We start from the raw sequence: 56,330 nt of genomic DNA, 5'->3' as shown, positions 1-56,330 counted from the left end.
GTCGGGGATCTGGGACGTGACGGCCTGCGTCTTGGAGATCTTCTTGGACTCCAGGCGCTCGCGCTCGAGCATGTTCTTGAAGTCCATGTTGCCGCCGACGTTCAGCTGCATCGTGCGGTCCAGGACGACGCCCCGGTCCTCGAACAGCTTCGCCATGACGCGGTGCGTGATGGTGGCGCCGACCTGCGACTTGATGTCGTCGCCGACGATCGGGACGCCTGCCTCGGTGAACTTGTCCGCCCACTCCTTGGTGCCGGCGATGAAGACCGGGAGGGCGTTGACGAAAGCGACCTTGGCGTCGATGGCGCACTGGGCGTAGTACTTCGCCGCGTCCTCGGAACCGACGGGCAGGTAGCAGACGAGGACGTCGACCTGCTTGTCCTTGAGGATCTGGACGACGTCGACCGGGGCCTCGGCGGACTCCTCGATGGTCTGGCGGTAGTACTTGCCGAGACCGTCGTGCGTGTGGCCGCGCTGGACCTGGACGCCGCTGTTCGGCACGTCGCAGATCTTGATGGTGTTGTTCTCGGAGGCGCCGATGGCGTCCGCGAGGTCCAGGCCGACCTTCTTGGCGTCCACGTCGAAGGCGGCGACGAACTCGATGTCACTGACGTGGTAGTCGCCGAACTGGACGTGCATCAGGCCGGGGACCTTGGCCGCCGGGTCGGCGTCCTTGTAGTACTCGACGCCCTGCACCAGCGATGCGGCGCAGTTGCCCACACCGACGATGGCTACGCGAACCGAACCCATTCCGGTTGCTCCCTGTGTGTACGAGTGAGGCCCTGACTGGGCGCTCACGTGGCGGTGTCGCCGGGCGTATCCGGCCGGGGTTCGTCCCCCGGCCGGGGCAGGCCGCCCGTCGCTCCAGATGTCGTGTCCTGTTGAGCGGTCCCCTCGGCGGCGGAACCCCTGAGGTCCCGCCCCGCCCGCTCGCTCTCGATGAGCTCGTTCAGCCAGCGCACTTCGCGCTCCACGGACTCCATTCCGTGGCGCTGCAGCTCAAGCGTGTAGTCGTCGAGTCGCTCCCGGGTGCGGGCCAGGGAGGCCCGCATCTTCTCCAGGCGCTCCTCCAGCCGGCTGCGCCGTCCCTCGAGCACGCGCATGCGTACGTCTCGCGACGTCTGCCCGAAGAACGCGAAGCGAGCGGCGAAGGTCTCGTCCTCGTACGCGTCCGGGCCCGTCTGGGAGAGGAGCTGCTCGAAATGCTCCTTACCGTCGGCCGTCAACCGGTAGACGATCTTGGCGCGGCGTCCCGTGAGGGAAGCGGCGGCCTCGCCGACGTTCCCCGGTTCCTCGATCAACCAGCCGTTGGTGACCAGCGTCTTGAGGCAGGGGTAGAGCGTCCCGTAGCTGAACGCCCGGAACACACCCAGTGACGTGTTGAGCCGTTTGCGCAGCTCATAGCCGTGCATCGGGGACTCGCGGAGCAGGCCGAGTACGGCGAACTCGAGGATGCCGGATCTCCGGCTCATCGTCGCCTCCTCTCGCCCTTATGCCGCGCTGATGTATCGACTCGATACATCAGCACGATAGAACGAGCTTCCGCGTGCGACAAGGGGAGAACTGGTGAACGGGATCACATCAGGGTTTCATCGCGAGCAAGTTGCCTGATTTGAGGTGAACTTCGGGCCCCGGGGGTTTTGACGGTGCGTAGTGTGTGCGCCATGCGAACCACCGGGAACCGAGTGACGTCTGGGGGCGTCCCTGTCCCCGGTGCAGTACGGGTGAATGCGGAGGGGGCCGCATCCGTACTTCGGGGGGACCGGAAACCAGCCGCCTTTACCAGGCGCGCAAAGGTGCGCCTGCCCGAGGAGTAGTCGTTCGATGAGCGAGCACCGTCGCAAACCGCCGCAGCCGCAGGGAGGCGGACGTGCCGCGGCCCGACGCGGCCAGTCCGGCTCGTCCTCCGGCCGCCGCGCGGCACCGCGAGGCGCCACAGGGTCTCCGTCCGGCTCGTACGATCCGGAGAACGAGGAGCGGGCGTACGGGAGTCGCGCCGAAGCCCGGCGCGCGGCACAGCGGAACGGGGGTGGCCGTCGCAGAGCGGCCGAGCCGGGCCGCGGCAGCCGGCGAGGGGCGCCCGGCGGCTCGGCCGGGTCCGGGCGCGGACGTGCCGCGGCGCCCGGCAAGAAGCGGATGATCGACTATCCGCGCCACAACAGGGACGGGTGGCAGCGCTGGGTGCCTTCCTGGAGGCTCGTCTCCGGGCTGTGCATCGCGTTCTTCGGCTGCCTGGTCGGCGCCGCGGGCCTGGCGTACGCCATGGTGAGCATCCCCATCGTCGACGATTCCGCCACGGCGCAGAACAACGTCTACTACTGGGCCGACAACACCCAGATGGTGGCCACGGGCGGTGACCGCAACCGTCAGAGCGTCAATCTCTCGCAGATCCCCAAGGAGATGCGCAATGCCGTCATCTCCCAGGAGAACAAGACGTTCTACTCCGACAGCGGCATCGACCCCAAGGGCATCGCCCGCGCCGTGTTCAACATGGCCAAGGGCGGTGAGACGCAGGGTGGTTCCACCATCACCCAGCAGTACGTGAAGAACGCGATGCTGAACGACCAGTCGCAGACGATCTCCCGCAAGGTCAAGGAAATCTTCGTCTCGATCAAGGTCGGTACGGACGTCTCGAAGGACGACATCCTCGAGGGCTACCTGAACTCCGCCTACTACGGCCGCGGCGCCTACGGCATCCAGGCGGCCGCACGGGCGTACTTCAATGTCGACGCCGTCGACCTCAACCCGGGACAGTGCGCCTTCCTGTCGGCGATGCTCAAGGGCGCCACCTACTACGACCCGGCGGGCTCCGTGTCGGTCGACCCGGTGGGAGCCACGCCGGCGGCCAACAAGAAGCGGGCCCACTCCCAGATGCAGGACACCCTCGACAAGATGGTGGAGTACGGGCATCTGAGCCAGACGGAACGGGCCAAGTATACCGACCTCCCCACCACGCAGAACCCGCAGTCGAACGCGAAGCTCGGCGGCCAGATCGGCTACCTCGTCAGGCTTGCCCAGGCCTCCGTGCTCAAGAGCGGCGCGGTGACGGAGCAGCAGTTGGAGAAGGGCGGCTACTCGATCTACACGACCTTCGACAAGAAGAAGGTCAACGAGCTCGAGAAGGCGGTCAAGAAGGTCTACAAGGAGAAGATCGACCCCAAGAAGCGGCCCGAGACGGACACCCACGTCCAGTTCGGAGGGGCGTCCGTCGACACCCAGACCGGGGCCATCAAGGCCATCTACGGGGGCGAGGACGCCACCAAGCACTTCACCAACAACGCCGACGTGACCGGCGCCCAGGTCGGTTCGACGTTCAAGCCGTTCGTGCTCGCGGCGGCGATGAAGTGGGGTGTGCGCGACCCGGACCTCGGTGAAGTACAGGCCCAGGACGAGCGCACCGTCGTCTCTCCGAAAAGTCTCTACAGCGGCAAGAACAACCTCAAGATCAATAATTACGACGGGTCGATCTGGGAGAACGAGGAGGGCAAGCAGTGGCGTCAGGAGAATGACGGTCAGGACGACGTCGGTGACCCGCCGGACTACAAGATCGATCTCCGTGAGGCGATGCGTGAGTCGGTGAACTCCGCCTTCGTGCAGCTCGGCATGGACGTCGGCCTGGACAAGGTGAAGGAGGCCGCCGTCGACGCGGGGCTCCTGGAGGACAGCCTGGCGGGCTCCGGTTATCCGTCCTTCTCCATCGGTGTCTCGGACCCGAGCGCCATCCGCATGGCGGGCGCGTACGCCACCTTCGCGGACAGCGGAAAGCAGCGCGAGCCGTACTCCGTCACGAAGGTGACGAACAAGGACGGCCCGATCTACACGCACAAGGTCGAGGAGAAGCAGGCCTTCACCGCGAAGGTCGCGGACAACGTCACGGACGTTCTGAAGACCGTCGTCGAGAAGGGAACGGGCACCAACGCCCAACTGCCCGGCCGCGAGGTGGCCGGCAAGACCGGTACGACGGACGGCAACAAGTCCGCTTGGTTCGTGGGCTACACCCCGCAGATGTCGACCGCGATCAGCATGTACCGCTACCCGGACGACGAGACCATCAAGAACCGCACGTTCCTGGAGATGTACGGGACGGGTGGCGAGAAGAAGATCCACGGTGCCTCCTTCCCGTCCACGATCTGGCAGGACTACATGTCGGACGCGATGAAGGGCATGGAGGTGGAGAAGTTCCCGAAGCCGGAGCCCATCGGCGAGGTCATCAACGACACCCCGTCGCCGACCCCGACGCCCTCCCCGTCTCCCTCCGCGTCCGAGACCGAGGAGGCCAGCCCGTCGCCGACTCCGTCGCCCAGTAACACGCAGACCAGCCCCTCACCTCCCGCGCCGACCAATACGTGCGGTGTGTTCGAGTTGGACTGCGACGACGGAGGCAACGCCGGCAACGGCAACGGGGGCAACGGCCCCGGCGGCTCGGAGGGCAGCGAATCGCCTTCTCCAACGTCCAGTGAGACGGGCGAAGAAGGCGACGACAGCGGAAACAGTCGCGGAAACACCATCTGGGGCGCGAACGGTTAGCCGCAGAGCCGCAAGCATGGGTGTTTCACGTGAAACACCCACAAGTTTCACGTGAAACAGGGGCCGTCGCATCCACGAGGGTGCGGCGGCCCCGACGTGTTCCCGGGTGCGTACGGCAGGATGTGCCCCATGCCCAGTGCAGAATCGACGCGAGCCAGCGTGCACGAACCGGACCCGGTGCGGCCGACCAGGGAGGACACGGTCGCCGCGGCCGGTAGCGAGCTGATCGGCGGCCCGATGGGCCGACGTGCCCTGCTCGGCACGTCCTGGTGGACCCCTGTGCGGGTGATCGCGCTCGTGGCGATCGGTATGTTCGCCCTCGGACTGGTCCAGAAAGCCCCCTGCTACAACGGTGCCTGGTTCTTCGGAGCCAGCTCCCAGTACACCCACGCGTGCTACTCGGACATCCCGCACCTCTACCAGGGGCGTGGGTTCGTCGACGGGCTCGTGCCCTACTTCGACAAGCTCCCCGGCGACATGGAGTACCTGGAGTACCCCGTGCTCACCGGTCTGTTCATGGAGGCCGCGTCCTGGCTCACGCCGGGCAGCGGCACCATCCAGGACCAGGAGCAGTGGTACTGGGTGGTCAACGCCGGGATGCTCATGGTCTGTGCGGCCGTCATCGCCGTCTGCGTGACCCGCACCCATACCCGGCGCCCCTGGGACGGCCTGCTGGTTGCCCTGGCCCCCGCCTTCGCGCTGACCGCCACCGTCAACTGGGACCTGCTGGCGGTCGCCCTGACCGCCGCCGCCCTCTTCATGTGGTCCCGGGAGCGTCCGCTGGCCTTCGGCGTTCTGCTGGGCCTGGCCACGGCCGCCAAGCTCTATCCCTTCCTGATTCTCGGCCCACTCCTTGTCCTGTGCTGGCGTGCGGGCAAATGGCGTGCGTTCGGAACAGCACTGGGAGGCGCGGTCGTCGCCTGGCTCGTGGTGAACCTGCCGGTGATGCTCTACGCCTTCGACGGCTGGTCGAAGTTCTACACGTTCAGCCAGGAACGGGGAGTGGACTTCGGGTCCTTCTGGCTGATCCTGGCCCAGAACTCCGACGACCCGCTCAGCACCGAGACCGTCAACACCCTCGCCACGCTCCTGATGCTGCTGTGCTGCGGCGCCGTCGCGGCGCTCACGCTGACCAGCCCCCGGCGTCCGCGGTTCGCCCAGCTCGCTTTCTTGATCGTCGCGGCGTTCATTCTCACCAACAAGGTCTACTCACCGCAGTACGTGCTCTGGCTGGTGCCGCTGGCCGTACTGGCGCGGCCGAAATGGCGGGACTTCCTGATCTGGCAGGCGTGCGAGGTGGCGTATTTCCTCGGCATCTGGATGTACCTCGCGTACACGACCAGCGGTGACTCGCACAAGGGCCTGCCGACGGACGGCTACCACTGGGCCATCGGCCTGCACCTGCTGGGAACGCTGTTCTTCTGCGCCATGGTCGTGCGCGACATCCTGATGCCGGACCGGGACCCGGTCCGGCGGACGGGCGACGACGACCCGTCGGGCGGTGTGCTGGACGGCGCGGAGGACGTCTTCGTTCTGGGCCCCGCGGCTCGTACCGAGCAGCCCGCGGCCCACTTCGAGGGGCCACACGTGCACTGGGGCAAGAGCGGACAGCCGGATCGTTCGCTCTGAGCGAACACACAAAAGGCCGTACACGACGATCACGGGGGGCCACCAAGACGTCGTGTACGGCCTGCGCGCCGGTACGGCCCGCTCGTGTTAGCGATCGAGGATGCGGTCGAACTGCGTGGTGGTGTGCCGCAGATGGGCGACCAGCTCGTCACCCACCTTGGGCTCCGCCGCCTCCGAGGGAACGAACAGGATCGACACCTGCATGTGCGGCGGCTCCGCGAACCAGCGCTGCTTGCCGCTCCAGACGAACGGTGAGAGGTTCCGGTTGACTGTGGCGAGGCCGGCCCGGGCGACACCCTTGGCGCGCGGCATGACGCCGTGCAGCGCCTTCGGCGCCTCCAGACCCACTCCGTGCGACGTACCGCCCGCCACGACCACCAGGAAGCCGTCGGAGGCGGCCTTCTGCTGCCGGTAGCCGAAACGCTCGCCCTTGGCGACGCGTGTGACGTCCAGAACCGCGCCGCGGTACTCGGTGGCCTCGTGGTCCCCCAGCCACAGCCGGGTGCCGATCCGGGCGCGGAAGCGGGTCTGAGGGAACTGCTGCTGGAGCCGGGCCAGCTCGTCGGCCTTGAGGTGACTGACGAACATGGTGTGCAGCGGCAGCCGGGCCGCGCGCAGCCGGTCCATCCAGCCGATGACCTCCTCGACGGCGTCCGAGCCGTCGGTACGGTCCAGCGGCAGATGGATGGCGAAGCCCTCCAGCCGGACGTTCTCTATGGCGGCGTGCAGCTGCGGCAGGTCCTGCTCGCTGATGCCGTGCCGCTTCATCGAGGACATCACCTCGATGACCACCCGCGCGCCCACCAGGCCGTACACGCCGTCGATGGACGACACCGAACGCACGACCCGGTCGGGCAGTGGCACGGGCTCCTCACCGCGCCGGTACGGCGTCAGGACCAGCAGGTCACCGCCGAAGAAGTCCTTGATCCGGGCGGCCTCGTAGGTGGTGCCGACGGCCAGCACGTCCGAGCCCAGCCGCGTGGCCTCCTCCGCCAGCCGCTCGTGACCGAATCCGTAGCCGTTGCCCTTGCAGACCGGGACCAGCCCGGGGAACTGCTCCTGCACGTGCTTGTGGTGCGCCCGCCAGCGCGCGGTGTCGACGTAGAGCGTGAGCGCCATGGCCGGACCTGGAACCTTTCTCGTGGTTGTCAGAGGTGCGGATCGGGGGTGGTCTGTGCGGTCAGCGGCGCGACATGTAGATGTCGAGCGCCTTGTGGAGCAGCTTGTTCAGCGGGAAGTCCCACTCGCCGAGGTACTCGGCCGCCTGACCGCCCGTACCCACCTTGAACTGGATCAGGCCGAAGAGGTGGTCGCTCTCGTCCAGGGAGTCGGAGATGCCGCGCAGGTCGTAGACGGTGGCGCCCAGCGCGTAGGAGTCGCGGAGCATGGCCCACTGCATGGCGTTCGACGGCCGGACCTCGCGGCCGATGTTGTCGGAGGCGCCGTAGGAGTACCAGACGTGCCCGCCGACGACCAGCATGGTCGCCGCCGACAGGTTCACCCCGTTGTGCCGGGCGAAGTACAGCCGCATGCGATTGGGGTCCTCGTTGTTGAGGGCCGCCCACATGCGCTGGAAGTACGACAGCGGGCGCGGCCGGAAGTGGTCGCGCACGGCCGTGATCTCGTACAGACGCTGCCACTCCTCGAGGTCGTGGTAGCCGCCCTGGACGACCTCGACACCGGCTTTCTCGGCCTTCTTGATGTTGCGGCGCCACAGCTGGTTGAAGTTCTTGTGGACCTCTTCCAGGGAGCGGTTGGCCAGCGGCACCTGGAAGATGTAGCGCGGCTGTACGTCGCCGAAGCCGGCGCCGCCGTCCTCGCCCTGCTGCCAGCCCATGCGACGCAGCTTGTCGGCCACCTCGAAGGCGCGCGGCTCGATATGGTCTGCCTCTATGTCCCGCAGGCGCTTGACGTCGGGGTCCTGGATGCCCTTCTTGATGGACGTCGCGTCCCAGCGCCGGATGATCACCGGCGGGCCCATCTTCACGGAGAAGGCGCCCTGCTGCTTGAGGTGCGCCAGCATCGGCTCCATCCACTCCTGGAGGTTCGGCGCGTACCAGTTGATGACCGGGCCCTCGGGGAGGTAGGCGAGGTAACGCTTGATCTTGGGCAGCTGCCGGTAGAGGACGAGACCCACACCGACCAGTTCACCGGTCCGGTCGTCGAACCAGCCGAGGTTCTCCGAGCGCCATTCCGCCTTGACGTCCGCCCATGCCGGGACCTGCATGTGACTCGCCGCCGGCAGGCTCTGGATGTAGGCCAGATGCTGCTCGCGACTGATGGTCCTCAGGGTCAGGCTCATTCGGGGCGCTCCTCGGGCTGGTGTGTCCCCATGGGTACAGGGGCTCCGGCTCTCGCGCGAAGCCTACTGCGCCCTGTGAGCGCCCCGTTCGGCGTACGGCTGGAAGGGGTGGTCCGGCGGTGGCGGCCGACGGCCCGGGCTCAGCCGAAGAGCCCGCCGTGGTAGATGCCGAAGAACAGACCGAGTGCGGAGGCGCCGAGCCCCAGCACCAGGCCGAAGCGCTCCCGTGTCGTCTCGGAGACGTACTGGCCGTAGCCGCCGGTCAGGACACCGAGCAGCCCCGCCCAGGAGGTCAGGACGTGCAGCCCTCGGAAGCTCGCGGTGGCGAGGGCGAGGACGCCGAGAACCAAGGTCACCGCCAGCAGCGCGTCCTGGAGGGGGTGCGGTTTGCCGTCGGTGGCCAGCAAGCCGGTCCGTGGCTTGGCGGGTCGCATGATCTGTGCCATGGAGAACCTCCTGCCGAAGGCAGTGTGTTTTCGCCCTCACATCCCTGACTACCGATTGTGTCCCCTCGGAGCCTGATTTCAACCGCAAGGCGACAGCCGGGTACGCTGTACCTTCCGCACCGGTGTCTGTTGCCGGCCACGACCGGGCCACCTCCTCGGAGGAGGCCCGATTGTCAGTGGGTCCTGGTTTACTCGTTGATGCCGGTGCGAACGCATCGCAACCCTCCTGCCACGGAACGACCGTGGCCGCTGAGTCCAAAGGAGGTGGGTTCCACATGCGTCACTACGAGGTGATGGTCATCCTCGACCCCGATCTCGAGGAGCGCTCTGTCTCCCCGCTGATCGAGAACTTCCTCTCTGTCGTCCGTGACGGCGGCGGAAAGGTCGAGAAGGTCGACACCTGGGGCCGTCGTCGTCTCTCGTACGAGATCAAGAAGAAGCCCGAGGGCATCTACTCGGTCATCGACCTGCAGGCCGAGCCTGCGGTCGTCAAGGAGCTCGACCGCCAGATGAACCTGAACGAGTCGGTCCTCCGGACCAAGGTCCTCCGTCCCGAGATGCACTGAGCCCTCCCGCTCAGCTGATCCCGGGATTCGAGTAGCAGCAACCAAGCAGCCAGAGCAGCAAACCCGCCGAGAGGTTCCCCATGGCAGGCGAGACCGTCATCACGGTCGTCGGCAATCTTGTCGACGACCCCGAGCTGCGCTTCACCCCGTCCGGTGCGGCCGTCGCGAAGTTCCGCGTCGCGTCGACTCCCCGCACCTTCGACCGCCAGACGAACGAGTGGAAGGACGGCGAGAGCCTCTTCCTCACCTGCTCGGTCTGGCGCCAGGCGGCGGAGAACGTCGCCGAGTCGCTCCAGCGAGGCATGCGCGTCATCGTGCAGGGCCGGCTGAAGCAGCGGTCCTACGAGGACCGTGAGGGCGTCAAGCGCACGGTCTACGAGCTGGACGTCGACGAGGTCGGCGCCAGCCTCCGCAATGCCACGGCCAAGGTCACCAAGACCTCGGGCCGCGGTGGCCAGGGTGGCTACGGCGGTGGTGGTGGCGGTGGCCAGGGTGGCGGCGGCTGGGGCGGCGGCCCCGGTGGCGGCCAGCAGGGCGGCGGCGCTCCCGCCGACGACCCCTGGGCGACCGGCGCTCCCGCCGGTGGCCAGCAGGGCGGTGGCGGCCAGGGCGGCGGCTGGGGCGGTGGCTCCGGCGGCGGTGGCGGCTACTCGGACGAGCCCCCCTTCTAGGCGGGCGGGCTCTACCCACACTTCTTGATCACACAGGAGAAACATCATGGCTAAGCCGCCTGTGCGCAAGCCGAAGAAGAAGGTCTGCGCATTCTGCAAGGACAAGGTCACGTACGTGGACTACAAGGACACGAACATGCTGCGGAAGTTCATTTCCGACCGCGGCAAGATCCGTGCCCGCCGAGTGACCGGCAACTGCACCCAGCACCAGCGTGACGTCGCCACGGCCGTGAAGAACAGCCGTGAGATGGCGCTGCTGCCCTACACCTCCACCGCGCGATAAGGGAAGGGTGACCGAATCATGAAGATCATCCTCACCCACGAGGTCACCGGCCTCGGTGCCGCGGGCGACGTCGTCGACGTCAAGGACGGTTACGCTCGCAACTACCTGATCCCGCGGAAGTTCGCGATCCGCTGGACCAAGGGTGGCGAGAAGGACGTCGAGCAGATCCGTCGTGCTCGCAAGATCCACGAGATCCAGACCATCGAGCAGGCCAACCAGGTGAAGGCCCAGCTCGAGGGCGTGAAGGTCCGTCTGGCCGTCCGCTCCGGCGACGCCGGTCGTCTCTTCGGCTCTGTCACCCCGGCCGACGTCGCTTCGGCGATCAAGGCTGCCGGTGGCCCCGAGGTCGACAAGCGCCGCATCGAGCTGGGCTCTCCCATCAAGACCCTGGGCGCCCACGAGACGTCCGTGCGTCTGCACCCCGAGGTTGACGCCAAGGTCAGCATCGAGGTCGTCGCTGCCTGAGCATTGCTCTCGCTGAAGCGATGAGAGGGGCCGCATCTCCCGTCAGGGGATGCGGCCCCTCTTCGTGACGGCGGTGTCAGCCCTGCTTCACGTGGAACGCCGTGTTTCACGTGAAACGGTCAGCGCTTGGCGCCCGTGACGATCCAGCGCCCCGATCGTGTACGCAGCCACAGCGTCACCAGACGCATCGCCATCATCAGCGTCATGGCCGCCCACAGGGCGGTGAGCCCACCGCCGAGCGTGGGGACGAGCAGCGCCGCTGGAGTGAAGACTGCCAGGGTCAGCAACATGGCCCAGGCAAGGTAGGGACCGTCGCCCGCACCCATGAGGACACCGTCCAGGACGTAGACCACTCCGCAGACCGGCTGCGCGACGGCCACGATCACCAGTGCGGGCAGCGCGGCGTCCTTGACCATGGAGTCGCCGGTGAACAGCGGCAGGAACGCTGGGCGCGACAGCACCACGAGCAGGCCCAGCACGACCCCGACCGTGACGCCCCACTCGACCATCCTGCGGCAGGCTTCGCGTGCGCCCTGGGCGTCCCCCGCTCCCAGGTACCGTCCAATGATGGCCTGCCCTGCGATGGCGATGGCGTCGAGGGCGAAGGCGAGCAGGCTCCACAGAGACAGGATGATCTGATGCGCGGCAATGTCGGCGTCGCCGAGACGGGCCGCCACGGCCGTCGCGATCATGAGAATCGCCCGCAGGGAGAGCGTGCGCACGAGCAGTGGCATCCCGGCCTGGGCGGAGGCCCTGATGCCGGCCAGGTCGGGTCGCAGGGAGGCACCATGTCGTCGGGCCCCGCGAACGACCACCCACAGATAGACCGCGGCCATGCTGAACTGGGCGATGACGGTGCCCCAGGCGGAGCCCGCGATGCCGAGTCCGGCGCCGTAGACGAGCACGACGTTGAGAACGGCGTTGGCGATGAAGCCGGCCACGGCCACGTAGAGCGGGGTCCGGGTGTTCTGCAGTCCCCTGAGAACACCGGTCGAGGCCAGCACGACGAGCATGGCGGGGATGCCGAGCGAGGAGATCCGCAGATAGGTGGTGGCATAGGGGGCTGCGGTCTCGGATGCGCCGAAGAGTTCCACGAGGGAGGGGGCCGTGGGCAGAACGACCGCTATGACGGCGGCGCCGAGCAGCAGTGCCAGCCAGATGCCGTCCATGCCCTGGCGGATCGCCGCTTGCAGGTCGCCCGCGCCGACACGACGGGAAACGGCCGCCGTGGTGGCGTAAGCGAGGAAGACGAAGACGCTGACGGCCGTGGTGAGCAGGGCCGAGGCGATGCCGAGTCCGGCGAGCTGAGCGGTTCCCAGATGGCCGACGATGGCACTGTCGGCCATGACGAAAAGGGGCTCGGCGACGAGCGCGCCGAAGGCCGGTACGGCCAGCGCGACGATCTCTCGGTCGTGCCGGCGCCGGGCGGTCCGGGTGCGCGCGGGGGCCTGTGTCATGAGCACTAATCTAATCGTCCACAGGTAAGAGATGCAAAGCTTTCGCGCCCCTTACGGTCGGTCTCGCCCCGTGTGCTTCTGGGTACGGGTTGAAGTGATCTTGGTCCGACCGGGCAAGTTTTTCTTCTGCACAGGCAGTGGACGGTAATTGTGCAGCTCAGGGCGGTTCCTTGGGTTGGGGTGCGGGCTTGTTCACAGGGCTGTCCACCGGGTCGTGCACAGGTTTGGCGGAGTTCTCCACAGCATCTGGCCAGTCGTCCACATGCCCTGTGGATAACCAGATTGGCTGACGGTGCCCGCGGGCCTACGGTTATCCGGCGCCCGCTCCGTCCGTCGGCTGTGAACCGTCATAAAACCGACGCGCCAGAACCGGAGTTGGGCGTCTTATTTGTCAGTGCCGTGCCGTAGAAATGAGAGGCACGGCGAGGTCCGCTCGGCGGACGGGAGGAGGTGGCTCGGTGAGCATTTCCGAGCCCTTGGACGACCCGTGGGCCGACAGCGGCCCCAGTGATCGTCTGCCTGCTTCCCGCCGCCGCGGTGAGGGGGGCCGCAGCCGCGACGAGCAGCACGAGCGCGGCTCGGACAACGGCGCCTGGGACGGGGGCGGCCCGTCGTTCGAGCGGGTGCCGCCGCAGGACCTGGATGCCGAGCAGTCCGTTCTAGGCGGGATGCTCCTGTCCAAGGACGCCATCGCCGACGTCGTCGAGATCCTCAAGGGTCACGACTTCTACAAGCCGGCCCACGAGACGGTCTACCAGGCCATCCTCGACGTCTACGCCAAGGGCGAGCCGGCCGACCCGATCACGATCGCCGCCGAACTCACCAAGCGCGGTGAGATCAACAAGGTCGGCGGCGCCTCGTATCTGCACACCCTCGTCCAGACCGTGCCGACGGCCGCGAACGCCGCGTACTACGCGGAGATCGTGCACGAGCGGGCAGTCCTGCGCCGCCTGGTGGAGGCCGGCACCCGGATCACACAGATGGGATACGCGGCCGACGACGACGTCGACGAGATCGTCAACCGCGCCCAGGCCGAGATTTACGCCGTCACCGAGCAGCGCACCAGCGAGGACTACCTGCCGCTCGGCGACATCATGGAAGGCGCGCTCGACGAGATCGAGGCGATCGGGTCGCGCAGCGGCGAGATGACCGGTGTGCCGACAGGTTTCACGGACTTCGACTCGCTGACCAATGGCCTGCACCCCGGTCAGATGATCGTCATCGCCGCACGTCCCGCGATGGGCAAGTCGACCCTCGCGCTGGACTTCGCGCGGGCCGCCTCGATCAAGAACAACCTGCCGAGCGTCATCTTCTCGCTCGAAATGGGGCGCAACGAGATCGCGATGCGTCTGCTGTCCGCCGAGGCCCGTGTCGCGCTGCACCACATGCGGTCGGGCACGATGACGGACGACGACTGGACCCGGCTGGCGCGCCGGATGCCCGACGTGTCGGCCGCCCCGCTCTACATCGACGACTCCCCGAACCTGTCGATGATGGAGATCCGCGCCAAGTGCCGTCGTCTCAAACAGCGCAACGACCTCAAGCTGGTCGTCATCGACTACCTCCAGCTGATGCAGTCCGGTGGCTCCAAGCGCGCCGAGAGCCGGCAGCAGGAGGTCTCCGACATGTCTCGTAACCTCAAGCTCCTGGCGAAGGAGCTGGAGATTCCGGTCATCGCGCTCTCCCAGTTGAACCGTGGTCCCGAGCAGCGCACCGACAAGAAGCCCATGGTCTCCGACCTGCGTGAGTCTGGTTCGATCGAGCAGGACGCCGACATGGTCATCCTGCTGCACCGCGAGGACGCCTACGAGAAGGAGTCGCCGCGCGCGGGCGAGGCGGACCTGATCGTGGCCAAGCACCGTAACGGCCCGACGGCAACGATCACGGTTGCCTTCCAGGGCCACTATTCGCGCTTCGTGGACATGGCACAGACCTGAGAGCCGACCAGGTGGGTCCTCTCCCTCCGAACCGGGGACGGTGCCGCGGGGAAATCGGCTCGACGTGAGGTGGCCTGGCCGGTGGACTGGGTGCATGACGACACCTCAGGAAGAGCTGCTCCCCACCACCTGCCGGGCGCTGACGCACCGCATCGCCGTGGCCCAGGCCGAGGGGCGTACGCCGTCGCTCGTCGCGGCGGTGGTCCGGGGCGGGCGGACCGTGTGGCACGGTGCACGGACCTCGGTCGACGGGCACGGACCGGACGAGACCGTGCAGTACCGGATCGGCTCGATCACCAAGACGTTCACCGCCGTCCTCGTTCTGCGGCTGCGCGACGAGGGCGTGCTCGACCTCGGGGATCCCCTGGAGAAGCATCTGCCGGGCACCGGGGCGGGAGAGGCCACGATCGCCGAGTTGCTCGCGCACTCGGGCGGACTGGCCGCCGAGTCACCCGCACCCTGGTGGGAGCGGACGCCGGGATCGCTGCGACCCCAGCTCGCCGATGTGCTGGGCGAGCAGCCGCTCCTGCACCCGGTGGGCCGTCGCCACCACTACTCCAACCCCGGTTACACCTTGCTCGGCGCGCTGGTCGAGAAGCTGCGCGGTGCTCCGTGGGAGGAGGTGCTGCAGCAGGAGGTGCTGGACCCGCTGGGGCTGGAGCGTACGGCCACACGTCCCAGTGCCCCGCATGCCGGTGGCTGGGCGGTGCATCCGTGGGCCGATGTGATGCTGGCCGAACCCGTCGAGGATCTCGGGCTGATGGCCCCGGCCGGCCAGCTCTGGTCCACCACCGGGGACCTGGCACGGTTCGCCGTCTTTCTGACGCAGGGAGACGACAAGGTGCTCGGGGCGGAGACCGTGCGGGAGATGCGGGCACCCGCCGCTCCGGCCGAGGCAGCGGATGTGGTGGACGGTGCGGCGTACGGACTGGGGCTGCAGCTCCAGCACCGGGACGGGCGGTTGCTCGTGGGGCACTCCGGGTCCTTGCCGGGCTTCCTGGCCAACCTCACCATCGGGGTGGAGGACGACGTGGCCGCGGTGGTCCTGACCAACTGCACTTCCGGTCCACTGCTCGCCGGGATCGGAGCCGATCTCGTGCGCATCGTCGCCGAGGCGGAGCCCCGGATCCCCGAACCGTGGCGCCCCTTGCGGGATGTCGACTCCTCCGTACTGGAGCTGGCGGGGCAGTGGTACTGGGGAACCCACGCCTTCGCCCTGCGGCTGACGCCCGACGGAGGGGTCTCGCTGGAGCCGCTGGCGGGCCAGGGCCGCCGCTCACGTTTCCGGGCGAACGGTGACGGCACATGGACCGGTCTGGAGGGTTACTACGCAGGGGAGTTGCTACGAGTGGTGAGGCGCCCGGACGGAACCGTGAGCCATCTGGACCTCGGATCCTTCGTCTTCACGCGCCAGCCGTACGAAGAGGGCGCCGCTGTGCCCGGCGGTGTGGACCCGGAGGGGTGGCGGGGGATCGGCTAACGGCCGTCCGGCCTGACGCGGCCCTGTTTCACGTGAAACACGGCCGCGCACCGTTGAGGGTGTGCAACTGGAGCCGTACCTCAGAGCTGGAGCTTGAACCCCGTGTGCGAGGCCGAGAAGCCCAGACGCTCGTAGAAGCGGTGGGCGTCGGTACGGGTCTTGTCGGACGTGAGCTGCACCAGGTGGCATCCCTGCCGCCGGGACTCGTCGATCGCCCACTCGATGAGCTGGGTGCCCAGCCCGCTGCCGCGCTCGTCACCGTGGATGCGGACGCCTTCGATGATCGAACGGGTGGCGCCACGCCGGGACAGACCGGGGATGATCGTCAGCTGGAGCGTGCCGACGACACGATCGTCGCGGACGGCCACGACCAGATGCTGGTTCGGATCGGTCCTGAGCCGTTCGAACGCGGACATGTACGGGCCCAGATCGTCCGGTGATTCGCGCTGTGCGCCCAGCGGGTCGTCGGCGAGCATCGCGACGACCGCCGGGATGTCCTCGGGGGTGGTGGGGCGTATTTCGAGATCTCCCATGACCGCACTCTAGAACCGGACCTAGGCGGGCACAGGTGCCTTCAGGGTCTCCACCGCATGGACCAGCGGGGCAAGGTCGGGGTTCGTGGCCGCCTCGTCGAGGGCCTCGCGCAGGGCGGCGTCATTAGTGGGCCGCGCCTCGTTCAGCAGCTGCAAGCCCGTCGCGGTGACGTTGGTGTAGATGCCGCGTCGGTCGGTGGGGCACAGGTAGCGCTCGAGCAGGCCCCGGTCCTCGAGCCGGGTGACCAGCCGGGTGGTCGCGCTCTGACTGAGGACGACGGCGTCGGCGACCTGCTTCATCTGCAGATGCCCCCCGTCGCCGTCGTGCTGCCGGCTGAGCACGTCGAGCAGTGAGTATTCGCGGACGCTCAGATCGTGCCCGGCCTGCAGAGCGCGCTCGATGTGGGCCTCGATCCTCCCGTGCAGCAGGGAGAGGGCGCACCAGCCCTGGGAGAGGGCGGTGAGCGCGGGGTCCGTCGCTGTCATGTGGTTCCTCCGTCCAGGAGCGGCTGAGACCAGGGTAGACCAGCGCCGCAATTGCCTGCGCTTGCCTATAGCCCGCGTATGCAATTATTGTGAGCGAGCGAAAAGCGCTCCCGCAATGATTTCGGAAGGTGTACCCCTTCATGCCTCTCGCGCTTCTGGCCCTTGCGATCGGGGCCTTCGGGATCGGAACGACCGAATTCGTGATCATGGGCCTGCTGCCCGAGGTCGCGAGCGACTACGGGGTCTCCATCCCCACCGCCGGATACCTGGTGACCGGATACGCGCTCGGCGTGATGTTCGGCGCCCCGCTGATGACGGTGCTCGGCACCAGGGTTCCGCGCAAGCGGATGCTGATGCTGCTGATGGGCCTGTTCATCATCGGCAACCTGCTTTCTGCCCTCGCCCCCGTCTTCTCCGTCATGCTGATCGGCCGCGTGGTCGCCTCGCTCGCCCACGGCGCCTTCTTCGGCATCGGGTCGGTCGTCGCGGCCGGCCTGGTCGCTCCGCACAAGAAGGCCGGTGCCATCGCGATGATGTTCACCGGGCTGACCGTCGCCAATGTCGTCGGCGTTCCGCTGGGCACGCTGATCGGGCAGACCGTCGGCTGGCGCGTCACCTTCGCCGTCGTCGCCGCGCTCGGAGTCGTCGGCCTGGCCGGAGTCGCCAAGCTGGTCCCCGACGTGCCCAGGGCCGAGGGCCTGCGGCTGCGCCACGAAATGGCCGCGTTCAAGAACGTGCAGGTCCTGCTGGCTATGGCCATGACCGTTCTCGGCTTCGGCGGGGTCTTCGCGGCCATCACCTACATCGCGCCGATGATGACCCACGTCGCGGGCTTCGCCGACGGCTCGGTCACCTGGCTGCTGGTCCTCTTCGGCCTCGGCATGGTCGGCGGCAACCTCGTCGGCGGCAGGTTCGCCGACCGCGCCCTGATGCCCCTGCTGTACATCTCCCTGGGCGCGCTGTCGGTCGTACTCGCCCTCTTCACCCTCACCGCGCACGACAAGATCGCGTCCGCCGTGACCGTCGTTCTGATCGGCGCCCTGGGATTCGCCACCGTCCCTCCACTGCAGAAGCGCGTCCTGGACCACGCACCCGGTGCTCCGACGCTGGCCTCCGCGGTGAACATCGGCGCGTTCAACCTCGGCAACGCGCTCTCCGCGTGGCTCGGCGGCGTCGTCATCGCGGCCGGCCTCGGATACACCGCTCCCAACTGGGTCGGCGCCGTGCTCGCCGCCGCCGCTCTGATGCTCGCCGCCCTCTCGGCCGCCCTGGAACGGCGCACGAGCGCTCCCGGGCCGGTCGTCGCGGGTTCCGTGCCCGCCGAGCAGCAAGCCGCCGCCGTCCACCACTGAACGACCCACCCCGCCCCTGCCCGGGGTGCGGGGCCAGGGCCGCCCACGCGCCCCGTGGGCCACTGATGCCTCATCGACCACCGAGGCACCGCACCGCTCAGCACGACCAAGGAGAAGGACCCATGAGCACCACTGCTGTCACCCCGCTGACGATCCAGGACGCCGAAGCCCTCGTCACCGCTGCCCGCCACGCCGCCGAGGCGGCCGGCGTCACCGTCAGCGTCACGGTCCTCGACGCCGGGGGCCACCTGCTCGCCTTTCGGCGCGACGACCGCTCCGTGCTGATCTCCGGAGAGACCAGCACCCGCAAGGCCTACACGGCGCTCCAGCTGAACGCTCCGACCGCTGATCTCGTCGACGCGGTGCAGCCCGGAGGCCTCTTCCACACCCTGCCCACGGCGCTGGACCGGCCGCTGCTGTTCATCGCGGGCGGCGTGCCCGTGCACCGCGAGGGCCGGCTGGTCGGAGCGATCGGGGTGGGCGGCGGCGCTCCCGAGCAGGATCACGGCTTCGCCTCGGCCGCCGTGCGGAGCCTCGCCTGACGGCAGCGGTGCTCGAGCGGCCGGTCCGTCCGACGCCGGTTCCCGGGCAGCCCGGGAACCGGCGTCGCCGTGCCGCAGGGGCGTACCGCCGAAGTCAGCCCGCCGCCACCGTCAGCGGCGCGAACCGCCGGTTCCAGTCCCCGGGCAGCTCGGTGATCCCGTAGGTCATGACCGCGTTGGGGACAACCGTGGACAGGCCGCGCTCCTTCACCCACATCAGCAGCTCCTCGTGCCGTACGTCGATGTCCGTGCGCAGCGGCCGGTCGGTGCGGGCGGCGAGGGAGCCGATCAGCGCCTTGGCCGTCCCGGTGTCACGGGCGATCAGCGGGCCCACGACGTGGGTGTCCATGTTCGGCCAGGCCGCGGCGTACCCGGTGATCCGGCCGTCGTCCTCGGCGACGCGCAGCTGGTCGGCGAAGGCGGGCAGTCGCGTGACGATGTGGGTGCGGTCGGCGCCGAAGACCTCCTCGTCGAGCCGGAGGATCGCGGTGAGATCCTCGGCGGTGGCCGCGCGAGTGACCGTCTTCGGTTCCGGCCCGCCCGGGACGAAACGGCCGCGCACCATCTCCGCCCCGCCCGTCACCTTGAAACCGAGTTCCTCGTAGAGCGGCCGGCCGTACGGCGTCGCGTGCAGAGTGAGCGGAACGGTGCCCAGGGCGGAGACGACGTGGCGCATCAGCCGGCGCCCGACGCCCTGGCGGGCATGCCGCTCGGCGACCAGCACCATTCCGATGGCGGCGAGCGCGGGGCGCTCCTGGGGGCCGTACTCGGTGACGGTACAGGCGGCGACGAGGCCGCCGCCGGGGTCGTCGATGCCGTATCCCTTTCCGGCCGTGAGGAGGAACCCCCACTTGTGCTCCTCGCGCGGCCACCCCCGGTCCTCGGACAGGTCGGCGCAGGCGGTGAGATCGCGGAGCGTCAGACGGCGGATCGGTGCAGAGGCGAGGAATGGAGTCGGCACGCAGGTCAGGCTGTCCGACAGCGGCCGCCCGCGTCCACCTCTTTCCGGCGGAACACGGGGGCTTTCGGCCACGTCGTTCAACCGAGGTCGGGGGCGTGCATGGCGCGCACACCCTCGATGTTGCCGTCCAGGTAGTGCCGCAGCGACAGCGGTACGAGGTGGACCGAGGCGATCCCGACCCGGGTGAACGGCACCCTGACGATCTCGTACTCACCGGCGGGCTCGTCGATCTCGGGGCCGTGCCGCAGGGACGGATCCATGGATTCCAGGTGGCAGACGAAGAAGTGCTGCACCTTCACACCGGTCGCGCCACCGTCCTCGCCGATGTGCTCCACGGTGTCCACGAAACAGGGCACGACGTCGCTGATCTTGGCGCCGAGTTCCTCGTACACCTCGCGGTGCAGGGCGTCCACGACGGTGGTGTCGTCCGGCTCGACCCCGCCGCCGGGAGTGACCCAGTAGGGGTCGACACCGGGCTTGGTCCGCTTGATCAGGATCAGGTGGTCGCCGTCCAGCAGGACGGCGCGGGCGGTGCGCTTGACCACGGGTCGGACGGTCATGGGAGAAATGTGGCCCGGCTGGTTCCACGTGAAACATCGTGACGCACGCCCGGTTCGTCAGTCCGTCGGCTCAGTTCCAGGCGGCGGCCGCGCGCAGCAATCCCTCGTGGGCCCGGGCGATGTGCGGCATCGCCAGCGTGCCGGTGCGCGCTACCAGGAAGTACGTCCGCAACGGCGGCACCGGCGGATCGCGCAGGGCGACGACGTCACCGCGCTCCAGCGCCTCCGCGCACAGGTAGCGGGGCAGTACGGCGAGACCCGCCCCCGCGATCGTGCAGGCGAGGACCGCACGCAGGTCGGGGGCGACGACGGTGGCCGGGGCGGCCGGACGGGCGTCGAAGACGGATGCCCAGTAGCGGGCGACGAAGGGCAGCGACTCGTGCACATCGACCACGGGCACGTGTTCCAGAGCGGGTGCGTCGGTGTCGTGGAGCTTTTCGGCACCGGCACGCTTCGCCCAGTGCGGCGTGGCGACCAGGACGTGCACCTCGTCGCAGAGCGGAGTCGCCGTGAGCAACGAGCCGCGGGGGCGGGCCGTGCCGATGGCCAGATCGTGATGCCCGGCGGCCAAGCCCTCCAAGGTCTGCTCGGCGTTCCCGAACGAGGCGCGCAGGGCGAAGGTCCGGCCGTCCTCGCGAGTGAGTTCGGTGAGCGCGGGCAGCGCCCGTTCGGCGGTGAACTCGGGCGGCCCGGCCAGATGCAGGGTCCGCAGGGAGGAGTCGTCCCCCAGTCCGGTCTCGGCGATCTCCACCAGGGCGTCGAGATGCGGTGCTGCCTTGTGGGCGAGTTCGTCGCCGATGGTCGTCGGGGTCACTCCGCGGGCCTGCCGAAGGAACAGCGGGCGGCCGAGCTGACGCTCCAGCGTTCGGATCTGCGAGGTGACGGCGGGCTGCGAGAGGCCGAGCAGGGCAGCCGCGCGGGTGAACGAACCGGCCCGGTGCACGGTGACAAAGGTGCGGAGCAAGGCCAGATCCACGGAAAACCCGTCCCCTCTTCTGTTCTTCTCCAGCCCCCGGCCGTGCCCAACTATAAATATGTCGATAGGTCGCTGTCGCTACTGTGATTGGACACTGACACCCAGTCAACTAGCCTGGTTCGCGCGGTTCTTCGCGCGTGGAACCGGAGGACGGTCCGAGCCACGAGGGGGGAGGCTCGGACCGTCCGTCGTACCCGGCCGGTCAGGCCGGGGAGGGTACGAAGGGCGGCGCGACGGCGTCAGTCCGCCGTTTCGTCCAGCGCGCGCAGCAGATCCGCCACCAGGTCGTCGGGGTCCTCCGCGCCGACCGAGAGCCGGATGAAGCCCTCCGGCACCGCGTCGCCGCCCCAGCGCCCGCGCCGCTCAGCGGTGGACCGCACCCCGCCGAAGCTCGTCGCGCCCTCGACGAGGCGCAGCGCGTCGAGGAAACGATCGGCACGCGCGCGTGAGGGCAGCGTGAAGGAGACGACGCAGCCGTAGCGCAGCATCTGCTGCGAGGCGACCTTGTGGGACGGGTCGTCGGCCAGCCCGGGGTACCGCAGGCCGGTGATCTCAGGCCGGTTCCGGAGTGCCTCGGCCACCTTGAGCGCGGTGGCGTCCTGCCGGTCCACGCGCAGCTGGAGGGTGGCGATCGAGCGGTGCGCCAGCCAGGCCTCCATGGGGCCGGGGATCGCACCGACGATCTTGCGCCAGCGCCGTACGGCGGTCATCGCCCCGGTGTCGCGGCCGGCCACGTAGCCCAGCAGGACGTCTCCGTGGCCGGTGAGCTGCTTGGTGCCGCTGGCCACCGAGAAGTCGGCGCCCAGCTCCAGGGGGCGTTGCCCGAGCGGTGTGGCGAGGGTGTTGTCGACGGCGACCAGGGCACCGCGCGCGTGTGCCGCCTCGACGAGCCGCCGTACGTCGCACACGTCGAGCCCGGGGTTCGACGGCGTCTCGATCCACAGCAGCTTCGCCCCGTCCAGGACGTCGAGCTGGGCGTCCTGGCCGGTCGGCGCGGTGCGCACCTCGATGCCGTACGCCTCCAGCTGCGCGCGGGCCAGTGGCAGCGCCTGGTAGCCGTCGTCGGGCAGGACGGCCGTGTCCCCGGCGCGCAGCTGAGAGAAGAGCACCGAGGAGATCGCGGCCATGCCGGAGGCGAAGACGAGTGTCTCCACGTCGGCTTGCCCAGGCGCCTCCAGCTCGCCGATGGCGCGCTCGAGGTGGGTCCAGGTGGGGTTCTCGTCGCGGCCGTAGGTGTACGGACCGGTCGGGTCGCCCGGCAGGTGGAAGTGGGCGGCGAACACCGGGCCGGGCAGGGTGGGCTCGTGCTTGACGGGTTCGGGCAGCCCGGCCCGCACCGCGCGGGTGCCGTCACCGGGACGGGAAGGGGACGTCTCCGAACCCGTACCGGTACTGCCGTTCGCAGCGGAATTGCTCATGCCGCCCGTCCTTCCACTTGTTCGCGTACCGCGGCGAGCAGTCCGGTGCTCGCCGCTTCCACCATCTCAAGGCATTCCTCGAAACCGTCCCGGCCCCCGTAGTAGGGGTCCCGGACGTCCAGGTCACCGCCGTCGGCGGCGGGGTCGTACGACCGCAGCAGGCGGACCTTGGCCGCGTCCCGCTCCGTGGGGGCGAGGCGCCGCAGGGCTCTCAGGTGCCCGGCGTCGAGGGCGACGACCAGGTCGAGACGGGAGAACCAGGACTGCTGGAACTGGCGGGCCGTGTGGTCGAGGCCGTAGCCGTTCTCCGCCAGGACGGCCACGGTGCGCGGGTCGGCGTCCTCGCCCTCGTGCCAGCCGCCGGTGCCGGCGCTGTCGGCCTCGATCAGGTCGTCGAGTCCGGCGTCCGCCACGCGCGCGTGGAAGACGGCTTCGGCCATCGGGGAGCGGCAGATGTTTCCCGTGCACACGAAACAGAGGCGGTAGGTCATCGGAATCAGTCCCCGTCGGGCAGGAACGCGTTGAGTGCCCAGGAGACGATCGAGATGATCAGGCCGCCCAGGACGGCGGTCCAGAACCCCTCGACGTGGAAGCTCACGTCGAGCTTGTCGGCCACCCACGACGTGAGCAACAGCATCAGCGCGTTGACCACCAGCGTGAACAGGCCGAGGGTCAGGATGAACAGCGGGAAGGTCAGCACCTGCACGATGGGCTTCACCACCATGTTGACCAGGCCGAACACCAGGGCGACCACGATCAGGGTGGCGGCCTTCTCCCCGGTGCTGCCCCCGGTCAGGGTGATCTTGTCGAGCAGCCACACGGCGACGGCGAGGGCGCCGGCGTTGGCGATCGTCTTGACTAGGAAATTCTTCATGTGTCTGATCGTGGCAGACGCGATCGGAAACGAACGGTGAGGCAGGGACGGACGAGGCGATGAAGGCATTCCGGCTGGACGAACTGGAGGCGGAGCGCGCCGCCAACGACGGTGCCTACCTGCAGTTCCTGCGCGAGCGGAACATGTCGGTCGGCCTGTACGCCCTCGATGCGGGGACGACCGACCCGCAGAAACCGCACGCACAGGACGAGGTGTACTTCGTGGTGAGCGGGCGGGCCGCGATCACCGTGGGCATGGAGACCACCCAGGTCGCCCGCGGCAGCGTGGTCTACGTGCCGGCCGGGGTCGCCCACAAGTTCCACCACATCAGCGAGGACCTGCGGGTTCTGGTGGTGTTCTCTCCGCCGGAGAGCTGAGACCGGCCCCGGGGTTCCCTAGGGGATCGGTCAGGGGGAGACAAAGGATGCGGGGCCCCTGCCGTGGCGCTCGCGGCTCTAGCATCGGGTGCAGGACATCAGAGGATTCCCAGGACTCCCCGAAAGGTAAGGGCAAGGGCGATGCGAGAGATCTTCACGGGACTGCCGTGGTGGGTGAAGTGGATCGCGGTGCCGGTCATCGCCCTGGTCGTGTTCGGCGGGCTGATCGCCAGCGTGGTCGGGTTCGTGATCGGACTGCTGTTCAAGCTGCTGGTCTTCGTCGCGCTCGTCGGCGGACTGATCTACGTCGTACGCAAGTTCATGTCGAGCTCGTCGTCGCGCAGCGACTGGTGAGCGAGGTGGGGCACCGGTGGCGGTAACAGGAACCACCGGTTCCCTCGGGCGGGGGAAGTTTCCCGGACGGGCCGTCGGTGAGCGGTGACCGGCGGTTAGAGTCCGGAACTCCACGCGGGGGCGACCTCGCGAACGGCGTACACCCCCACCCGTGTTCTTCGCACGGGCTGCCTCTTCGCGTTCCGGGAGTGACCCTTGGCCACGGCTGACACCGCATTCGCTCAGCTGCACGCCCTCCCCGTGCAGCCCTGCTCGACGCCTCGGACATCCCCCGCGCGATCCTCCCCAGACCCGCCCTCCGCGACTCTGATCGGCTCCGTGCAGCGGGCGATGCGCCTGCTCGAGTGCGTCGCCGAGCACGAGTACGGCGCCCCGGCCAAACAACTGGCCCGCGAGACGGGGCTGGCGCTGCCCACGGCGTACCACCTGCTGCGCACCCTGGTGCACGAGGGTTATCTGCGACGGGAGAAGGGACTGTTCTTCCTCGGCGAGGCCGCCGAGCGGCTGAGCAGCAGCGGGGCCGAGCAGAAACGTCGCACCACGGTGGTCGACACCATGGCGCGCTGGCGTGACGCGATCGGCGTCCCCGTGTACTACGCGATGTACCGGGACGGCGAGATCGAGGTCATGTGCGTCTCCGACACCCCGGGCAACCCGGCGGTCGAGGAGTGGGCGGATTTCCGCGAGACGGGGCACGCGCACGCCATCGGGCAGTGCCTGCTGTCACAGCTGGACGAGGACGCCCGCCGTGATCACCTGGACCGCTACCCGGTGCAGCCGGTCACGCCGTACACGGTGCGTGACAGTCACAGCCTGCTGAAACGACTGGAACGCATGCGCCGGATGACGCCGGTGACCGAGCGCCAGGAGTACGCGCTCGGGACGGTGTGCGCGGCAATTCCGATCACTGTCGGCACCACGGCCGCGACGATGGCCATCTCACTGCCCCTCCATCAGGCGGACCGGTTGGTGCCCGCGGCGCAGCGGTTGCAGAACGAGGTGGGGCGGCGTCTGGGGTCGCTCGCGCTCTCTATCAGTATCTGAAAACTCACTCCTTGTGATCTGGTGTGTACGTTGAGCAAGATGCCATCAGTGTTAGAGGTTTGATTCCCGGACAGTCGACGGCGAATGACGGGGTAGGCGAATGGGCGAGTCCGTACAGGCAGAGGTCATGATGAGCTTTCTCGTGTCCGAGGAGCTCTCTTTCCGCATCCCGGTGGAGCTGCGCTACGAGACCCGGGATCCCTATGCCGTACGCCTGACCTTTCATCTGCCCGGAGACGCGCCGGTGACCTGGGCCTTCGGCCGGGAGTTGCTGGTCGACGGAGTGGGCCGGCCGTGCGGCGACGGTGACGTGCGCATCGCACCGGTCGACCCCGAGCCGTTGGCCGAGGTGCTGATCCGCCTTCAGGTCGGCAGCGACCAGGCGCTCTTCCGCTCCTCGGCCGCGCCCCTCGTGGCCTTCCTCGACCGTACCGACAAGCTGGTGCCGCTCGGCCAGGAGGGCGCGCTCGCCGACTTCGACAGCCATCTCGACGAAGCCCTGGACCGCATCCTGGCGGAGGAACAGAGCGCGGGCTGAACCGTTACGGCAGGCCCGCAGCGGTGGCGTAACGCTTCGCCGGGCGTGTCAGCGCTTACGGCGACGGCCCCGCCCGCCACGTGCGGGTGCCCCCACAGCTGTTGCCGCCCCCGCGGCCTGGGCCGGCCGGTCCGCCGACACGACCAGGGCGGCGAGGGCCGTGGTGACCGGCACCGAGGCCACCAGGCCGATCGAGCCGACCAACGTACGCACGATCTCCTCCGCGACCAGCTCGCTGTTGGCGACCGTTCCCACCCCGCTCTGCGCGATCGAGAACAGCAGCAGCAGGGGCAGCGCGGCGCCCGCGTAGGCGAGGACCAGCGTGTTCACGACCGAGGCGATGTGGTCGCGGCCGATGCGGATGCCCGCGCGGTACAGACCGCGCCAGCCCATCGTCGGGTTGGCTTCGTGCAGTTCCCAGACCGCCGACGTCTGGGTGACCGTCACGTCGTCGAGGACACCGAGCGAACCGATGATGACCCCGGCGAGCAGCAGACCGCTCATGTCGATCGACGGGTACAGGCCGTGGATGAGGCCCGTGTTGTCGTCCGTGTTGCCGGTGAGCGCGGCCCAGCCGATGAACAGCGACCCGAGCACGCCGATCAGCAACAACGAGATCAAGGTGCCGAGCACCGCCACGGAGGTTCGGGCCGACAGCCCATGGCACAGGTACAAGGCGATCAGCATGATGGCGCTGGACCCGATCACCGCCACGACCAGAGGGTTCGAGCCCTCCAGGATCGCCGGCAGGATGAAGAAGTTCAGCAGCAGGAAGCTGATGGCCAGCGAGACCAGCGCCATGAGGCCACGCAGTCGTCCGACGACCACGACGGCGAGGGCGAAGATCCCGGCGAGCAGGGCCAGGGGGAGCCGGCGGTTGATGTCGGTCACCGAGTACTGCAGGTCCTTGGGCGCGGAGGGCTCGTAGGCGACCACGACCTCCTGGCCCTCGTGCAACTGCCGTGACTGGTCCGGCTGCACGATCTCGTCGAACGTACGGCCCTTGTCGTCGCCGGTATCGACGCGGATGGTCGCCCGCTTGCACTCGCCCTTTGCCTGCTGCACCACGGAGGAACCCTCGGCGGTGGACGTGTCGCCGGTCGGGGTGCCGCCCGAGGCGTTGACGGACTGACAGCTCAGCTCGACCACCTTGGTGACGGTGGCCTGCTGTGTCTGCCGGTCGAAGCCGACGCCGGTGCGCTCGTGGGGCGGCGCACCGCCCGGCCACAGCAGCGCGAGCCCGACCACCACGGCCGCGGCGAAGGGAATCAGGATCGCGGCGATGACCTTCCGCAGGTGCCGGGAGACGGGCGCCGCGGGCCCATGACCGTGTGCGTGCGAGTGCCCGTGCCCGCCGCCCGCGCCATGTCCACCACCCTCCGCCCCGTGCCCGTGGCCTGACCCGTGCCCGCCGCCGCTCGCACCGTGCCCGTCACCCGCACCGGTGCCGTGGCCCGCAGCATGCCCGTGATCAGCCTCGGGTCTGCCGTCGCTCGCGCCGTGAGCGACGACGGGGACATGGCCGGTTGATCGACCGTCGCCCTCTTCGGTGTTCGGTCCGCGGCGGGGCCCGCGCGGCGGGAAGGGGGGATGCTGCGGTGTGGTCACCGCCCGATCATCGCAAGAACGAGGGGGGCCCTCTGTTCACCGCGCCCGAATGGGCGCTAGCGTGGAGGCACCTTTGTACACGCGGGAGCTCGGAGCACCGGGCTGAGAGGGCGCTGACCTCCGTCCCAGCGATGTTTCACGGGAAACGTCACCGAAGTCGAGTGACGTATCCCACGAAGCACCGTCAGATGGAAGCCGCTGCGTCGACCGCCGAACCTGTTACCGGGTAATGCCGGCGTAGGGAGTAGGTCTCATGACCATCAAGGACGCACGCACGTCTGCCTCCGCGCAGAACTCCGCACCGAACCCCACGCAGAACTCCGCCCAGGAGGGCGCCGCGGAGACCACGGAGGCCGGGAAGTCCATCGGCTGGCACAAGGCGTACGTCGAGGGCTCGCGCCCCGATCTGCGGGTGCCGGTCCGTCAGGTGCACCTCACCAACGGGCAGTCCGTCACGTTGTACGACACCTCGGGCCCGTACACCGACCCACTCGTCGACACCGATGTCCGCAGGGGGCTGGCGCCGCTGCGGGAGAACTGGATCATCGCCCGCGGCGACACCGAGGAGTACGCGGGCCGTCCCGTCCGTCCCGAGGACGACGGGATCAAGCACACCTCGCCACGCGGCGGACTGCGCAACCTCGACGCCGTCTTCCCCGGCCGCCCGCGTCAGCCGCGCCGGGGCCGGAACGGCACCGCGGTGACGCAGCTCGCGTACGCACGACGGGGCGAGACCACCCCGGAGATGGAGTACGTGGCCGTCCGGGAGAACGTCTCACCGGAAGTGGTCCGCGAGGAGATCGCCGCGGGACGTGCCGTACTGCCCGCCAACGTGAACCACCCCGAGATCGAGCCGATGATCATCGGCAAGCGGTTCCTGGTGAAGGTCAACGCCAACATCGGCAACTCGGCGGTGACGTCCTCCATCGAGGAGGAGGTCGACAAGATGACCTGGGCTACCCGGTGGGGCGCCGACACGGTCATGGACCTTTCCACCGGCCGCAACATCCACACCACGCGTGAGTGGGTCCTGCGCAACTCCCCCGTTCCCATCGGAACCGTGCCGCTCTACCAGGCCCTGGAGAAGGTCGACGGCCGGGCCGAGGAGCTGACCTGGGAGATCTACAAGGACACCGTGATCGAACAGGCCGAGCAGGGCGTGGACTACATGACGGTCCACGCGGGCGTGCGCCTGCCGTACGTACCGCTGACCGCGAACCGCAAGACCGGCATCGTCTCGCGCGGTGGCTCGATCATGGCCGCGTGGTGCCTGGCGCACCACAAGGAGTCGTTCCTCTACGAGAACTTCGAGGAGCTCTGCGAGATCCTCGCCGCCTACGACGTCACGTACTCCCTCGGCGACGGCCTGCGTCCGGGATCGATCGCGGACGCCAACGACGAGGCGCAGTTCGCCGAGTTGCGCACCCTCGGGGAACTCAACCGGATCGCCAAGCGTTGCAACGTACAGACCATGATCGAGGGCCCGGGACATGTCCCGATGCACAAGATCAAGGAGAACATCGACCTTCAGCAGGAGATCTGCGATGAAGCTCCGTTCTATACGCTCGGCCCGCTGACGACGGACGTCGCGCCGGCGTACGACCACATCACCTCCGGCATCGGTGCCGCGATGATCGCCTGGTGGGGCACGGCCATGCTCTGCTACGTCACGCCCAAGGAACATCTGGGCCTGCCCAACCGTGACGACGTCAAGACCGGCGTCATCACCTACAAGATCGCCGCCCATGCCGCCGACCTCGCCAAGGGTCACCCAGGTGCACAGGAGTGGGACGACGCGCTGTCGGACGCCCGGTTCGAGTTCCGGTGGGAGGACCAGTTCAACCTGGCTCTCGACCCGGACACGGCGCGGGAGTTCCACGACGAGACACTGCCGGCCGAGCCCGCCAAGACGGCCCACTTCTGCTCCATGTGCGGACCCAAGTTCTGCTCCATGAAGATCTCTCAGGACATTCGCCGGGAGCACGGGGGCAGCAAGGTCGAGATCGAGGAGGGCATGGCGCAGAAGTCGAAGGAGTTCGCGGCGGCGGGCAACCGCGTGTACCTGCCGATCACGGACTGAGCGCACTGGCGCGGGGAGGGGGACAGGCCGCAGGGTCGGCCCTCTCCCCGTCGAGGGTGCCTGCTCGGCAGACTGGAGGCATGACAGCCACCTCTCTGAGCAAGGGTGCCAACGTCGCCGTCGACTCCCCCGCGGTGCGCGCCGAACTCGTGTGGTCCGCCGGGCCGGGCGTCCCCGAGGTCGACGCCTCCGCGTTGCTGCTCACCTCGGCCGGACGGGTGCGGGACGACGGTGACTTCGTCTTCTACAACCAGCCCCGTCACACGTCCGGCGCTGTGCGGCACCTGGGCAAGCGGGGCGGTCCCGGCGCGGACGCGGGCGTCACGCGCGATGCCGTGGAGGTGGATCTGCGTTCGGTGGAGACGGCTGTCGAGCGCATCGTCCTGTGCGCCTCGGCGGACGGCGGGACGTTCGGCCGGGTTCCGGGGCTGTCGCTGCGGATGCTGGACACCAGGACGGACACCGAGCTGGCCCGGTTCGACATCACGGCCGGGCCGGAGACCGCACTGGTCGGCGGCGAGTTGTACCGGCGCCAGGGGAAGTGGAAGTTCCGCGCGGTAGGACAGGGGTACGCCGCCGGACTCGCGGGGCTGGCCACGGACTTCGGTATCACCGTGGACGACGCTCCCCCGGCGGCGGCTCCCGCCCCGGCCCCCGGCCCGCCGACGGCAACGGCTCCCCCAACGCCCACACCACCCGCGGCACCCGTACCACCGCCGGTCCCCTCTGCGCCGCCCGTACCGCCGAGTGCGGCGGCGGCCGCCACCGGCCCCCGTCTCACCAAGGGCGAGGAACGCCTCCCCGTGGACATGCGCAAGCGGCTGTCCCTGCGCAAGGAGCAGGTCGCGGTGAGCCTGAGCAAGCGCGGGGCGGCCGGGGTCACCGCGCGCGTCGTCCTCGTACTGGACGCCTCCGGGTCCATGTCCTTCCTCTACTCCAAGGGCACCGTCGCCGACGTCGTGGAGCGGATGGCCGCCGTGGCCGCGCAGTTGGACGACGACGGCGAGATGCAGGCGTGGACCTTCGCCTCGAACCCGGCGCGCCTGCCCGACCTGCGCCTGGGCGAGCTGCCCGACTGGCTGAGGCTGCACGTACGCGTGGGGGAGATCAGCCTGTTCCGGCGGGGCAGGAAAAAGGGCCTGCGCACCGAGCAGGTCGACATGCGGGCGGTCGGTATCCAGAACGAGGAACAGAAGGTGATCGCCGAGGTCCGCGCCTTCGTCCGGGACAACCCGGCACCTGTTCCGACCCTGGTGCTGTTCTTCTCCGACGGCGGTGTCTACCGCAACGCCGAGATCGAGCGGGAACTGCGGGAGGCCGTGGAGGAACCCGTCTTCTGGCAGTTCGTCGGGCTCGGGCGCTCCAACTACGGGGTGCTGGAGCGTTTCGACACCCTGCCGGGCCGTCGCGTCGACAACGTCGGCTTCTTCGCCGTCGACGACATCGGCACCGTACCGGACCCGGAGCTGTACGACCGTCTGCTGTCCGAGTTCCCGTCCTGGATCACTGCCGCCGGCCGGGCGGGCATCCTCTGAGTCGTTGCCCGCCCGTGCCGGTGGCTACTCGGGCCGGTGTTCCGGGCCACCGAAGTCCGGGCTGCTGTAGTCCGGGCTCGAGTAGCTCGGGCGCGAACCCGCGTCGGAGCCGCCGTCCGGACTGGTGAACCCGGGACGGCCGTAGCCGAGGTGCGGCATGCGGCTGCTGCTCGGTGCCGCCGGTCCCGTGCGGTGCAGCGCCGCCGCGCCCGGGTCGCTGAGCGCCTCCCGCAGGAAGGGCAGGATGCCGCGTTCCAGCAGGGCCTCGTGCCAGGCATCCCTGGCCCGGGACACTTCCTCGTCGCGCGCGGTGTAGAAGGCGGACTCGGCGGAGGGGCGGTTGCGCAGCGCGGTGAGCAGCAGTCCCACCGCGGCGACGAGGATCGCCACCGCGGTGACGGCGCCGAACACCCACCCCGTGGTGAGCATGGTCTGCGCGAAGGTCTGCCCCGGGTCGAGCATCTTCAGGATGTAGCCGACCAGCAGGAAGATCGCCGCGGCGGTGCCGGCCAGGACCGGCGCCAGAACGGCGACGACGGCGACGGCCCCCGCACCGGTCGCCTCGGCCATCTCGCCCATGGTGGCGGCGAGGCCCCCCGCGCCCGTGCCCTGCTCCTGGGAGCCGGGTCCGCGAGTGGTGGTCGACGGGGCCGAGGGGTGGCGCAGTTCCTCGCGGACCTTCACGTAGTGCTGGTACTCGGTCGTGGCCGCCGCCGTGATGAGGGCGGAGGCGTTGAGTGCCATGGTGCGCAGTTGTTCGGAGTTGAGCCGCTGACCGACAGCGGCCAGTTCCGGGCGGTGTGGTGCGGAGCGCAGCGCCTCGTCGAGGATCCGCTCGTACTCTTGGCGGTCCTCGTTCGACAGGTACTGCGGAACGCTGTTCATGTGCATCCCCCGATGCTCCGTAGGGCTTGGGGCTCGCATGCCAACGAGCCGTCGGGCAGAAACGGAGGGGAGCCTGCTACGGATAAGCCGATGGTAGAGCGGTGACGGTGGAGGGTGACAGGGGGTTTCCAGAAATTGGGTGCCGGTCCGTACGGACGGCGCCCCCGAACAGTCCGCCCGGTGAACGGTCAGGCGTCCAGCGGAAGTTGCTGGACCAGCAGCTTTCCGGCCATGGTCACGCCGCCGTCCATCGCGATGGCCAGGCCGTCCGCGTAGACGTGCGGGCCCTCGACGACGGTGCGGGTGTCGTCCTCGCCGTCCTCGGAACCGACTTCGCCCAGTAGATAGGGGATGGGGCTGTGGCCGTGAACGATCCGGGTGCCGCCGTACGTATCCAGCAGTGAGCGCACGGCGTCGGCGCCGCCCTCGTCGCGGAAGGAGAAGCGTTTGGTGAACTTGCGGAACAGGTCCCACACCTCCTCCGCGTCGTTGCGCGTGAGCGTCTCGCGGACGGTGTCGTTGACCTCTTCGATGGAGCGGCCGTAGTCGAGGTAGGTGGTGGCGTCCGAGTGGACCAGGAGGTGGTCGTCGACCTCTTCCATGGCGTCGAGGCGGGCCATCCACTGCAGGTGGTGGTCCTGCAGCCGGTCCATGTCGGTCTTCTGGCCGCCGTTCAGCAGCCAGGCGGCCTGGAAGGTGGCGGTGCCCGCGCCGGAGTTGACGGGGGTGTCGCCGAACCGCTTGGCGCCGAGCAGCAGCAGTTCGTGGTTGCCCATCAGCGCCTTGCAGTAGCCGCCGGCCGCGGCGGCCTCCGCGGACAGCCGCATCACCAGGTCGATGACGCCGATGCCGTCCGGACCGCGGTCGGTGAAGTCGCCGAGGAACCACAGCCGGGAGGTGCCCGCGCACCACTGGCCGGCGTCGTCGACGAGGCCCTTCTCCCGCAGGGCGGCCAGCAGCTCGTCGAGGTAGCCGTGCACGTCGCCGACGACGAACAGGGGGCCCTGGCCGGTGGCCTGCTGCCGCACCGCGACCGGCTCGGGGTCGACCGTGACCTGGACCGTGTCGCCCCGGCGGATGACGGGCAGATCGCGCTGAGTGGGCGTGTAGCCCTCGGGCAGGGTCTCCTCGAGCCCCTCCTCGGCTGGTGGTGCCGACTCGCCCGTGTGCATGCCGGGGGCAGCGTACGGAGCGGCATCGTGGACGTACGCGGGCACCCGGAAGTCGCGCACCGTCGCCGTCCGCTCCACCTCGGGTCCCTGACCGGCCCCCTGAGTCATCGACCCCTCCACCATCGCGCCGCATCTGCACCGCTTCGGACTGCCTGGTCGCAGCGGCCCGCGGTGTGTGGGCCCATCATAGGAATGCGGATCGCGCTGTGTGATGACCCAGGGGTGGTGAATCAGGACAGGACTCCGGTTCACCGCGGCTTTCGCCCCGATTGGGCCTGGCTTCGCCCGTCCGTAACCGGGGCCCGGCCGTGCTCCGGATGTGCCGGGTGTGGCGTTCGCCGCCCTGTTTCGCCGTCCTGTTCCGCCGTCCTGTGCCGCCGCGCTTCCGCGTCGTTCGCCCGCGTCCTTCGTCAGTGTCGGCCTTCCGCGCATGCCGTTCCGACCGGGACGCGCCGCCGCGAGGTCCGGCGCCGCTCCCGGGGTGCCTCGGTCGGGCCGTGCGCACGGCCGCGGCCCGTCTCGCACCCCGTGTCCGGCGCGACAGGGCCCCTGTCCGGGTTCCACGCAGCGGGTACTCGGGTCCCACATGGCCGGTGCCCGGGCTCCGTGTTCCGCGCACCCGGGCCGCCCTACTCGCCCTCCGGCGAGCGCGGCGGGCTGACCGTCGTTCGCGGCGGGCGCCGCTGCGACGAGGTACGCACGATCAGTTCGGTCGGTATCACCTGCTCGACCGGCTGGTCGGAGTGCAACCCCTCGATCGCGTCGATGAGGACCTGGATCACGGCGGTGCCGATGCGGCGGGGTTTCAGCGACAGGGTCGTGATGGGCGGCTCGGTGCTGGCGTACACGGTGGACTCGCTGCAGCAGACCAGCAGCAGGTCCTCGGGGACGCGCAGACCGTAGCGGCGGGCGGCGGCGAGCAGATCGGTGCCGTTCGGGTCGAACAGGCCGTACACGGCGTCGGGCCGGTCGGGGCGGGCGAGGAGCCGGTCGGCGGCGACCGCGCCGGCGCACGGATCGTGCGCGGGGTAGGCCTCGTAGACGGGGTCCTGGCCGACGCGCTCGCACCAGCGCAGGTAGGCGGTGGTCGACAAATGGGTGTACGTGTCGGTCGTGGTGCCGGTGAGCAGGCCGATCCTGCGGGCGCCGGCGTCGGCGAGGTGGTCGAGGATGCCGAGTACGGCCGCCTCGTGGTCGTTGTCGACCCAGGCGGTGACCGGCAGGGAGCCGGCCGGGCGGCCGTCGGAGACGACGGGGAGGCCCTGGCGGACCAGTTCGCTGACGACCGGGTCGTGGTCCGAGGGGTCGATGACGACCGTGCCGTCGAGCGCGACGTTGGACCACACGTCGTGACGGGAGGTCGCCGGGAGGATGACGAGGGCGTAGCCGCGGGCGAGCGCGGCGGAGGTGGCGGCGCGCGCCATCTCGGCGAAGTACGCGAACTCGGTGAAGGTGAAAGGTTCATCCCCGTACGTCGTCACGGTCAGGCCGATCAGTCCGGACTTGCCGGTGCGGAGCGTGCGGGCGGCGGCCGAGGGCCGGTAGCCCAGTCGGTCGGCGACCTCGCGCACATGGCGCCGGGTGGCATCCGGGAGTCGGCCCTTGCCGTTGAGGGCATCGGAGACGGTAGTGATGGATACTCCGGCGGCGGCGGCCACGTCCCTGATACCCGCCCGGCCCGGCCGGCTGCCTCGACGTGAGGTTTCCGCGCGGCTCACCTGGTGCTTCCCTGCTGCTGTCATGGCGAGCCGATAGTAGGGCTCATGGGGTGGGGTAGGGCGGACGCATATGCACGCGTTGACAGTCACGTTTCTGCATGATCATCTACAGCTAACACCCTTGGAAAGCAAGCCAGTTGGGCCCGCCCACCCCGTTACCTGACGTGTTGACCAGTGAAGGCCTGCCAAGGGTTGGATGTTGCGAAGAGGTCTCAACTCACCTGCACGAGGGATGCGCGCCACGGCGCGAGCCACCGGCGCGTAGATATATGTCCGGCGCGCCCCCCGAAACGTGCGCCTTCGTGTGCTGATGCCCTTGATGCCACTGTGACGGACGAGGCCTGGTCACACCTGGACGAGGTCCGGTCCCACCTATACGCAGCGGCGGCGAATCCTCATAAGGTGAGGAGTATTCGATGCCGGTGGTGGTCACGAGGAGGACTGCGGTGAGCGAGAAGAGCCCCAAGCTGCGCGCCGAGCTGGAGGGGATTCCCACCTACAAGCCGGGCAAGCCCGCCGCGGCCGACGGCCCGGTGGCCTACAAGCTGTCCTCCAACGAGAACCCCTATCCGCCCCTGCCGGGAGTGATGGAGACGGTGACGGCCGCCGCCGCCTCCTTCAACCGGTACCCGGACATGGCCTGCACGTCGCTGATGGCAGAGCTGTCGGACCGCTTCGGCGTGCCCCTTTCTCACCTGGCCACCGGCACCGGGTCGGTCGGTGTGGCCCAGCAGCTGATCCAGGCGACCTCGGGCCCCGGCGACGAGGTGATCTACGCCTGGCGCTCCTTCGAGGCGTACCCGATCATCACGCAGGTCAGCGGGGCGACGTCCGTGCAGGTGCCGCTGACGCCGGGCGAGGTGCACGACCTCGACGCGATGGCGGACGCGATCACCGACCGGACCCGGCTGATCTTCGTCTGCAACCCCAACAACCCGACGGGCACGGTGGTGCGGCGGGCCGAGCTGGAGCGGTTCCTGGACCGGGTGCCGAGCGACGTGCTGGTGGTCCTGGACGAGGCCTACCGCGAGTTCATCCGCGACGCCGAGGTCCCGGACGGCGTCGAGTTCTACCGTGAGCGGCCCAACGTCTGCGTCCTGCGCACCTTCTCCAAGGCCTACGGCCTGGCCGGCCTGCGGGTCGGGTTCGCGATCGCCCACGAGCCGGTGGCGGCGGCGCTGCGCAAGACGGCGGTGCCCTTCGGGGTCAGTCAGATCGCGCAGGAGGCGGCGATCGCCTCGCTGCGTGCGGAGGACGAGCTGATCGGCCGGGTCGGCTCGCTGGTGTGCGAGCGCACCCGCGTGGCCGACGCGCTGCGCGCGCAGGGCTGGACCGTGCCGGAGAGCCAGGCCAACTTCGTCTGGCTGCGGCTGGGGGAGCGCACGCTCGCCTTCGCCGACGCCTGCGAGCAGGCCGGTGTGGTCATCCGGCCCTTCGCGGGCGAGGGCGTGCGCGTGACGGTCGGCGAGAGCGAGGCGAACGACATCTTCCTGAAGGTGTCGGAGGAGTTCCGCAAGGAGCTGTAGCCCCCACGACCCGGGAACGACGACTCGCGGGACGGCAGCCTGCCGTCCCGCGAGTCGTCGTTTCGGCATGTCGTGGGGCCGCCCCCACCGCTTCGCTTTCAACGGTTCGTGGAATTTACGACGAAGGGGTTGACGTCACAGGGGACCCCCCTTCCGGTGTCGAAAAGCAGTAGGTCATAATTGCTTGTGAATGTGAACGCGTTCACAAGCGTGTCCCGATTGCGCCCGCGTTGGGTGTGACAAACACGCTCAAACTGCCGCTGACCACGGCTGTGTGGCGATGTGAGGAGAGTGACGACGTGGACATGGCTCTGGCGCCGGAGACGCTGGCGCGATGGCAGTTCGGCATCACGACCGTCTACCACTTCCTGTTCGTCCCGCTGACGATCTCGCTGGCCGCCCTGACGGCCGGACTGCAGACCGCCTGGGTCCGCACGGAGAAGGAGAAGTACCTCAGGGCGACCAAGTTCTGGGGCAAGCTCTTCCTGATCAACATCGCGATGGGTGTCGTCACCGGCATCGTGCAGGAGTTCCAGTTCGGCATGAACTGGTCCGACTACTCCCGCTTCGTCGGCGACGTCTTCGGCGCTCCGCTCGCCTTCGAGGCGCTGATCGCCTTCTTCTTCGAGTCCACCTTCATCGGCCTGTGGATCTTCGGCTGGGACAAGCTGCCCAAGAAGATCCACCTGGCCTGCATCTGGATGGTCTCGATCGGCACCCTGCTGTCGGCGTACTTCATCCTCGCGGCCAACTCCTGGATGCAGCACCCCGTCGGCTACCGGATCAACGAGGAGAAGGGCCGCGCCGAACTCACCGACTTCTGGCAGGTCCTCACCCAGAACACCACCCTCAACCAGGTCTTCCACAGCTTCTCGGCGGCCTTCCTCACGGGCGGCGCCTTCATGGTCGGCATCGCCGCGTTCCACCTGATGCGCAAGAAGCACATCCCGGTGATGCGGACCTCGCTCCGGCTCGGCCTGGTCACCCTGGCGGTCGGCGGCCTGCTCACCGCGGTCAGCGGCGACACCCTCGGCAAGGTCATGTACGAGCAGCAGCCGATGAAGATGGCCGCCGCCGAGGCCCTGTGGGACGGCGAGGAGCCGGCACCGTTCTCGGTGTTCGCCTACGGGGACGTCGACAAGGGGCACAACAAGGTCGCCCTGGAGATCCCCGGCCTGCTGTCCTTCCTCGCGCACAGCGACTTCGAGTCCTACGTGCCCGGCATCAACGACACCAACAAGGCCCTCCAGGAGCAGTTCGGCCCCGGTGACTACAAGCCCATCGTCCCTGTCGCCTACTGGGGCTTCCGCTGGATGATCGGCTTCGGCATGGCGTCCTTCTCCCTCGGCCTGCTGGGCCTGTGGCTGACGCGGAAGAGGTTCCTCCTGCCACCGGCCCTGCGCACCGGCGAGGACGAGGTCCCGCACCTGGTGCTGCTGAAGAAGCCGCTGGGGACGAGGCTCACCCGGATGTACTGGCTGCTGGCGCTGTGGACGATGGCGTTCCCGCTGATCGCCAACTCCTGGGGCTGGATCTTCACGGAGATGGGCCGGCAGCCCTGGGTGGTCTACGGCGTGATGCAGACCCGCGACGCGGTCTCCCCCGGTGTCTCCACCGCCGAGGTCATCATCTCGATGTCCGTCTTCACCCTGCTGTACGCCGTCCTGGCCGTCATCGAGGTCAAGCTCCTCGCGAAGTACGTGAAGGCGGGCCCGCCCGAGCTGACCGAGGCCGACACCAACCCGCCCACGAAGATCGGCGGCGATCTCCGTGACGCCGACAAGCCGATGGCCTTCTCGTACTAGGCCGAGGGAGCTGCACAGTCATGGAACTGCACGACGTCTGGTTCGTTCTGATCGCCGTCCTGTGGACCGGCTACTTCTTCCTGGAGGGCTTCGACTTCGGGGTCGGTGTACTCACCAGGCTGCTCGCCCGGAACCGGGCCGAGAAGCGGGTGCTGATCAACACCATCGGCCCCGTGTGGGACGGCAACGAGGTGTGGCTGCTCACGGCCGGCGGCGCCACCTTCGCCGCCTTCCCCGAGTGGTACGCCACGCTCTTCTCCGGGTTCTACCTTCCCCTGCTGGTCATTCTGGTCTGCCTGATCGTTCGGGGTGTCGCCTTCGAGTACCGCGTGAAGCGGCCCGAGGAGAACTGGCAGCGCAACTGGGAGACGGCGATCTTCTGGACCTCGCTGATCCCCGCGTTCCTGTGGGGCGTGGCCTTCGGCAACATCGTCCACGGTGTGGAGATCGACCGAAACCTGGAGTACGTCGGTTCCGTCTGGGACCTGCTCAACCCGTACGCCCTCCTCGGCGGCCTGGTGACGCTGATGCTGTTCACCTTCCACGGGACGGTGTTCACCGCCCTCAAGACCGTCGGTGAGATCCGTGAGCGGGCGCGCACCCTGGCGCTGCGCGTCGGTCTGGTCACGGCCGTGCTGGCCCTGGCCTTCCTGCTCTGGACCCAGGCCGACAGTGGGGACGCCAAGAGCCTGGTCGCCCTCGTGGTGGCCGTCGCCGCCCTGATCGCCGCGCTGATGGCGAACCAGGCCGGGCGTGAGGGCTGGTCGTTCACCCTGTCCGGCGTCACCATCGTGGCCGCCGTGGCGATGCTCTTCCTGACGCTCTTCCCCAACGTCATGCCGTCCACGCTGAACGCGGACTGGAGCCTCACCGTCACCAATGCCTCGTCCAGCGCCTACACGCTGAAGATCATGACCTGGCTGGCCGTGATCGCCACGCCGGTCGTCCTGCTCTACCAGGGCTGGACGTACTGGGTGTTCCGTAAGCGCATCGGTACCCAGCACCTCGCTGACGTCGCGCACTGAGTCCAGCGGTGGGCGTTTCACGTGAAACGCCCACCGCAGGGCAGGGAGGCCTGTTTCACGTGAAACCCATCGATCCACGTCTTCTGCGGTACGCCCGCGCCACCCGGTTCTTCCTGGCGGCGGTCGTGGCCCTGGGCGCCGTCGGGGCCGGACTGCTCGTCGCGCAGGCGATGCTCATCGCCGAGGTGGTGGTCGGCGCCTTCCAGCACGGCACGGCGGCCGCCGGACTCCGTACCCCGCTGCTGCTGTTGGTGGCCGTCGCCTGCGGCCGGGCGCTCGTCGGCTGGCTCACCGAGCTGGCCGCGCACCGGGCGAGCGCGGCGGTGAAGTCGGAGCTGCGGGGCCGACTGCTGGAGCGGGCCACCGCGCTCGGCCCCGGCTGGCTGAGCGGCCAGCGGACCGGATCCCTGGTCTCCCTCGCCACCCGGGGCGTCGACGCCCTCGACGACTACTTCTCGCGCTACCTGCCGCAGCTCGGCCTCGCGGTGGTCGTGCCCGTGGCGGTACTGGCCCGCATCGTCACCGAGGACTGGGTCTCGGCGGCCATCATCGTCGGCACCCTGCCCCTCATCCCGGTCTTCATGATGCTGATCGGCTGGGCCACCCAGTCCCGGATGGACCACCAGTGGCGGTTGCTGTCGCGGTTGTCCGGACACTTCCTGGACGTGGTCGCGGGACTGCCGACACTGAAGGTCTTCGGCCGGGCCAAGGCACAGGCCGAGTCGATCAAACGCATCACCGGCGAGTACCGCCAGGCGACCATGCGGACCCTGCGGATCGCCTTCCTGTCGTCCTTCGCGCTGGAACTGCTCGCCACGCTGTCCGTGGCACTCGTCGCCGTCACCATCGGCATGCGCCTCGTCCACGGTGACATGACCCTGTACGACGGCCTGGTCGTGCTGGTACTGGCACCCGAGGCCTATCTGCCGTTGCGGCAGGTGGGGGCGCAGTACCACGCGGCGGCCGAGGGCCTCGCCGCCGCCGAGGACATCTTCTCGGTGCTGGAGCATCCCGTACCGGCATCGGGGACCGGCCGGGTTCCGACGGACGGCGCGCTGGCGTTCGAGGACGTGACGGTCCGCTACCCGGGACGCGCCGCGGACGCCGTCACGGACGTGAACTTCACCGTCGACCCCGGAGAGACGGTGGCGCTCGTCGGCCCGAGCGGCGCAGGCAAGTCGACGCTCCTGAACGCCCTCCTCGGCTTCGTGCCCCCGACCGGTGGACGGGTCCGGGTCGGGGGAGCCGACCTCACCTCCCTCGATGTGGCCGAGTGGCACGCGCACGTCGCCTGGGTGCCGCAGCACCCGCACCTGTACGCCGGCACCATCGCGGAGAACGTACGACTGGCCCGGCCCGACGCCGACGACACCGCCGTACGGCGGGCGCTGCGGGACGCGGGCGCCCTGGCGTTCGTGGACGCGCTGCCCGAGGGCACGGAGACGGTCCTCGGGGAAGACGGAACCGGTCTGTCCGCCGGACAGCGGCAGCGGCTCGCGCTGGCCAGGGCGTTTCTCGCGGACCGGCCGGTGCTGCTGCTCGACGAGCCGACGGCGGCCCTGGACGGGGCCACCGAGGCCGAGGTCGTGGACGCCGTGCGCAGGCTGGCGCGAGGGCGGACGGTCCTGCTGGTGGTGCACCGTCCGGCGCTGCTGGAGGTGGCCGACCGGGTGGTGCGGCTGGACGCGCCGGCCGCCGTCGCGGCGTCGGACGACACCCGCGGACTGCCGGCGGCCGCGGAGGAGAGCCCGCGCACTCCCGCTCCGGTTTCCGTCGACGAGCCCACGGCCGAGCTTGCTCCGGAGGCGCGGGGAGGCGTGTTGTCACGGGTCCGCGCCATGTCCGGGGCCCGGAGCGGGCGGCTGGGCCTCGCGCTGCTGCTCAGCAGCCTGGCCCTCGGCAGCGCCGTCGGCCTGATGGCGACCTCCGGGTACCTCATCTCCCGGGCCTCCGAGCAGCCGCCGGTGCTGTATCTGATGGTGGCCGTGACGGCGACGCGCGCCTTCGGCATCGGGCGGGCCGTGTTCCGCTACGCGGAGCGGCTCGTGTCGCACGACGCCGTGCTGCGGATGCTGGCCGACACACGGGTCGCCGTGTACCGGAGGCTGGAGCGGCTGGCCCCCGCGGGGCTGCGTCGCAGCCGCCGGGGCGACCTGCTGTCCCGGCTCGTCGCCGACGTCGACGCCCTGCAGGACTACTGGCTGCGCTGGCTGCTGCCCGCCGGCAGCGCGCTGATCGTCTCCGCCGCGTCGGTGGGATTCACGGCCTGGCTGCTGCCGGAGGCGGGCGCCGTGCTCGCGGTCGGCCTGCTCACGGCCGGTATCGGTGTTCCGATGGTCACCGCGGCCGTGGCACGGCGCGCCGAGCGCAGGCTCGCCCCCGCCAGGGGCGTGCTCGCCACCCGGGTGACTGACCTGCTCACCGGCACCGCCGAGCTGACCGTCGCCGGTGCGCTGCCCGGTCGGGCCGCCGAGGCGCGGCGGGCCGACGGCACCCTCACCCGGATCGCCTCACGTGCCGCCACCGCCACCGCGCTGGGCGACGGGCTCACGGCGCTCGTCTCCGGCCTGACCGTCGCGGGCGCCGCCCTCGTCGGGGTCCAGGCGGTCGCCGACGGCCGGCTCGCCGGCGTGGCCGTGGCCGTCGTCGTCCTCACCCCGCTGGCCGCCTTCGAGGCCGTACTCGGGCTGCCGCTCGCCGTGCGGTACCGCCAGCGCGTGCTCAGGAGCGCCGAGCGCGTGTACGAGGTGCTCGACGCCCCGGAGCCGGTGCGGGAGCCGGAGGCGCCCCGGCAGGCGCCCACCTCGCCGTTCCCGGTGGTGCTCAAGGGGCTGTCCGCGCGTCACGCCGGGCAGGACAGGGACGCGCTGGCAGGGCTCGACCTGACCCTGGCAAAGGGACGCCGCATCGCCGTGGTCGGACCGTCCGGGTCCGGCAAGACGACCCTGGCCCAGGTTCTGCTGCGCTTCCTCGACTCGGACGCGGGCTCCTACACGCTGGCCGGTGTCGACGCCTACGCCCTGGCCGGCGACGACGTACGGCGGCTCGTCGGGCTGTGCGCCCAGGACGCGCACCTCTTCGACAGCTCGGTCCGCGAGAACCTGCTCCTGGCCAGGAAGGACGCCACCGAGGGCGAGCTGCGCGACGCGCTGGCGCGGGCCCGGCTGCTGGAGTGGGCCGACAGCCTGCCCGACGGCCTGGACACGCTGGTCGGTGAGCACGGGGCCCGGCTGTCCGGCGGTCAGCGCCAGCGGCTGGCCCTGGCCCGGGCGCTGCTCGCAGACTTCCCCGTCCTGGTGCTCGACGAGCCGGCCGAGCACCTCGACCTGCCGACCGCCGACGCGCTCACCGCCGATCTGCTGGCCGCCACCGAGGGCCGTACGACCCTGCTGATCACGCACCGGCTGGCGGGGCTGCGGGCGGTGGACGAGGTGATCGTCCTGGACCGGGGCCGGGTCGTGCAGCGGGGCACGTACGCCGAGCTGGCGGCCGTGCCGGGGCCGCTGCGGGAGATGGCCGGGCGGGAGGCGGCGACGGAGCTGCTGGTGGGGGCGCGGTGAACGGCCGACCCGGCCACGGCTTCGGAAAAATCCTTGAATCCGACTTTCCTGAACAAAAGGGTCTCATTAGGCTCGGGGCATGCACCCAGCACCGCCTCCCGGCTCCCTGCCGTCCCGTGCGGAGGCCTCGGCCGAACTACTGGCACGGGTGCCGAAACTGCTGGACGCGATGCGGTCCGTCGGCAGCGGACTGGAGCTGCACACCACACTGCACCGGATCTGCGAGACGGCCGCCGACCTGGCACACGCCCGGTACGCGGCCATCGGCGTCGTCGACGAGGACGGCGACGGACTCGCCGACTTCGTGCACCACGGTTTCGACGAGGCGACCGCCCGGCGCATCGGCCACCTTCCCGACGGCCGCAAGGGTCTGCTCGGCGCGCTCATCAGCGATCCCGGACCGGTCCGGCTGACCGACCTGGCCGAGGACCCGCGCTCATGCGGTTTTCCCGAGCACCACCCGCCGATGCGCAGCTTCCTGGGAGTCCCCATCCGGGTGCAGGGCGAGATCTTCGGCAACCTCTACCTGACCGACAAGCACGCGGGCGAGCCCTTCAACGACTACGACCTCGCCATGGTCCGGGTCCTGGCCACGGAGGCGGGAATCGCCATCGGCAACGCGCGACTGCACGAGGCCGCTCAGCAGCGGGAGCGCTGGATCGACGGATCGGTCGCCGTCACCACCGCCCTGCTGGCCGGCGGTGACACCGACGACGCCCTGCAGACCGTCGCCGAGCAGGCTCGCCGCCTCTCCGGGGCGGCCGCCGGGATCGTGCTGCTGCCGGCCGACGGGGGCGGCCTGGAGATCGTGGCCGTCGACGCGCCGCGCCCCACGAACGCCCTCGGCGCGGTCATCCCGCCGGAGAACGGCATGGTGGCGGAACTGCTCGCCGGACGGCCCGTGTTCGTGGACGACGCCGCCACCGACCCCCGCCTGGCCGACGGACCGGCGCGCTCCTACGGGCCGGTCATGCTGTTGCCGCTGTGCAGGGACGGGAAGGTCCTCGGGAGCCTCGTCATGCCCCGAGCCCGCGGGGACCGCCCGTTCACACGGACGGAGCGTGCGCTCGGCGACCGGTTCGCCTCGCAGGCGGCGCTGGCGCTCACCATGGCCGAGGCCCAGCGCGACCGGGAACGGCTCGCCGTGTACGAGGACCGGGACCGCATCGCCCGGGACCTGCACGACCTCGTCATCCAGCGGCTGTTCGCGACGGGGATGATGCTGGAGAGCGCCCAGCGCAGGTCTGCCGTGCCGGAAGTGCGTGACGGGGTCGGCGGGGCCGTCGACGAACTAGACGTCACCATCCAGGAGATCCGCTCGGCGATCTTCGCGCTCCAGCAGCCTGCCGAGGCGCCCGCAGGGCTGCGCACCCGTGTACTGCGCGAGATCACCATGGCCGCCGTACCGTTGGGTTTCACGCCCACCCACCGTTTCGTCGGCCCGGTCGACACCGCCGTCGGCGACCTGACCGGCAAGAACCTCATCGCCGCGCTGCGCGAAACCCTGTCCAACGCCTTCCGGCACGCCCACGCAGGCCGGATCGAGGTGGTCGTGGACGCGACGGCCACCCTGCGGGACGGCCGGCCGGGCGTCCGACTGACCGTCGCGGACGACGGGGTCGGCATTCCGCAGGGCGGCCGGCGCAGCGGCCTGCACAACCTGGAGCGCCGTGCCGAGACCGTGGGCGGCGCCAGCCGGCTCGGGCCGGGCATCGGGGTGGACGGCGCCGGCACGACAGTGCTGTGGGAAGCGCCGTACTGAGCGCCGTCGCCGCCGTGTTGCCCCGTGTGCAGCAGCCGCACTGAGCCGTGTGCAGCAACGGTTCCCCCACTCGTACGACCCGAACGAGACCCCGGGCCCCGCGCCGGTCCACGATCGCTGACATGCGCTCATCCCGCCGACGTCCGCTGCTCGTTCCGGTGCTGCTGTGCGCACTCGCGGTGCTCGCGGCCCGCCCCACCGACGGCAGGGACGGGGACGGCGGATCCGGTACCGCACTCGGCCCCCAGGTGGCGCGCCTGTACGAGGACGCGGCGACGGCCACCCGCCAGTACGAGGACGGGCGGCGAGCGGCCGAGGCGCAACGGGCGAAGGCCCTGGAGTACGAGCGGCTGCTCGACGGGCAGCGGCAGAAGATCGACGCCATGCGCGAGGACCTGGGCCGCATCGCCCGTGCTCAGTACCGCAGTGGCGGTGGGCTTCCGCTCACCGCGCGGATGCTGCTCGCCGACGATCCCGACGGGCTGATGCGCGGTCAGCGGGCGGTCGCCCGCGCGAATCTGGCCGTCGACAGGACCATCGGCAAGAACCTGCGGGCCGAGGCCCGGCTCGTCGCCGACGAGGCCAAGGCACAGTCGGCCTGGCAGGCGTTGGAGAAGCGCAACGCCGACCTGGCGGAGCTGAAGAAGAAGATCGAGAGCAAGCTGGAGGCGGCGCGGTCACGGCTGGAGGGCCGGGCGGACTCCTCCGTCGCGGCCGGCTCGTGCCCCGGCGCGGTCCGCCTCGACCAGCCGGACATGTCCGCCGGCCCGTCCTGGGTGGCGCCGGTCGAGACCTACGAGCTGTCGGCGTCCTTCGGCAGCGGCGGGGCGAGGTGGGCGAACCGGCACACCGGCCAGGACTTCGCGGTGCCGGTCGGGACACCGGTGCGCTCGGTCGGCGCGGGCCGGGTCCTCAAGGTGTCCTGCGGCGGGGCCTTCGGCATCCAGGTCGTCATCCAGCACGCGGGCGGCTACTGCACGCAGTACGCCCATCTCGCCGCCGTCGCCGTCGACCAGGGCGACCGGGTCGACGCCGGGCAGTGGATCGGTCAGTCCGGCACCACGGGCAACTCCACCGGACCCCACCTGCACTTCGAGGTACGGGTCACCCCGGAGATGGGCTCGGCGCTGGACCCGGTGCCGTGGCTCTCACAGCGCGGGGTGCCGCTGCTGTGACGGCACCGGATGCGGGGCGGGACGTCAGGGCAGGTCCGCAAGCATCCGCTCGATCACGACTGCCACGCCGTCGTCGTTGTTGGCGACCGTCCGCCCCGAGGCGGCGGCGACCACGTCCGGGTGCGCGTTGCCCATCGCGTACGACCGTCCCGCCCAGGTGAGCATCTCGACGTCGTTCGGCATGTCGCCGAAGGCGACGACCTCCTCGTGCGAGATGCCCCGCTCGGCGCAGGACAGGGCGAGCGTGCTGGCCTTGGAGACGTCCGGGCCGCTGATCTCCAGCAGGGCGCTGGGGCTGGACCGAGTGACATTGGCGCGGTCGCCGATGGCGAGGCGGGCCAGCGTGAGGAAGCCGTCGGGGTCCAGCTCCGGGTGGAAGGCAAGGATCTTGAGGACGGGTTCGGCGGCGGCGCGACCGCCCGGCGCCAGGATCTCCTCGGCGGGCAGGAGGTCGTCGGGGTCCTCCATGTGCAGCTTCGGATAGGCCGGCTCCTGGTGGAAGCCGTACGTCTGTTCGACCGCGTACACCGTGCCGGGCGCCGCCTCCCGCAGCAGCCGTACGGCGTCCAGCGCGTTCTCCTGCGGCAGCTCGCGGACCTTCACGAACCTGTGCTTGCCGGGGCCGCCGTGGAGGTCGACCACGGCGGCGCCGTTGCCGCAGATGGCGAGGCCGTGCCCGTGGACGTGGGCACTGACGACGTCCATCCAGCGGGCGGGGCGGCCGGTGACGAAGAAGACCTCGATGCCCGCCTTCTCCGCGGCGGCCAGCGCGGCGACCGTGCGCGGGGACACCGACTTGTCGTCGCGCAGCAGGGTGCCGTCGAGGTCGGTGGCGATGAGCCGCGGGCGAGTGGCGGCGGCCGGGGGCTCGGGCTTTCGGGTCGCTGAGGTCACTCGGTCATTGTCACGCATATGCGTGCACGCCCGTGCGCGGGTCCGCACACATGTGAGCTACGGCTCTCATGCGCGGCCCTCCATGTCCCTGCTTCATCCCTTCAACTGCGCCGGCGCCTCCATCGCGATCCGCTCGAAGACCTTCTCGTCCGCGGCGAAGTCCGAGTCGGCGATCGGCCAGTGGACGACAAGCTCGGTGAAGCCCAGGTCCCGGTGGCGCCCGGCGAAGTCCACGAACGCGTCCACGGACTCCAGCGGGCGGTTGCGCTCCGGCGTGAAGCCGGTGAGCAGGACCCGGTCCAGCCCACCCACCTCGCGGCCGATCGCTGCGCAGGCGTCGGCCAGCCGGTCGCCCTGCTGCCGCAAGGCCCGGTCCGACTGCTCGGGGGTGCCGTTCTCGAACAGTTTCGGGTCGCCGGTGGTCACCCACGCCTGCCCGTGCCGTGCGGCGAGCGCCAGTCCCCGCGGACCGGTCGCGGCCACCGCGAAGGGCAGCCGGGGCCGCTGTACGCAGCCCGGGATGTTGCGTGCCTCGTGCGCCGAGTAGAAGTCGCCCTCGTACGACACGGCGTCCTCGGTCAGCAGCCGGTCGAGCAACGGCAGGAACTCGCCGAACCGGTCCGCCCGCTCACGCGGCGTCCACGGCTCCTGGCCCAGCGCCGTGGCGTCGAAGCCGGTGCCGCCCGCTCCTATACCGAGGGTGATCCGGCCACCGGAGATGTCGTCGAGGGAGATCAGCTCCTTGGCGAGCGTCACCGGGTGCCGGAAGTTCGGCGAGGTGACCAGGGTGCCCAGACGCAACCGCTCGGTCACGGCCGCGGCGGCGGTGAGGGTGGGCACGGCGCCGAACCACGGCCCGTCCCTGAAGCTGCGCCAGGAGAGGTGGTCGTAGGTGTACGCGGTGTGGAAGCCGAGCTGCTCGGCCCGCGTCCAGGCCGAACGGCCGCCCTCGTGCCAGCGGCGGTACGGAAGGATCACGGTGCTCAGGCGCAGGCTCATGCCGCCGAGCCTATGCGGCCGCTCGCTGTTTCACGTGAAACAGCCTCCGGCGTCACCGCACGCGACTGCTCAACCACGGACTGAGGAAGATCATCGGCACGTACTCCCGGTGGGTGCGGTCGCCGGGCAGAGGCACGATCAGGTGGTATCCGGGCGGGAAACGGCGCCCCTTGACGAAAGCGCGGTCGCCGAAGACGGAGCGCAGAAACGCGGGCACCTCGTCACGTGGGACGTCGGGGCACTCCACGTTCTCGACGGTGATCAGGGCATCGTCATCGGGGAAGAGCCGGACGCTCACCCGGGGAACGCCGCCGAACTCGACGAACGCCTCGTGCGGGAGGGAACCGTCGGCGTCGGTGGTCACCCCCACGCCCGCGGCGCTGCGGCGGGAGGTCCGGTCGGCGCCGATGTCGTCGGTGACCTCGATCTCCAGCGCGAATTCCTCCGCGATGGCGCGGAGGGCGGTGACGGCGGACTGGGTGGTGGGGAGGTGCTCCATGCCTTCGATCATGCTGGGTCAGTGCGGAGCGGGAAAGCGCAGATAGCGGGACGGCACGGTCTTCGTCAGCCAGACCCCGTTCGCGCTGGCATGGAAGACATGTCCGTCGCGGTGCATGGCTGCGGCGTCCACCGAGAGCACGACGGGCCGGCCGCGGCGGGCCCCGACCCGGGTCGCGGTCGCGCGGTCCGGCGAGAGGTGCACGTCGTGCCGGTTCATCGGCCGCAGGCCCTCGGTGCGGATGGCCTCCAGATGCCGGGCCACGGTCCCGTGGTAGAGGTACGGCGGCGGAGTCGCCGAGGGCAGGCCGAGATCCACGTCGATGCTGTGGCCCTGGCTGGCGCGGATACGGGTGCCCTCGACGGCGAAGCGCCGCTTGTCGTTGGTGGCGACCACGTGGTCGAGCTCTTCGCGGCTGAAGCGGAAGCCGTGTGCGGCCGCCGCGGCGATCAGCGTGTCGATCTCGACCCAGCCGCCCTCGTCGAGCGTGAGCCCGATGCTCTCCGGCTGGTGGCGCAGGTGCTTCGACAGGTACTTGGAAACCCGCACCTTGCGTCTGTCGTCGTGTGCCTCTTCGTGTCTGTCGTCCGTGTGTTCCTCTTGCATGGCACCAGCCTGCCTGGTGAGACGCGCGTCACGCGAAAGAATTTCTCCGCCGAGGTTTGATCCACAGTCAAGTCAGGTTATCCACAGGCGTGTTGGGGGTCTCTGTGGAAACTACAGAGGTGGCTTCACTCGGGCGAGGTGCCTCAACACCCGTGGCGCGAAGCGGGACATGAGGTGAGCACCCCGCGCTTCCGGCGTCACCGGGACCACGGCCCTGTTGTGCACGACGGCCTCCAGGACGGCGTCGGCCACCTTCTCCGGCGGGTAGTTGCGCATCCCGTACAGCCGGGCCGTGCGCTGTCGGCGCCGCTTCTCCTCCTCGGCGTCCACACCCGCGAAGTGTGCCGTGGAGGTGATGTTGGTGTTGACCAGGCCGGGGCAGATCGCCGTGACACCGATCCCCCGATCGGCCAGCTCGGCCCGCAGGCACTCGCTCAGCATCAGTACGGCCGCTTTGGAGGTGCCGTAGGCGGGCAGTGCCCTGGAGGGCTGGAAGGCCGCCGCCGACGCGGTGTTGACGATGTGCCCGCCCTGCCCGCGCTCGGCCATCTGCCGGCCGAACAGACGACAACCGTGGATCACACCCCACAGGTTGACGTCGAGGACCTTCTTCCAGTCCTCCGGCGTGGTGTCGAAGAAGGAGCCCGACAGGCCGATCCCGGCGTTGTTCACGAGCACGTCCACCACGCCGTGCTCGGCGGCGACCCTGGCCGCCAGCTTCTCCATGGCCTGCGCGTCGGAGACGTCCACGGCCTCCGCCCAGGCGGCCGGCGCACCGATCAGCCGGCACAGCTCCGCGGTCCGGGCGGCGGCCTCGGCGTCCCGGTCGACGGCCACCACGCGCGCACCGGCCTCGGCGAACGCGAGCGCCGTCGCCCGCCCGATGCCGTTGCCCGCACCGGTGACCAGGACCAGCTGCCCGCCGAAGCGGTCGGCGTACTTGCCGTTCGCCATGGTGTCGGAGCGGCCGTCCTCGGTGGCGGTGACGAATTCCGTGATCCAGTCCGCCAGCCGGTCCGGCCGGGTGCGCGGAACCCAGTGCTTCGCGGGCAGCGTGCGCCGGGTGAGCCGCGGCGCCCACAGCTCCAGCCCGTCGTAGAGCCGCTCCGACAGGAACGCGTCGCCGAGGGGCGTGATGAGCTGCACGGGCGCGTGTGCGTAGGCGTCCGCGCGTGGCCTGCGCAGCCGGGGCCTGACGTTGTCCCGGTACAGCCACGCCCCGTGTGCCGCGTCCGACGGCAGGGACGCGGTCGGGTAGTCGCCGCCGGGCACCTTCTCGACGCGCTCCAGGATGCCCGGCCAGCGCTTGCCGAGAGGGCCGCGCCAGGCCAGCTCGGGAAGTACCGGCGTGTGCAGCAGATAGACGTACCAGGACTTGGCGCCCTGGCCGAGGAGCTGTCCGACCCGGCGCGGGGTGGGCCGCCTGAGGCGCTTGCTGATCCAGTGCCCGAAGTGGTCCAGGGAGGGGCCGGACATCGAGGTGAAGGAGGCGATGCGGCCCTCGGTGCGTTTGACCGTGACGAACTCCCAGGACTGCACCGAGCCCCAGTCGTGGCCCACCAGGTGCACCGGGCGGTCCGGGCTGACCGCGTCGGCCACGGCCAGGAAGTCGTCCGTCAGCTTCTCCAGCGTGAACCCGCCCCGCAGCGGGCTCGGGGCGGTGGACCGGCCGTGGCCGCGGACGTCGTAGAGGACCACGTGGAAGCGGCCGGCCAGGCGGGCGGCGACCTCGGACCAGACCTCCTTGCTGTCCGGATAGCCGTGCACCAGGACGACCGTGGGCCGGCGCGGATCGCCCAGCTCCGCCACGCACAGCTCGACCCCGCCCGTGCGCACCCAGCGCTCCCGCGCACCGTCCAGCACCGTCATTCCTCCTCCGCCCAGCGCCGCTCGTGCGGCAGATCGTCGTCCAGCCCGCAGGTGCTCTTCTCGAAGCGGTACGCGACCACGTCGGGGGCCGACCCCGCCGCGTGGCCGCACATCGCGTCGCTCCCCGGCCCCTTGAGCGACTGCGTGCCGGAGCCGAACAGGCGCGGGGACAGCAGCCGTTCCACCGCCCCGGTCCGGTCCGGTCCGGCCCGGTCCGGTCCGGTCCGGCCGTGCTACTGGTCCGTAACGTGACGCCGCCGAATCTCCCAGTTGTTAGACCCAACGTCAATAGAGCGGTCGGTGCGGCCTCGGAAGGCCGCACCGTGGCTCTCAGGTACGGCACCCCCTACGGGCCCGTACTACTCGAGTCTGACGCGAAGACGGCTCTGCGGTCTGACGACCGCAGTGGCGCCCGTCACTACTGTCGTGGATGTGACTGTGATCGCGACCGAAAGCCTGAGCAAGCGGTTCCCCCGGGTGACCGCGCTCGACCGGCTCTCCGTGGACGTCGGACCCGGTGTGACCGGACTCGTCGGTGCCAACGGCGCCGGCAAGTCCACTCTGATCAAGATCCTTCTGGGTCTGTCTCCCGCCACCGAGGGCCGGGCCGAAGTGCTCGGACTCGATGTCGCCACCAAGGGCGCCGACATCCGCGAGCGGGTCGGCTACATGCCGGAACACGACTGCCTGCCACCCGACGTCTCGGCCACCGAGTTCGTCGTCCACATGGCACGCATGTCCGGCCTGCCGCCCACCGCCGCCCGCGAGCGCACGGCCGACACCCTGCGCCACGTCGGCCTGTACGAGGAGCGCTACCGCCCCATCGGCGGCTACTCGACGGGCATGAAGCAGCGCGTGAAGCTCGCGCAGGCTCTCGTCCACGACCCCCAGCTGGTCTTCCTCGACGAGCCGACCAACGGCCTCGACCCGGTCGGCCGCGACGAGATGCTCGGCCTCATCCGCCGCATCCACACCGACTTCGGCATCTCCGTCCTGGTCACCTCCCACCTGCTGGGTGAACTGGAACGCACCTGCGACCACGTCGTCGTCGTGGACGGCGGCAAGCTGCTGCGCTCCAGCTCCACCACGGACTTCACGCAGACCACCACGACCCTCGCGATCGAGGTCACCGACACCGACGAACACCCCGACGGCACCCGAGCGGTGCGCGACGCGCTCGACGCACGCGGAGTGACCGTCCAGGACGGCAGCGGCCTGCCCGGCGCCGGCCACGTCCTGCTGCTCACAGCGGCGGGCGAGGAGACCTACGACCTGGTCCGGGACGTCATAGCCGACCTCGGACTCGGCCTGGTCCGCATGGAGCAGCGCCGGCACCACATCTCGGAGGTCTTCACCGACAGCGACGCAGAACGGAAGGAGGCGGTCGGCCATGGCAGCTGAACAGCCCACAGCCACGGTGTCGGGTGACCAGACCCGCATCCACAACATCGGCTACCGCAGCTACGACGGCCCCCGCCTCGGCCGCGCCTACGCCCGCCGCTCGCTGTACTCGCAGTCCCTGCGCGGCGCCTACGGCCTCGGCCGCTCGGCCAAGTCCAAGGTGCTGCCGATGCTGCTGTTCGTGGTGATGTGCCTCCCGGCGGCCATCATGGTCGCCGTCGCAGTCGCCACCAAGGCCAACGACCTGCCCCTGGACTACACGCGCTACGCGATCGTTCTGCAGGCCGTCATCAGCCTCTACGTCGCGGCCCAGGCCCCGCAGTCCGTCTCGCGCGACCTGCGCTTCAAGACCGTACCGCTGTACTTCTCCCGGCCGATCGAGACCGCCGACTACGTCCGCGCCAAGTACGCGTCGCTGGCCTCCGCCCTCTTCATCCTCACCGCCGCCCCCCTGCTGGTGCTGTACGTGGGCGCGCTGCTCGCCAAACTCGACTTCGCGGACCAGACCGAGGGGTTCGCCCAGGGGCTGGTCTCCGTGGCACTGCTCTCCCTGCTCTTCGCCGGCCTCGGCCTGGTCGTGGCCTCGGTCACCCCGCGCCGCGGCTTCGGCATCGCGGCCGTCATCGCCGTCCTGACCATCACCTACGGCGCGGTCTCCACGCTCCAGGCCATCGCGGACGTCCAGGGCAGCTCCGGAGCCGTCGCCTGGATAGGCCTGTTCTCGCCGATCACGCTCATCGACGGAGTGCAGTCCGCCTTCCTGGGCGCCACCTCGGCCTCCCCCGGCGGGGTCGGCCCGAGCAACGGTGAGGGTGCCGTCTACGTCCTCGTCACCCTGGGCCTGATCGCCGGCGCCTACGGCCTGCTGATGCGCCGATACAAGAAGGTGGGACTGTGACCACGCTGAACATCGACCACGTCTCCCGTTGGTTCGGCAACGTGGTCGCCGTCAACGACATCACCATGACGATCGGCCCCGGCGTCACCGGCCTCCTCGGCCCCAACGGCGCCGGGAAGTCCACCCTCATCAACATGATGGGCGGCTTCCTCGCCCCCTCCACCGGCAGCGTCACCCTCGACGGGCAGCCGGTCTGGCGCAACGAGGACATCTACAAGCACATCGGCATCGTCCCCGAACGGGAGGCGATGTACGACTTCCTCACCGGCCGCGAGTTCGTCCTCGCCAACGCCGAGCTGCACGGCCTGGGCGCCAAGGCGGCCGACGAGGCCCTCGCCACCGTGGAGATGGCCTACGCCCAGGACCGGAAGATCGCCACCTACTCCAAGGGCATGCGCCAGCGCGTGAAGATGGCCTCCGCCCTCGTCCACCAGCCGTCGCTGCTCCTGCTCGACGAGCCGTTCAACGGCATGGACCCGCGCCAGCGCATGCAGCTGATGGACCTGCTGCGGCGCATGGGCGACGAGGGCCGCACCGTGCTGTTCTCCTCGCACATCCTCGAGGAGGTCGAACAGCTCGCCTGGCACATCGAGGTCATCGTCGCCGGACGCCACGCGGCCAGCGGCGACTTCCGCAAGATCCGCCGCCTGATGACCGACCGGCCGCACCGCTACCTGGTGCGTTCCAGCGACGACCGGGCCCTCGCGGCAGCACTGATCGCCGACCCGTCGACGTCCGGCATCGAGGTCGACCTCGCCGAGGGCGCCCTGCGCATCCAGGCCGTCGACTTCGGCCGGTTCACGGCCCTGCTGCCGAAGGTCGCCCGCGACCACGGCATCCGACTCCTCACGGTCTCGCCCTCCGACGAGTCCCTCGAGTCCGTCTTCTCGTATCTCGTCGCGGCGTAGGAGGCCGAAGAATGTACGACCCCACAGTCGCCCGGCTCACCTACCGGGCCCTGCTCGGCCGCCGCCGGGCCCTCATCCTCGGCGCGCTCCCCCTGCTGCTGCTCGTCATCGCCGTCGCCGTGCGTGCGCTCGCCGGAGCCGACGACCAGACCGCGGCGGACGTGCTGGGCGGATTCGCCCTCGCCACCATGGTGCCGATCATCGGCGTCATCGCCGGCACCGGCGCCATCGGCCCCGAGATCGACGACGGCTCGGTGGTGTACCTGCTGTCCAAGCCGATCAAGCGGCCGACGATCATCTTCACGAAGCTCATCGTCGCCATAGCCGTGACGATGGTCTTCTCCGCCGTGCCCACCCTCCTCGCCGGTCTGATCCTCAACGGCAACGGCCAGCAGGTCGCCGTCGCCTACACGATCGCCGCGCTGGTCGCCTCCATCGCCTACGCCGCACTGTTCCTGCTGCTGGGCACGGTGTCCCGGCACGCGGTGGTCTTCGGGCTCGTCTACGCCCTCGTCTGGGAGGCCCTGTTCGGCTCCCTGGTGCCTGGCGCCCGCACGCTGAGCGTCCAGCAGTGGTCGCTGGCGGTGGCCCAGAAGGTCGCCGACGGGAACCTGGTGACGTCCGACGTCGGCCTGCCCACCGCGACCGTGCTGCTCGCCGGGGTGACCGTGCTCGCCACCTGGTACGCCGGCCAGAAGCTGCGGTCGCTGACACTCGCCGGAGAGGAGTGACCGGGCCGCCCGGCCCCGGACGCGCAGTCCGTACGGCACACCGTGGCCCGCGAGCCGTCGGTAACGCGGCGTACGTCCGCATTTAATCGGTGGCGCCCGGCTCCCCGTGGCGGCACTGTGGAGCATGCACGAGGCCGGACGGCGCCGGCGCAACGGAAGGCCGCTTCGAGCACGCGGGGCGTCTCGCGTGGGCCGACCGACGGGGACGCCGACGCCGTCCGGACCGTGCGAAAGGGCTACGACCGAAAGGGCTACGACCGAAAGGGCTACGACCGGAAGGGTTACGACGAGGAGCCGAGCCCCCGGGTGGGCATCAGGCCGACAGACGCTCCAGTACCACCGCGATGCCGTCCTCGTCGTTGGAGGACGTCACCTCGTCGGCCACCGCCTTCAGCTCCTCGTGGGCGTTGGCCATCGCCACGCCCCGGGCCGCCCAGCCGAACATCGGGACGTCGTTGGGCATGTCGCCGAACGCGATGGTGTCCGCGGCCTTCAGACCGAGCCGGCGTGCCGCCAGCGAGAGGCCGGTCGCCTTGGACAGGCCGAGGGGGAGCAGTTCGACGACGCCCGCGCCGGCCATGGTCACCGTGACGAAGCCGCCGGCGGCGTGCCGGGCCACCTCGGCCAGCTCGTCGTCCGACAGGGTCGGATGCTGGATGTAGATCTTGTTCAGCGGCGCCGACCACAGGTCCGAGGCGTCGGTGAAGGGCAGCGCGGGAAGGTCGCCCCCGACCTCGTAGCCCGGGCCGACCAGCACGTCGCCGTCCAGGCCGTCCCGGCTCGCCGCCAGGTACAGCGGACCGGTCTCCGCCTCGATCTTGGCCAGTGCCACCCCGGCCAGCTGCCGGTCCAGGGTCACGGAGGTCAGCAGCCGGTGCTCCCCGGCGTGGTAGACCTGCGCACCCTGACCGCAGACGGCCAGCCCGTCGTAGCCGAGGTCGTCCAGGATGTGCCGGGTCCACGGCACCGCCCGCCCGGTGACCACGATGTGGGCCGCGCCCGCCGCGGTGGCCGCGGCGAGCGCGTCACGGGTGCGCTGCGAGATCGTGTCGTCCCCGCGCAGCAGCGTGCCGTCGAGGTCGGTCGCGATCAGCCGGTACGGGAAACCCCCGGCCGGATCGGTGCCGGGGACCGTGGCGGTGCCGGTGTCAGTCACTTGGCCACCGGCTCCAGGACCTCCCGGCCGCCCAGGTACGGGCGCAGCACCTCGGGCACGCGGACCGAACCGTCGGCCTGCTGGTGGTTCTCCAGGATCGCCACGATCGTGCGCGGAACGGCGCACAGCGTGCCGTTGAGCGTGGCCAGCGGGCGCACCTTCTTGCCCTCGCGGACGCGGATCGACAGCCGGCGGGACTGGAACTCGGTGCAGTCCGAGGTCGAGGTCAGCTCGCGGTACTTGCCCTGGGTCGGGATCCACGCCTCGCAGTCGTACTTGCGCGCGGCCGAGGAGCCCAGGTCGGCCGAGGCCACGTCGATCACCCGGAACGGCAGCTCCAGCGACGTCAGCCACTGCTTCTCCCACTCCAGCAGGCGCTGGTGCTCGGCCTGTGAGTCCTCGGGGAGGACGTAGGAGAACATCTCGACCTTGTCGAACTGGTGCACGCGGAAGATGCCCCGGGTGTCCTTGCCGTGCGAGCCCGCCTCGCGGCGGAAGCAGGGCGAGAAGCCGGCATAGCGCAGCGGCAGGCGGTCGGCGTCCAGGATCTCGTCCATGTGGTACGCGGCGAGCGGCACCTCGGACGTGCCGACCAGGTACAGGTCGTCCTTGTCGAGGTGGTAGACGTCCTGGGCGGCCTGGCCGAGGAAGCCGGTGCCGGCCATCGACTGCGGGCGCACCAGCGCCGGAGTCAGCATCGGCGTGAAGCCGGCCGCCGTGGCCTGCGCGATTGCCGCGTT

The 56,330-nt window shown here is 69.8% G+C and carries 52 protein-coding genes (2 of these 52 running past the window's edge); 26 read left to right on the top strand and 26 right to left on the bottom strand.

Annotation, left to right across the window (positions count from 1 at the left end):
* Positions 1 to 750: the 5' portion of an inositol-3-phosphate synthase gene (locus tag ABS735_RS37495; protein WP_109029148.1), read on the bottom strand. 333 nt of this gene lie to the left of the window's left edge; only the first 750 of its 1,083 coding nucleotides appear in the window; the start codon lies at positions 748 to 750; its stop codon lies off the left edge, out of view.
* A gap of 44 nt (positions 751 to 794) precedes the next feature.
* On the bottom strand, positions 795 to 1,472 hold the full coding sequence (locus ABS735_RS37490) for a PadR family transcriptional regulator (RefSeq protein WP_373904715.1): 678 nt from the start codon (positions 1,470 to 1,472) through the stop codon (positions 795 to 797).
* 664 nt (positions 1,473 to 2,136) lie between these two features.
* Between ABS735_RS37490 and ABS735_RS37485 the strand changes: the two genes are divergently transcribed.
* Complete coding sequence (locus ABS735_RS37485) at positions 2,137 to 4,527, top strand: transglycosylase domain-containing protein (RefSeq protein WP_373904714.1); 2,391 nt, start codon at positions 2,137 to 2,139, stop codon at positions 4,525 to 4,527.
* 120 nt (positions 4,528 to 4,647) lie between these two features.
* Positions 4,648 to 6,156 carry a glycosyltransferase family 87 protein gene (locus tag ABS735_RS37480; RefSeq protein WP_373904713.1) on the top strand — a complete coding sequence of 503 codons (1,509 nt, stop codon included), beginning with the start codon at positions 4,648 to 4,650 and terminating at the stop codon, positions 6,154 to 6,156.
* Positions 6,157 to 6,243: 87 nt separating this feature from the next.
* On the opposite strand, the gene ABS735_RS37475 is transcribed toward ABS735_RS37480, so the two are convergent.
* From ABS735_RS37475 to ABS735_RS37465, 3 genes are all read right to left on the bottom strand, one after another.
* Complete coding sequence (locus ABS735_RS37475) at positions 6,244 to 7,275, bottom strand: alanine racemase (protein WP_373904712.1); 1,032 nt, start codon at positions 7,273 to 7,275, stop codon at positions 6,244 to 6,246.
* Between the two features lie 61 nt (positions 7,276 to 7,336).
* The gene (gene femX, locus ABS735_RS37470) at positions 7,337 to 8,458 is read right to left on the bottom strand and encodes a peptidoglycan bridge formation glycyltransferase FemX (RefSeq protein WP_373904711.1); all 1,122 of its coding nucleotides are present in this window, start codon (positions 8,456 to 8,458) and stop codon (positions 7,337 to 7,339) included.
* Positions 8,459 to 8,598: 140 nt separating this feature from the next.
* Positions 8,599 to 8,904, bottom strand: a complete 306-nt coding sequence (locus tag ABS735_RS37465) for a hypothetical protein (RefSeq protein ID WP_373904710.1) — start codon at positions 8,902 to 8,904, stop codon at positions 8,599 to 8,601.
* A gap of 275 nt (positions 8,905 to 9,179) precedes the next feature.
* On the opposite strand from ABS735_RS37465, the gene rpsF reads away from it, so the two are divergent.
* The 4 genes from rpsF (at position 9,180) to rplI (ending at position 10,889) form a co-directional block, all read left to right on the top strand.
* A complete protein-coding gene (rpsF, locus tag ABS735_RS37460; RefSeq protein ID WP_003975025.1) occupies positions 9,180 to 9,470 on the top strand; it encodes a 30S ribosomal protein S6 in 291 nt (96 codons plus the stop codon).
* Between the two features lie 80 nt (positions 9,471 to 9,550).
* Positions 9,551 to 10,141, top strand: coding sequence for a single-stranded DNA-binding protein (locus ABS735_RS37455; RefSeq protein WP_226024974.1), 591 nt, complete (start codon positions 9,551 to 9,553; stop codon positions 10,139 to 10,141).
* A 46-nt stretch (positions 10,142 to 10,187) separates the two neighbouring features.
* Entirely contained in the window at positions 10,188 to 10,424 is a 237-nt protein-coding gene (gene rpsR / locus ABS735_RS37450) for a 30S ribosomal protein S18 (protein ID WP_003949403.1), read from the top strand.
* An 18-nt stretch (positions 10,425 to 10,442) separates the two neighbouring features.
* Positions 10,443 to 10,889 carry a 50S ribosomal protein L9 gene (rplI, locus tag ABS735_RS37445; protein WP_052836805.1) on the top strand — a complete coding sequence of 149 codons (447 nt, stop codon included), beginning with the start codon at positions 10,443 to 10,445 and terminating at the stop codon, positions 10,887 to 10,889.
* Positions 10,890 to 11,008: 119 nt separating this feature from the next.
* On the opposite strand, the gene ABS735_RS37440 is transcribed toward rplI, so the two are convergent.
* Entirely contained in the window at positions 11,009 to 12,346 is a 1,338-nt protein-coding gene (locus tag ABS735_RS37440; protein WP_373904709.1) for an MATE family efflux transporter, read from the bottom strand.
* 458 nt (positions 12,347 to 12,804) lie between these two features.
* Here ABS735_RS37440 and dnaB point away from each other — a divergent pair, with 458 nt between their 5' ends.
* Both dnaB and ABS735_RS37430 read left to right on the top strand, forming a co-directional pair.
* The gene (dnaB, locus tag ABS735_RS37435; RefSeq protein ID WP_373904708.1) at positions 12,805 to 14,283 is read left to right on the top strand and encodes a replicative DNA helicase; all 1,479 of its coding nucleotides are present in this window, start codon (positions 12,805 to 12,807) and stop codon (positions 14,281 to 14,283) included.
* 94 nt (positions 14,284 to 14,377) lie between these two features.
* On the top strand, positions 14,378 to 15,763 hold the full coding sequence (locus ABS735_RS37430; protein ID WP_373904707.1) for a serine hydrolase domain-containing protein: 1,386 nt from the start codon (positions 14,378 to 14,380) through the stop codon (positions 15,761 to 15,763).
* Positions 15,764 to 15,843: 80 nt separating this feature from the next.
* On the opposite strand, the gene ABS735_RS37425 is transcribed toward ABS735_RS37430, so the two are convergent.
* Both ABS735_RS37425 and ABS735_RS37420 read right to left on the bottom strand, forming a co-directional pair.
* On the bottom strand, positions 15,844 to 16,296 hold the full coding sequence (locus ABS735_RS37425; protein WP_373904706.1) for a GNAT family N-acetyltransferase: 453 nt from the start codon (positions 16,294 to 16,296) through the stop codon (positions 15,844 to 15,846).
* A gap of 21 nt (positions 16,297 to 16,317) precedes the next feature.
* The gene (locus tag ABS735_RS37420; RefSeq protein WP_373904705.1) at positions 16,318 to 16,782 is read right to left on the bottom strand and encodes a MarR family winged helix-turn-helix transcriptional regulator; all 465 of its coding nucleotides are present in this window, start codon (positions 16,780 to 16,782) and stop codon (positions 16,318 to 16,320) included.
* Positions 16,783 to 16,922: 140 nt separating this feature from the next.
* On the opposite strand from ABS735_RS37420, the gene ABS735_RS37415 reads away from it, so the two are divergent.
* Both ABS735_RS37415 and ABS735_RS37410 read left to right on the top strand, forming a co-directional pair.
* A complete protein-coding gene (locus tag ABS735_RS37415; protein ID WP_373904704.1) occupies positions 16,923 to 18,134 on the top strand; it encodes an MFS transporter in 1,212 nt (403 codons plus the stop codon).
* A 122-nt stretch (positions 18,135 to 18,256) separates the two neighbouring features.
* Positions 18,257 to 18,676 carry a GlcG/HbpS family heme-binding protein gene (locus ABS735_RS37410; protein WP_373904703.1) on the top strand — a complete coding sequence of 140 codons (420 nt, stop codon included), beginning with the start codon at positions 18,257 to 18,259 and terminating at the stop codon, positions 18,674 to 18,676.
* Positions 18,677 to 18,770: 94 nt separating this feature from the next.
* Here the strand turns inward: ABS735_RS37410 and ABS735_RS37405 are convergent, their stop codons facing one another.
* From ABS735_RS37405 to ABS735_RS37380, 6 genes are all read right to left on the bottom strand, one after another.
* Positions 18,771 to 19,637, bottom strand: a complete 867-nt coding sequence (locus tag ABS735_RS37405) for a GNAT family N-acetyltransferase (RefSeq protein ID WP_373904702.1) — start codon at positions 19,635 to 19,637, stop codon at positions 18,771 to 18,773.
* A 77-nt stretch (positions 19,638 to 19,714) separates the two neighbouring features.
* Positions 19,715 to 20,197: an NUDIX domain-containing protein gene (locus ABS735_RS37400; protein ID WP_373904701.1), complete on the bottom strand. Its 483-nt coding sequence runs from the start codon at positions 20,195 to 20,197 to the stop codon at positions 19,715 to 19,717.
* A 70-nt stretch (positions 20,198 to 20,267) separates the two neighbouring features.
* A complete protein-coding gene (locus tag ABS735_RS37395; protein WP_373904700.1) occupies positions 20,268 to 21,173 on the bottom strand; it encodes a LysR family transcriptional regulator in 906 nt (301 codons plus the stop codon).
* A 239-nt stretch (positions 21,174 to 21,412) separates the two neighbouring features.
* The gene (locus ABS735_RS37390) at positions 21,413 to 22,591 is read right to left on the bottom strand and encodes a cystathionine gamma-lyase (RefSeq protein WP_373904699.1); all 1,179 of its coding nucleotides are present in this window, start codon (positions 22,589 to 22,591) and stop codon (positions 21,413 to 21,415) included.
* Entirely contained in the window at positions 22,588 to 23,082 is a 495-nt protein-coding gene (locus ABS735_RS37385) for a low molecular weight protein-tyrosine-phosphatase (protein WP_373904698.1), read from the bottom strand. Before ABS735_RS37385 ends, ABS735_RS37390 begins: the two co-directional genes overlap by 4 nt.
* A 5-nt stretch (positions 23,083 to 23,087) precedes the next feature.
* A complete protein-coding gene (locus ABS735_RS37380) occupies positions 23,088 to 23,465 on the bottom strand; it encodes a phage holin family protein (protein WP_373904697.1) in 378 nt (125 codons plus the stop codon).
* A gap of 59 nt (positions 23,466 to 23,524) precedes the next feature.
* Here ABS735_RS37380 and ABS735_RS37375 point away from each other — a divergent pair, with 59 nt between their 5' ends.
* From ABS735_RS37375 to ABS735_RS37360, 4 genes are all read left to right on the top strand, one after another.
* A complete protein-coding gene (locus tag ABS735_RS37375; RefSeq protein WP_003975009.1) occupies positions 23,525 to 23,842 on the top strand; it encodes a cupin domain-containing protein in 318 nt (105 codons plus the stop codon).
* A gap of 141 nt (positions 23,843 to 23,983) precedes the next feature.
* On the top strand, positions 23,984 to 24,196 hold the full coding sequence (locus ABS735_RS37370; protein ID WP_007388908.1) for a DUF5326 family protein: 213 nt from the start codon (positions 23,984 to 23,986) through the stop codon (positions 24,194 to 24,196).
* Positions 24,197 to 24,514: 318 nt separating this feature from the next.
* Entirely contained in the window at positions 24,515 to 25,240 is a 726-nt protein-coding gene (locus ABS735_RS37365; protein ID WP_373904696.1) for an IclR family transcriptional regulator, read from the top strand.
* Between the two features lie 100 nt (positions 25,241 to 25,340).
* Positions 25,341 to 25,778: an SsgA family sporulation/cell division regulator gene (locus ABS735_RS37360; RefSeq protein ID WP_007388906.1), complete on the top strand. Its 438-nt coding sequence runs from the start codon at positions 25,341 to 25,343 to the stop codon at positions 25,776 to 25,778.
* A 48-nt stretch (positions 25,779 to 25,826) separates the two neighbouring features.
* Here ABS735_RS37360 and ABS735_RS37355 read toward each other — a convergent pair whose 3' ends face one another.
* Positions 25,827 to 27,386 (bottom strand): YibE/F family protein, encoded by a 1,560-nt coding sequence (locus ABS735_RS37355; RefSeq protein ID WP_373904695.1) that lies wholly within the window; start codon positions 27,384 to 27,386, stop codon positions 25,827 to 25,829.
* A 253-nt stretch (positions 27,387 to 27,639) separates the two neighbouring features.
* Here ABS735_RS37355 and thiC point away from each other — a divergent pair, with 253 nt between their 5' ends.
* Both thiC and ABS735_RS37345 read left to right on the top strand, forming a co-directional pair.
* Positions 27,640 to 29,466 carry a phosphomethylpyrimidine synthase ThiC gene (gene thiC, locus ABS735_RS37350; protein ID WP_373904694.1) on the top strand — a complete coding sequence of 609 codons (1,827 nt, stop codon included), beginning with the start codon at positions 27,640 to 27,642 and terminating at the stop codon, positions 29,464 to 29,466.
* An 80-nt stretch (positions 29,467 to 29,546) separates the two neighbouring features.
* Complete coding sequence (locus ABS735_RS37345) at positions 29,547 to 31,001, top strand: VWA domain-containing protein (RefSeq protein WP_373904693.1); 1,455 nt, start codon at positions 29,547 to 29,549, stop codon at positions 30,999 to 31,001.
* Between the two features lie 24 nt (positions 31,002 to 31,025).
* Here ABS735_RS37345 and ABS735_RS37340 read toward each other — a convergent pair whose 3' ends face one another.
* From ABS735_RS37340 to ABS735_RS37330, 3 genes are all read right to left on the bottom strand, one after another.
* Complete coding sequence (locus ABS735_RS37340) at positions 31,026 to 31,892, bottom strand: hypothetical protein (protein WP_373904692.1); 867 nt, start codon at positions 31,890 to 31,892, stop codon at positions 31,026 to 31,028.
* A gap of 182 nt (positions 31,893 to 32,074) precedes the next feature.
* On the bottom strand, positions 32,075 to 33,181 hold the full coding sequence (sppA, locus tag ABS735_RS37335; protein ID WP_373904691.1) for a Ser/Thr/Tyr protein phosphatase SppA: 1,107 nt from the start codon (positions 33,179 to 33,181) through the stop codon (positions 32,075 to 32,077).
* 506 nt (positions 33,182 to 33,687) lie between these two features.
* Positions 33,688 to 34,800 (bottom strand): LacI family DNA-binding transcriptional regulator, encoded by a 1,113-nt coding sequence (locus ABS735_RS37330; protein WP_003975000.1) that lies wholly within the window; start codon positions 34,798 to 34,800, stop codon positions 33,688 to 33,690.
* A gap of 422 nt (positions 34,801 to 35,222) precedes the next feature.
* On the opposite strand from ABS735_RS37330, the gene hisC reads away from it, so the two are divergent.
* The 6 genes from hisC to ABS735_RS37300 all read left to right on the top strand — a co-directional run bounded on the left by hisC (position 35,223) and on the right by ABS735_RS37300 (position 45,629).
* Positions 35,223 to 36,302 carry a histidinol-phosphate transaminase gene (gene hisC / locus ABS735_RS37325; RefSeq protein WP_373904690.1) on the top strand — a complete coding sequence of 360 codons (1,080 nt, stop codon included), beginning with the start codon at positions 35,223 to 35,225 and terminating at the stop codon, positions 36,300 to 36,302.
* Positions 36,303 to 36,601: 299 nt separating this feature from the next.
* A complete protein-coding gene (locus tag ABS735_RS37320) occupies positions 36,602 to 38,107 on the top strand; it encodes a cytochrome ubiquinol oxidase subunit I (RefSeq protein ID WP_373904689.1) in 1,506 nt (501 codons plus the stop codon).
* Between the two features lie 20 nt (positions 38,108 to 38,127).
* Positions 38,128 to 39,132: a cytochrome d ubiquinol oxidase subunit II gene (gene cydB, locus ABS735_RS37315; protein WP_373904688.1), complete on the top strand. Its 1,005-nt coding sequence runs from the start codon at positions 38,128 to 38,130 to the stop codon at positions 39,130 to 39,132.
* Positions 39,133 to 39,191: 59 nt separating this feature from the next.
* Entirely contained in the window at positions 39,192 to 42,692 is a 3,501-nt protein-coding gene (cydD, locus tag ABS735_RS37310) for a thiol reductant ABC exporter subunit CydD (RefSeq protein WP_373904687.1), read from the top strand.
* Positions 42,693 to 42,771: 79 nt separating this feature from the next.
* A complete protein-coding gene (locus ABS735_RS37305; protein WP_373904686.1) occupies positions 42,772 to 44,454 on the top strand; it encodes a sensor histidine kinase in 1,683 nt (560 codons plus the stop codon).
* Positions 44,455 to 44,576: 122 nt separating this feature from the next.
* Positions 44,577 to 45,629 (top strand): M23 family metallopeptidase, encoded by a 1,053-nt coding sequence (locus ABS735_RS37300; RefSeq protein WP_373904685.1) that lies wholly within the window; start codon positions 44,577 to 44,579, stop codon positions 45,627 to 45,629.
* A gap of 24 nt (positions 45,630 to 45,653) precedes the next feature.
* Here ABS735_RS37300 and ABS735_RS37295 read toward each other — a convergent pair whose 3' ends face one another.
* The 6 genes from ABS735_RS37295 to ABS735_RS37270 all read right to left on the bottom strand — a co-directional run bounded on the left by ABS735_RS37295 (position 45,654) and on the right by ABS735_RS37270 (position 50,681).
* On the bottom strand, positions 45,654 to 46,541 hold the full coding sequence (locus tag ABS735_RS37295; protein WP_373904684.1) for an HAD family hydrolase: 888 nt from the start codon (positions 46,539 to 46,541) through the stop codon (positions 45,654 to 45,656).
* Positions 46,542 to 46,616: 75 nt separating this feature from the next.
* Positions 46,617 to 47,522, bottom strand: a complete 906-nt coding sequence (locus ABS735_RS37290; RefSeq protein WP_373904683.1) for an LLM class flavin-dependent oxidoreductase — start codon at positions 47,520 to 47,522, stop codon at positions 46,617 to 46,619.
* Between the two features lie 52 nt (positions 47,523 to 47,574).
* Positions 47,575 to 48,033: a hypothetical protein gene (locus ABS735_RS37285; RefSeq protein ID WP_373904682.1), complete on the bottom strand. Its 459-nt coding sequence runs from the start codon at positions 48,031 to 48,033 to the stop codon at positions 47,575 to 47,577.
* Between the two features lie 6 nt (positions 48,034 to 48,039).
* Positions 48,040 to 48,627: an RNA 2'-phosphotransferase gene (locus ABS735_RS37280; protein ID WP_373904681.1), complete on the bottom strand. Its 588-nt coding sequence runs from the start codon at positions 48,625 to 48,627 to the stop codon at positions 48,040 to 48,042.
* 111 nt (positions 48,628 to 48,738) lie between these two features.
* Complete coding sequence (locus ABS735_RS37275; RefSeq protein ID WP_373904680.1) at positions 48,739 to 50,496, bottom strand: SDR family oxidoreductase; 1,758 nt, start codon at positions 50,494 to 50,496, stop codon at positions 48,739 to 48,741.
* The gene (locus ABS735_RS37270; protein ID WP_373904679.1) at positions 50,493 to 50,681 is read right to left on the bottom strand and encodes a hypothetical protein; all 189 of its coding nucleotides are present in this window, start codon (positions 50,679 to 50,681) and stop codon (positions 50,493 to 50,495) included. The genes ABS735_RS37275 and ABS735_RS37270 overlap by 4 nt, the downstream gene beginning before the upstream one ends.
* Positions 50,682 to 50,934: 253 nt before the next feature.
* Between ABS735_RS37270 and ABS735_RS37265 the strand changes: the two genes are divergently transcribed.
* Genes ABS735_RS37265 through ABS735_RS37250 form a run of 4 tightly spaced genes read left to right on the top strand, consistent with a single transcriptional unit; the run spans position 50,935 to position 54,434 of the window.
* Entirely contained in the window at positions 50,935 to 51,897 is a 963-nt protein-coding gene (locus tag ABS735_RS37265; protein ID WP_373904678.1) for an ABC transporter ATP-binding protein, read from the top strand.
* Complete coding sequence (locus ABS735_RS37260; RefSeq protein ID WP_373904677.1) at positions 51,887 to 52,795, top strand: ABC transporter permease; 909 nt, start codon at positions 51,887 to 51,889, stop codon at positions 52,793 to 52,795. Before ABS735_RS37265 ends, ABS735_RS37260 begins: the two co-directional genes overlap by 11 nt.
* Positions 52,792 to 53,703 (top strand): ABC transporter ATP-binding protein, encoded by a 912-nt coding sequence (locus ABS735_RS37255; RefSeq protein WP_102932619.1) that lies wholly within the window; start codon positions 52,792 to 52,794, stop codon positions 53,701 to 53,703. Before ABS735_RS37260 ends, ABS735_RS37255 begins: the two co-directional genes overlap by 4 nt.
* 11 nt (positions 53,704 to 53,714) lie before the next feature.
* Positions 53,715 to 54,434 carry an ABC transporter permease subunit gene (locus ABS735_RS37250; RefSeq protein WP_055422078.1) on the top strand — a complete coding sequence of 240 codons (720 nt, stop codon included), beginning with the start codon at positions 53,715 to 53,717 and terminating at the stop codon, positions 54,432 to 54,434.
* Positions 54,435 to 54,747: 313 nt separating this feature from the next.
* Here the strand turns inward: ABS735_RS37250 and ABS735_RS37245 are convergent, their stop codons facing one another.
* Positions 54,748 to 55,590 carry an HAD family hydrolase gene (locus ABS735_RS37245; protein ID WP_373904676.1) on the bottom strand — a complete coding sequence of 281 codons (843 nt, stop codon included), beginning with the start codon at positions 55,588 to 55,590 and terminating at the stop codon, positions 54,748 to 54,750.
* Positions 55,587 to 56,330: the 3' portion of a serine--tRNA ligase gene (serS, locus tag ABS735_RS37240; protein ID WP_373904675.1), read on the bottom strand. The gene runs 534 nt beyond the window's last position; the window shows 744 of its 1,278 coding nt (coding positions 535–1,278); its start codon lies beyond the right edge, outside the window; it ends in the stop codon at positions 55,587 to 55,589. Before serS ends, ABS735_RS37245 begins: the two co-directional genes overlap by 4 nt.

Origin of the sequence: Streptomyces sp. MMCC 100, assembly GCF_041538145.2 — a bacterium.
In the GTDB taxonomy this organism is placed as follows: Bacteria; Actinomycetota; Actinomycetes; order Streptomycetales; family Streptomycetaceae; genus Streptomyces.
The sequence above is the reverse complement of the archived record's forward strand: the minus strand, read 5'-3'. Positions and strand labels throughout refer to the sequence as shown.

Bases quoted from the DNA above. Each gene is read 5' to 3' on its own strand.
- ABS735_RS37490 (WP_373904715.1), bottom strand. From the start codon at position 1,472: ATGAGCCGGAGATCCGGCATCCTCGAGTTCGCCGTACTCGGCCTGCTC.
- ABS735_RS37485 (WP_373904714.1), top strand. From the start codon at position 2,137: ATGATCGACTATCCGCGCCACAACAGGGACGGGTGGCAGCGCTGGGTG.
- ABS735_RS37480 (WP_373904713.1), top strand. From the start codon at position 4,648: ATGTGCCCCATGCCCAGTGCAGAATCGACGCGAGCCAGCGTGCACGAA.
- ABS735_RS37475 (WP_373904712.1), bottom strand. From the start codon at position 7,275: ATGGCGCTCACGCTCTACGTCGACACCGCGCGCTGGCGGGCGCACCAC.
- femX (WP_373904711.1), bottom strand. From the start codon at position 8,458: ATGAGCCTGACCCTGAGGACCATCAGTCGCGAGCAGCATCTGGCCTAC.
- ABS735_RS37465 (WP_373904710.1), bottom strand. From the start codon at position 8,904: ATGGCACAGATCATGCGACCCGCCAAGCCACGGACCGGCTTGCTGGCC.
- rpsF (WP_003975025.1), top strand. From the start codon at position 9,180: ATGCGTCACTACGAGGTGATGGTCATCCTCGACCCCGATCTCGAGGAG.
- ABS735_RS37455 (WP_226024974.1), top strand. From the start codon at position 9,551: ATGGCAGGCGAGACCGTCATCACGGTCGTCGGCAATCTTGTCGACGAC.
- rpsR (WP_003949403.1), top strand. From the start codon at position 10,188: ATGGCTAAGCCGCCTGTGCGCAAGCCGAAGAAGAAGGTCTGCGCATTC.
- rplI (WP_052836805.1), top strand. From the start codon at position 10,443: ATGAAGATCATCCTCACCCACGAGGTCACCGGCCTCGGTGCCGCGGGC.
- ABS735_RS37440 (WP_373904709.1), bottom strand. From the start codon at position 12,346: ATGACACAGGCCCCCGCGCGCACCCGGACCGCCCGGCGCCGGCACGAC.
- ABS735_RS37430 (WP_373904707.1), top strand. From the start codon at position 14,378: ATGACGACACCTCAGGAAGAGCTGCTCCCCACCACCTGCCGGGCGCTG.
- ABS735_RS37425 (WP_373904706.1), bottom strand. From the start codon at position 16,296: ATGGGAGATCTCGAAATACGCCCCACCACCCCCGAGGACATCCCGGCG.
- ABS735_RS37420 (WP_373904705.1), bottom strand. From the start codon at position 16,782: ATGACAGCGACGGACCCCGCGCTCACCGCCCTCTCCCAGGGCTGGTGC.
- ABS735_RS37415 (WP_373904704.1), top strand. From the start codon at position 16,923: ATGCCTCTCGCGCTTCTGGCCCTTGCGATCGGGGCCTTCGGGATCGGA.
- ABS735_RS37410 (WP_373904703.1), top strand. From the start codon at position 18,257: ATGAGCACCACTGCTGTCACCCCGCTGACGATCCAGGACGCCGAAGCC.
- ABS735_RS37400 (WP_373904701.1), bottom strand. From the start codon at position 20,197: ATGACCGTCCGACCCGTGGTCAAGCGCACCGCCCGCGCCGTCCTGCTG.
- ABS735_RS37390 (WP_373904699.1), bottom strand. From the start codon at position 22,591: ATGAGCAATTCCGCTGCGAACGGCAGTACCGGTACGGGTTCGGAGACG.
- ABS735_RS37385 (WP_373904698.1), bottom strand. From the start codon at position 23,082: ATGACCTACCGCCTCTGTTTCGTGTGCACGGGAAACATCTGCCGCTCC.
- ABS735_RS37380 (WP_373904697.1), bottom strand. From the start codon at position 23,465: ATGAAGAATTTCCTAGTCAAGACGATCGCCAACGCCGGCGCCCTCGCC.
- ABS735_RS37375 (WP_003975009.1), top strand. From the start codon at position 23,525: ATGAAGGCATTCCGGCTGGACGAACTGGAGGCGGAGCGCGCCGCCAAC.
- ABS735_RS37370 (WP_007388908.1), top strand. From the start codon at position 23,984: ATGCGAGAGATCTTCACGGGACTGCCGTGGTGGGTGAAGTGGATCGCG.
- ABS735_RS37360 (WP_007388906.1), top strand. From the start codon at position 25,341: ATGGGCGAGTCCGTACAGGCAGAGGTCATGATGAGCTTTCTCGTGTCC.
- thiC (WP_373904694.1), top strand. From the start codon at position 27,640: ATGACCATCAAGGACGCACGCACGTCTGCCTCCGCGCAGAACTCCGCA.
- ABS735_RS37345 (WP_373904693.1), top strand. From the start codon at position 29,547: ATGACAGCCACCTCTCTGAGCAAGGGTGCCAACGTCGCCGTCGACTCC.
- ABS735_RS37340 (WP_373904692.1), bottom strand. From the start codon at position 31,892: ATGCACATGAACAGCGTTCCGCAGTACCTGTCGAACGAGGACCGCCAA.
- sppA (WP_373904691.1), bottom strand. From the start codon at position 33,181: ATGGTGGAGGGGTCGATGACTCAGGGGGCCGGTCAGGGACCCGAGGTG.
- ABS735_RS37330 (WP_003975000.1), bottom strand. From the start codon at position 34,800: ATGACAGCAGCAGGGAAGCACCAGGTGAGCCGCGCGGAAACCTCACGT.
- cydB (WP_373904688.1), top strand. From the start codon at position 38,128: ATGGAACTGCACGACGTCTGGTTCGTTCTGATCGCCGTCCTGTGGACC.
- ABS735_RS37305 (WP_373904686.1), top strand. From the start codon at position 42,772: ATGCACCCAGCACCGCCTCCCGGCTCCCTGCCGTCCCGTGCGGAGGCC.
- ABS735_RS37300 (WP_373904685.1), top strand. From the start codon at position 44,577: ATGCGCTCATCCCGCCGACGTCCGCTGCTCGTTCCGGTGCTGCTGTGC.
- ABS735_RS37295 (WP_373904684.1), bottom strand. From the start codon at position 46,541: ATGCGTGACAATGACCGAGTGACCTCAGCGACCCGAAAGCCCGAGCCC.
- ABS735_RS37290 (WP_373904683.1), bottom strand. From the start codon at position 47,522: ATGAGCCTGCGCCTGAGCACCGTGATCCTTCCGTACCGCCGCTGGCAC.
- ABS735_RS37285 (WP_373904682.1), bottom strand. From the start codon at position 48,033: ATGATCGAAGGCATGGAGCACCTCCCCACCACCCAGTCCGCCGTCACC.
- ABS735_RS37280 (WP_373904681.1), bottom strand. From the start codon at position 48,627: ATGCAAGAGGAACACACGGACGACAGACACGAAGAGGCACACGACGAC.
- ABS735_RS37275 (WP_373904680.1), bottom strand. From the start codon at position 50,496: ATGACGGTGCTGGACGGTGCGCGGGAGCGCTGGGTGCGCACGGGCGGG.
- ABS735_RS37260 (WP_373904677.1), top strand. From the start codon at position 51,887: ATGGCAGCTGAACAGCCCACAGCCACGGTGTCGGGTGACCAGACCCGC.
- ABS735_RS37250 (WP_055422078.1), top strand. From the start codon at position 53,715: ATGTACGACCCCACAGTCGCCCGGCTCACCTACCGGGCCCTGCTCGGC.